54 protein-coding genes (2 of these 54 running past the window's edge) are annotated in these 55,505 nt (G+C 72.0%); 22 read left to right on the forward strand and 32 right to left on the reverse strand.

Features of this window, described 5'->3' with window-relative positions:
• The 3 genes in view from cobO to cobI are tightly spaced (each overlapping or abutting the next) and all read left to right on the forward strand, a layout consistent with a single transcriptional unit that may run on beyond the window.
• A protein-coding gene (gene cobO / locus M8J74_RS14740) for a cob(I)yrinic acid a,c-diamide adenosyltransferase (RefSeq protein ID WP_249836828.1) crosses the window boundary here: on the forward strand, positions 1-338 show its 3' portion. The gene continues 262 nt to the left of window position 1, outside the view; the window shows 338 of its 600 coding nt (coding positions 263-600); the start codon falls outside the window, past its left edge; it ends in the stop codon at positions 336-338.
• Positions 335-1,750, forward strand: a complete 1,416-nt coding sequence (locus M8J74_RS14745; RefSeq protein WP_372500184.1) for a cobyrinic acid a,c-diamide synthase CobB — start codon at positions 335-337, stop codon at positions 1,748-1,750. Before cobO ends, M8J74_RS14745 begins: the two co-directional genes overlap by 4 nt.
• Positions 1,747-2,478, forward strand: coding sequence for a precorrin-2 C(20)-methyltransferase (gene cobI, locus M8J74_RS14750; RefSeq protein ID WP_249836830.1), 732 nt, complete (start codon positions 1,747-1,749; stop codon positions 2,476-2,478). Before M8J74_RS14745 ends, cobI begins: the two co-directional genes overlap by 4 nt.
• Before the next feature lie 20 nt (positions 2,479-2,498).
• Here the strand turns inward: cobI and M8J74_RS14755 are convergent, their stop codons facing one another.
• Positions 2,499-3,230: a ZIP family metal transporter gene (locus M8J74_RS14755; protein ID WP_058926113.1), complete on the reverse strand. Its 732-nt coding sequence runs from the start codon at positions 3,228-3,230 to the stop codon at positions 2,499-2,501.
• Between the two features lie 105 nt (positions 3,231-3,335).
• Between M8J74_RS14755 and cobM the strand changes: the two genes are divergently transcribed.
• Genes cobM through cobC form a run of 6 tightly spaced genes read left to right on the forward strand, consistent with a single transcriptional unit; the run spans position 3,336 to position 9,638 of the window.
• On the forward strand, positions 3,336-4,154 hold the full coding sequence (cobM, locus tag M8J74_RS14760; RefSeq protein ID WP_249836831.1) for a precorrin-4 C(11)-methyltransferase: 819 nt from the start codon (positions 3,336-3,338) through the stop codon (positions 4,152-4,154).
• Complete coding sequence (gene cbiE / locus M8J74_RS14765) at positions 4,151-5,392, forward strand: precorrin-6y C5,15-methyltransferase (decarboxylating) subunit CbiE (protein WP_249836832.1); 1,242 nt, start codon at positions 4,151-4,153, stop codon at positions 5,390-5,392. The genes cobM and cbiE overlap by 4 nt, the downstream gene beginning before the upstream one ends.
• Positions 5,389-7,071, forward strand: coding sequence for a precorrin-3B C(17)-methyltransferase (gene cobJ / locus M8J74_RS14770; RefSeq protein ID WP_249836833.1), 1,683 nt, complete (start codon positions 5,389-5,391; stop codon positions 7,069-7,071). The genes cbiE and cobJ overlap by 4 nt, the downstream gene beginning before the upstream one ends.
• Positions 7,068-7,658 (forward strand): precorrin-8X methylmutase, encoded by a 591-nt coding sequence (locus M8J74_RS14775; RefSeq protein ID WP_249836834.1) that lies wholly within the window; start codon positions 7,068-7,070, stop codon positions 7,656-7,658. Before cobJ ends, M8J74_RS14775 begins: the two co-directional genes overlap by 4 nt.
• Positions 7,655-8,578, forward strand: a complete 924-nt coding sequence (locus tag M8J74_RS14780; RefSeq protein ID WP_249836835.1) for a sirohydrochlorin chelatase — start codon at positions 7,655-7,657, stop codon at positions 8,576-8,578. Before M8J74_RS14775 ends, M8J74_RS14780 begins: the two co-directional genes overlap by 4 nt.
• Positions 8,568-9,638, forward strand: coding sequence for an Rv2231c family histidinol phosphate aminotransferase CobC (cobC, locus tag M8J74_RS14785; RefSeq protein WP_249836836.1), 1,071 nt, complete (start codon positions 8,568-8,570; stop codon positions 9,636-9,638). Before M8J74_RS14780 ends, cobC begins: the two co-directional genes overlap by 11 nt.
• Before the next feature lie 209 nt (positions 9,639-9,847).
• On the opposite strand, the gene M8J74_RS14790 is transcribed toward cobC, so the two are convergent.
• The 6 genes from M8J74_RS14790 to M8J74_RS14815 form a co-directional block, all read right to left on the reverse strand.
• The gene (locus tag M8J74_RS14790; RefSeq protein WP_249836837.1) at positions 9,848-10,753 is read right to left on the reverse strand and encodes an SCO1860 family LAETG-anchored protein; all 906 of its coding nucleotides are present in this window, start codon (positions 10,751-10,753) and stop codon (positions 9,848-9,850) included.
• A gap of 144 nt (positions 10,754-10,897) precedes the next feature.
• Positions 10,898-11,989 carry an amidohydrolase family protein gene (locus tag M8J74_RS14795; RefSeq protein WP_249836838.1) on the reverse strand — a complete coding sequence of 364 codons (1,092 nt, stop codon included), beginning with the start codon at positions 11,987-11,989 and terminating at the stop codon, positions 10,898-10,900.
• A gap of 24 nt (positions 11,990-12,013) precedes the next feature.
• Entirely contained in the window at positions 12,014-12,805 is a 792-nt protein-coding gene (locus M8J74_RS14800; protein ID WP_249836839.1) for a PIG-L deacetylase family protein, read from the reverse strand.
• A 70-nt stretch (positions 12,806-12,875) separates the two neighbouring features.
• Positions 12,876-13,685 carry an amino acid ABC transporter ATP-binding protein gene (locus M8J74_RS14805; protein ID WP_249836840.1) on the reverse strand — a complete coding sequence of 270 codons (810 nt, stop codon included), beginning with the start codon at positions 13,683-13,685 and terminating at the stop codon, positions 12,876-12,878.
• Positions 13,682-14,515, reverse strand: coding sequence for an amino acid ABC transporter permease (locus tag M8J74_RS14810; protein WP_249836841.1), 834 nt, complete (start codon positions 14,513-14,515; stop codon positions 13,682-13,684). Before M8J74_RS14810 ends, M8J74_RS14805 begins: the two co-directional genes overlap by 4 nt.
• Positions 14,512-15,363: a transporter substrate-binding domain-containing protein gene (locus M8J74_RS14815; RefSeq protein ID WP_249836842.1), complete on the reverse strand. Its 852-nt coding sequence runs from the start codon at positions 15,361-15,363 to the stop codon at positions 14,512-14,514. The genes M8J74_RS14810 and M8J74_RS14815 overlap by 4 nt, the downstream gene beginning before the upstream one ends.
• A gap of 187 nt (positions 15,364-15,550) precedes the next feature.
• Here M8J74_RS14815 and M8J74_RS14820 point away from each other — a divergent pair, with 187 nt between their 5' ends.
• The 6 genes from M8J74_RS14820 to thpD all read left to right on the forward strand — a co-directional run bounded on the left by M8J74_RS14820 (position 15,551) and on the right by thpD (position 20,766).
• The gene (locus tag M8J74_RS14820) at positions 15,551-16,651 is read left to right on the forward strand and encodes a pyridoxal-phosphate-dependent aminotransferase family protein (RefSeq protein ID WP_249836843.1); all 1,101 of its coding nucleotides are present in this window, start codon (positions 15,551-15,553) and stop codon (positions 16,649-16,651) included.
• Between the two features lie 51 nt (positions 16,652-16,702).
• Entirely contained in the window at positions 16,703-17,236 is a 534-nt protein-coding gene (locus M8J74_RS14825) for a DinB family protein (RefSeq protein WP_249836844.1), read from the forward strand.
• 307 nt (positions 17,237-17,543) lie between these two features.
• Entirely contained in the window at positions 17,544-18,059 is a 516-nt protein-coding gene (ectA, locus tag M8J74_RS14830; RefSeq protein ID WP_249836845.1) for a diaminobutyrate acetyltransferase, read from the forward strand.
• A gap of 76 nt (positions 18,060-18,135) precedes the next feature.
• Positions 18,136-19,407: a diaminobutyrate--2-oxoglutarate transaminase gene (ectB, locus tag M8J74_RS14835; protein WP_372500186.1), complete on the forward strand. Its 1,272-nt coding sequence runs from the start codon at positions 18,136-18,138 to the stop codon at positions 19,405-19,407.
• Positions 19,408-19,466: 59 nt separating this feature from the next.
• Entirely contained in the window at positions 19,467-19,871 is a 405-nt protein-coding gene (locus M8J74_RS14840) for an ectoine synthase (RefSeq protein WP_058926099.1), read from the forward strand.
• A 7-nt stretch (positions 19,872-19,878) separates the two neighbouring features.
• On the forward strand, positions 19,879-20,766 hold the full coding sequence (thpD, locus tag M8J74_RS14845; protein ID WP_249836846.1) for an ectoine hydroxylase: 888 nt from the start codon (positions 19,879-19,881) through the stop codon (positions 20,764-20,766).
• A gap of 66 nt (positions 20,767-20,832) precedes the next feature.
• Here thpD and M8J74_RS14850 read toward each other — a convergent pair whose 3' ends face one another.
• The 4 genes from M8J74_RS14850 to M8J74_RS14865 all read right to left on the reverse strand — a co-directional run bounded on the left by M8J74_RS14850 (position 20,833) and on the right by M8J74_RS14865 (position 24,267).
• Positions 20,833-21,885: an aminotransferase class V-fold PLP-dependent enzyme gene (locus M8J74_RS14850; protein WP_249836847.1), complete on the reverse strand. Its 1,053-nt coding sequence runs from the start codon at positions 21,883-21,885 to the stop codon at positions 20,833-20,835.
• A 95-nt stretch (positions 21,886-21,980) separates the two neighbouring features.
• Entirely contained in the window at positions 21,981-22,697 is a 717-nt protein-coding gene (locus M8J74_RS14855) for a DsbA family oxidoreductase (RefSeq protein ID WP_249836848.1), read from the reverse strand.
• Positions 22,698-22,765: 68 nt separating this feature from the next.
• On the reverse strand, positions 22,766-23,269 hold the full coding sequence (locus M8J74_RS14860; protein ID WP_249836849.1) for a GNAT family N-acetyltransferase: 504 nt from the start codon (positions 23,267-23,269) through the stop codon (positions 22,766-22,768).
• Entirely contained in the window at positions 23,266-24,267 is a 1,002-nt protein-coding gene (locus M8J74_RS14865) for a GlxA family transcriptional regulator (protein WP_249836850.1), read from the reverse strand. The genes M8J74_RS14860 and M8J74_RS14865 overlap by 4 nt, the downstream gene beginning before the upstream one ends.
• Positions 24,268-24,337: 70 nt before the next feature.
• Between M8J74_RS14865 and M8J74_RS14870 the strand changes: the two genes are divergently transcribed.
• A complete protein-coding gene (locus M8J74_RS14870; RefSeq protein WP_249836851.1) occupies positions 24,338-25,711 on the forward strand; it encodes an MFS transporter in 1,374 nt (457 codons plus the stop codon).
• 79 nt (positions 25,712-25,790) lie between these two features.
• On the opposite strand, the gene M8J74_RS14875 is transcribed toward M8J74_RS14870, so the two are convergent.
• Positions 25,791-26,399 carry a DUF1349 domain-containing protein gene (locus M8J74_RS14875; protein WP_058926093.1) on the reverse strand — a complete coding sequence of 203 codons (609 nt, stop codon included), beginning with the start codon at positions 26,397-26,399 and terminating at the stop codon, positions 25,791-25,793.
• Positions 26,400-26,425: 26 nt separating this feature from the next.
• On the reverse strand, positions 26,426-27,955 hold the full coding sequence (locus M8J74_RS14880) for an aldehyde dehydrogenase (NADP(+)) (protein ID WP_308406049.1): 1,530 nt from the start codon (positions 27,953-27,955) through the stop codon (positions 26,426-26,428).
• 130 nt (positions 27,956-28,085) lie between these two features.
• Here M8J74_RS14880 and M8J74_RS14885 point away from each other — a divergent pair, with 130 nt between their 5' ends.
• The 3 genes from M8J74_RS14885 to M8J74_RS14895 all read left to right on the forward strand — a co-directional run bounded on the left by M8J74_RS14885 (position 28,086) and on the right by M8J74_RS14895 (position 30,874).
• A complete protein-coding gene (locus M8J74_RS14885; protein WP_249836852.1) occupies positions 28,086-28,859 on the forward strand; it encodes an IclR family transcriptional regulator in 774 nt (257 codons plus the stop codon).
• Positions 28,860-28,877: 18 nt separating this feature from the next.
• Entirely contained in the window at positions 28,878-29,348 is a 471-nt protein-coding gene (locus M8J74_RS14890) for a GNAT family N-acetyltransferase (RefSeq protein WP_058926090.1), read from the forward strand.
• Positions 29,349-29,422: 74 nt separating this feature from the next.
• Positions 29,423-30,874, forward strand: a complete 1,452-nt coding sequence (locus tag M8J74_RS14895) for a peptidoglycan D,D-transpeptidase FtsI family protein (protein ID WP_249836853.1) — start codon at positions 29,423-29,425, stop codon at positions 30,872-30,874.
• Positions 30,875-30,959: 85 nt separating this feature from the next.
• Here M8J74_RS14895 and M8J74_RS14900 read toward each other — a convergent pair whose 3' ends face one another.
• Entirely contained in the window at positions 30,960-32,420 is a 1,461-nt protein-coding gene (locus tag M8J74_RS14900; protein ID WP_249836854.1) for an NCS2 family permease, read from the reverse strand.
• 231 nt (positions 32,421-32,651) lie between these two features.
• On the opposite strand from M8J74_RS14900, the gene M8J74_RS14905 reads away from it, so the two are divergent.
• From M8J74_RS14905 to M8J74_RS14915, 3 genes are all read left to right on the forward strand, one after another.
• The gene (locus M8J74_RS14905) at positions 32,652-33,218 is read left to right on the forward strand and encodes a SigE family RNA polymerase sigma factor (protein WP_249836855.1); all 567 of its coding nucleotides are present in this window, start codon (positions 32,652-32,654) and stop codon (positions 33,216-33,218) included.
• The gene (locus tag M8J74_RS14910; protein WP_249836856.1) at positions 33,215-34,063 is read left to right on the forward strand and encodes a hypothetical protein; all 849 of its coding nucleotides are present in this window, start codon (positions 33,215-33,217) and stop codon (positions 34,061-34,063) included. The genes M8J74_RS14905 and M8J74_RS14910 overlap by 4 nt, the downstream gene beginning before the upstream one ends.
• A 334-nt stretch (positions 34,064-34,397) precedes the next feature.
• A complete protein-coding gene (locus M8J74_RS14915; RefSeq protein ID WP_249836857.1) occupies positions 34,398-36,596 on the forward strand; it encodes a glycoside hydrolase family 43 protein in 2,199 nt (732 codons plus the stop codon).
• Here M8J74_RS14915 and M8J74_RS14920 read toward each other — a convergent pair.
• The 18 genes from M8J74_RS14920 to M8J74_RS15005 all read right to left on the reverse strand — a co-directional run.
• The gene (locus tag M8J74_RS14920) at positions 36,593-37,390 is read right to left on the reverse strand and encodes an HAD family acid phosphatase (protein ID WP_058926084.1); all 798 of its coding nucleotides are present in this window, start codon (positions 37,388-37,390) and stop codon (positions 36,593-36,595) included. The genes M8J74_RS14915 and M8J74_RS14920 overlap by 4 nt on opposite strands.
• A gap of 109 nt (positions 37,391-37,499) precedes the next feature.
• Entirely contained in the window at positions 37,500-38,612 is a 1,113-nt protein-coding gene (locus M8J74_RS14925; RefSeq protein ID WP_249836858.1) for a right-handed parallel beta-helix repeat-containing protein, read from the reverse strand.
• Between the two features lie 38 nt (positions 38,613-38,650).
• Positions 38,651-39,811 (reverse strand): dienelactone hydrolase family protein, encoded by a 1,161-nt coding sequence (locus M8J74_RS14930; RefSeq protein ID WP_249836859.1) that lies wholly within the window; start codon positions 39,809-39,811, stop codon positions 38,651-38,653.
• Positions 39,798-40,826 carry a pectinesterase family protein gene (locus tag M8J74_RS14935; protein ID WP_249836860.1) on the reverse strand — a complete coding sequence of 343 codons (1,029 nt, stop codon included), beginning with the start codon at positions 40,824-40,826 and terminating at the stop codon, positions 39,798-39,800. The genes M8J74_RS14930 and M8J74_RS14935 overlap by 14 nt, the downstream gene beginning before the upstream one ends.
• A 1-nt stretch (position 40,827) precedes the next feature.
• A complete protein-coding gene (locus M8J74_RS14940; RefSeq protein WP_249836861.1) occupies positions 40,828-41,958 on the reverse strand; it encodes a pectinesterase family protein in 1,131 nt (376 codons plus the stop codon).
• Positions 41,959-42,027: 69 nt separating this feature from the next.
• On the reverse strand, positions 42,028-43,338 hold the full coding sequence (locus tag M8J74_RS14945; RefSeq protein WP_372500187.1) for a pectate lyase family protein: 1,311 nt from the start codon (positions 43,336-43,338) through the stop codon (positions 42,028-42,030).
• Positions 43,339-43,351: 13 nt separating this feature from the next.
• Positions 43,352-44,128, reverse strand: a complete 777-nt coding sequence (locus M8J74_RS14950; protein WP_249836863.1) for a rhamnogalacturonan acetylesterase — start codon at positions 44,126-44,128, stop codon at positions 43,352-43,354.
• Positions 44,129-44,219: 91 nt separating this feature from the next.
• Positions 44,220-45,557 carry an ABC transporter substrate-binding protein gene (locus M8J74_RS14955; protein WP_249836864.1) on the reverse strand — a complete coding sequence of 446 codons (1,338 nt, stop codon included), beginning with the start codon at positions 45,555-45,557 and terminating at the stop codon, positions 44,220-44,222.
• Positions 45,558-45,690: 133 nt separating this feature from the next.
• Positions 45,691-47,193: a glycoside hydrolase family 43 protein gene (locus M8J74_RS14960; RefSeq protein WP_249836865.1), complete on the reverse strand. Its 1,503-nt coding sequence runs from the start codon at positions 47,191-47,193 to the stop codon at positions 45,691-45,693.
• Complete coding sequence (locus M8J74_RS14965; protein WP_249836866.1) at positions 47,190-48,035, reverse strand: DUF6807 domain-containing protein; 846 nt, start codon at positions 48,033-48,035, stop codon at positions 47,190-47,192. The genes M8J74_RS14960 and M8J74_RS14965 overlap by 4 nt, the downstream gene beginning before the upstream one ends.
• On the reverse strand, positions 48,035-49,180 hold the full coding sequence (locus M8J74_RS14970; protein WP_249836867.1) for a Gfo/Idh/MocA family protein: 1,146 nt from the start codon (positions 49,178-49,180) through the stop codon (positions 48,035-48,037). Before M8J74_RS14970 ends, M8J74_RS14965 begins: the two co-directional genes overlap by 1 nt.
• Before the next feature lie 52 nt (positions 49,181-49,232).
• On the reverse strand, positions 49,233-50,120 hold the full coding sequence (locus M8J74_RS14975; RefSeq protein WP_249836868.1) for a carbohydrate ABC transporter permease: 888 nt from the start codon (positions 50,118-50,120) through the stop codon (positions 49,233-49,235).
• A complete protein-coding gene (locus tag M8J74_RS14980; protein WP_249836869.1) occupies positions 50,117-51,052 on the reverse strand; it encodes a carbohydrate ABC transporter permease in 936 nt (311 codons plus the stop codon). Before M8J74_RS14980 ends, M8J74_RS14975 begins: the two co-directional genes overlap by 4 nt.
• 166 nt (positions 51,053-51,218) lie before the next feature.
• Positions 51,219-52,955 carry an L-arabinonate dehydratase gene (araD, locus tag M8J74_RS14985; RefSeq protein ID WP_249836870.1) on the reverse strand — a complete coding sequence of 579 codons (1,737 nt, stop codon included), beginning with the start codon at positions 52,953-52,955 and terminating at the stop codon, positions 51,219-51,221.
• Positions 52,952-53,863 (reverse strand): dihydrodipicolinate synthase family protein, encoded by a 912-nt coding sequence (locus M8J74_RS14990; protein WP_249836871.1) that lies wholly within the window; start codon positions 53,861-53,863, stop codon positions 52,952-52,954. Before M8J74_RS14990 ends, araD begins: the two co-directional genes overlap by 4 nt.
• A complete protein-coding gene (locus M8J74_RS14995; protein ID WP_249836872.1) occupies positions 53,860-54,534 on the reverse strand; it encodes a GntR family transcriptional regulator in 675 nt (224 codons plus the stop codon). Before M8J74_RS14995 ends, M8J74_RS14990 begins: the two co-directional genes overlap by 4 nt.
• A 144-nt stretch (positions 54,535-54,678) precedes the next feature.
• Positions 54,679-55,428, reverse strand: coding sequence for an MBL fold metallo-hydrolase (locus M8J74_RS15000; RefSeq protein ID WP_249836873.1), 750 nt, complete (start codon positions 55,426-55,428; stop codon positions 54,679-54,681).
• 74 nt (positions 55,429-55,502) lie between these two features.
• Positions 55,503-55,505 carry the 3' end of a TIGR03086 family metal-binding protein gene (locus M8J74_RS15005; RefSeq protein WP_249836874.1) on the reverse strand. The gene runs 585 nt beyond the window's last position, so the window shows 3 of its 588 coding nt (coding positions 586-588); its start codon lies beyond the right edge, outside the window; the stop codon is at positions 55,503-55,505.

Genomic DNA, 55,505 nt, shown 5'->3' on the forward strand with positions numbered 1-55,505 from the left:
AGATGGGCGAGGGCTGGTCCTGGGTCCAGCGGGACGCCCAGATGGACAACGAGGAGAAGGCCCGCGAGGGCTGGGAGCAGGTCAAGCGGGACCTGGCCGCCGAGACGTACCGGCTGTACGTGCTCGACGAGTTCGCCTACCCCATGCACTGGGGGTGGGTCGACACCGCCGAGGTGATCGAGGTGCTGCGCGAGCGGCCGGGGACCCAGCACGTCGTGATCACCGGGCGGAACGCGCCGGAGAAGCTGGTCGAGTTCGCCGACCTGGTGACCGACATGTCGAAGGTCAAGCACCCGATGGACGCGGGCCAGAAGGGCCAGAGGGGCATCGAGTGGTGACAGGTTCCGTCCCACGGCTGGTCATTGCCGCGCCCTCCTCGGGCAGCGGCAAGACCACCGTCGCCACGGGGTTGATGGCCGCGTTCGCCGCGCGGGGGCTCGCCGTGTCCCCGCACAAGGTCGGGCCGGACTACATCGACCCCGGGTACCACGCGCTCGCGACCGGGCGGGTGGGGCGGAACCTGGACGCGTACCTGTGCGGGCCCGAGCTGGTCGGCCCGCTGTTCGCGCACGGCGCCCGCGGGTGCGACCTCGCGGTCGTCGAGGGTGTCATGGGGATGTTCGACGGCGCCGCGGGCGAAGGCGAGTTGGCGTCCACGGCCCATGTCGCCAAGCTGCTGCGGGCGCCCGTGGTGCTGGTGGTCGACGCGTCGTCGCAGTCGCGGTCGGTGGCGGCGCTGGTGCACGGGTTCGCGTCGTGGGACCCGGAGGTGCGGGTCGGCGGCGTGATCCTCAACAAGGTGGCCTCCGACCGGCACGAGGCGCTGCTGCGGGAGGCCCTGGACTCGGCCGGGGTGCCGGTGCTGGGGGTGCTGCGGCGGGCCGCGCAGGTGGAGACGCCGTCACGGCACCTGGGGCTGGTGCCGGTCGCCGAGCGGGGCGCTGCCGCGGTGGAGGCCGTGGCGGCGATGGGGGCGCAGGTGGCCGCCGGGTGCGACCTTGACGCGCTGTCGGCGCTGGCGCGCGGTGCGGGTGCGTTGTCGTGTGCGGCGTGGGATGCGGCTGAGGCTCTGGGGGCTGCGCCCCCAGGCCCCCATCGGCCCGAGGGGCCTCGTCCTCAGGCTCCCCCAGAGGGGGTACCCCCAGACGGGCTGGTGGTTGCCGTGGCCGGCGGTAGTGCTTTCACGTTCTCCTACGCCGAGCACGCTGAGCTGCTGACCGCCGCCGGTGCCGAGGTCGTCACGTTCGATCCGCTGCGGGACGAGCAACTCCCGGACGGAACGGGCGGGTTGGTCATCGGGGGCGGGTTCCCCGAGGTGTACGCCGCCGAGCTGTCCGCCAACGAACCCTTGCGGAAGGCCGTCGCCGATCTCGCCGTGAGCGGGGCGCCCGTCGCCGCCGAGTGTGCCGGGCTGCTGTATCTGTCCCGGGAGCTGGACGGGCTGCCGATGTGCGGGGTGCTGGACGCGACCGCGCGGATGAGCGAGCGGCTGACCCTCGGCTACCGCGACGCCGTGGCCGTGAGCGACAGCGCGCTGGCCGTCGCCGGGACGCGGATGCGGGGGCACGAGTTCCACCGGACCGTGGTGGAGCCGGGCGCGGGGGCGGCTCCCGCGTGGGGGGTGCGCGCCCCGGAGCGGCGCGTCGAGGGTTTCGTACAACAAGGTGTGCACGCCAGTTATCTGCACACGCACTGGGCGTCGCGGCCCGGTGTCGCCCGTCGGTTCGTGGAGAGGTGCCGGACGTCATGAGCAGGAAGCTGACCGGAGTGGGAGTGGGGCCCGGCGACCCCGAGCTGGTGACCGTCAAGGGCGTCAACGCGCTGCGGGCCGCCGGTGTGGTCGTCGTGCCCGTCATGGACACCGGGGAGCGCGGGCGCGCCGAGGCGACCGTGCTGCACTACGTGCCCGAGGAGAAGGTCGTACGGGTCGTGTTCGCGCTGAACGAGCGCAGCGACCGGGGACGGCGGGAGGCCGCCTGGGACGCGGCCGGGGAGCGGGTCGCCGAGCTGCTGCGGGAGCGCGGGAGCGTCGCCTTCGCCACCATCGGCGACCCCAACGTGTACTCCACCTTCACCTACCTCGCGCAGACCGTCGCCGCGCTGGTTCCGGGGACCGTGGTGGAGACCGTCCCCGGGATCACCGCCATGCAGGACCTCGCGGCCCGGTCGGGGGCCGTGCTGACCGAGGGCACCGAGCCGCTCACCCTGGTCCCCGTCACCGCCGGGGCGGCCGTCCTCAAGGACGCCCTGAACGGGCCCGGCACCGTCGTCGCCTACAAGTTCGGCCGGCACGCCGCCGAGGTCGCCGAGGTGCTGCGGGAGACCGGGCGGCTGGAGGGCGCGGTGTGGGGGGCGGCGCTCGGCCTGGAGAGCGAGTCGATCCGGGCGGCCGCCGACCTCGACGGGGCCCCGCTGCCGTACCTGTCGACGCTCATCGCGCCCGCCCGGCGCGAGGGCGGGCGGGGCGGCAAGCTGTGAGACCGCGCCCGGGGCCCGGCTCAGCCGGCGAGCCCGACCACCAGCCAGATGAACAGCGCGCCCGCCACCGTGAACAGCAGGGTGGAGCGGGCGGGGTGTTCGTGGTGCGCCTCGGGGAGGATCTCGGCGGCGGCGAGGTAGAGCAGCACGCCGCCGAACAGGCCCAGATAGCCGCCGAGCAGGCTCTCGGGGATGGACACGTAGGCGGTGGAGGCCGCGCCGACCACCGGGGCCGCCGCGTCCGCGAACAGCATGGTGAGCGCCTTGCGGCGGTCGTTCCCGTACAGGCTCGTGATCGTGTACGTGTTGAAGCCGTCCGCGAAGTCGTGGGCGATCACGGCGAGCGCGACCGCCGCGCCCATGCCGCCGCCGACCTGGAAGGCCGCGCCGATCGCGACACCGTCCATCGCGCTGTGGCCGACCATGGCGGCCGCCGCCGTCAGGCCCACCTCGGGCGCCCGGTGGTCGTGCGCCTCGTCGCCGCCGTGGGACGCCTGGCGGTGGGCGAGGGTGCGCTCCACCAGGTGGGCCAGCAGGAAGCCGGCCACGAACAGCAGCAGGGCCGCGGGTACGCCGAAGACCTCGTCGCCCGCCGCCCGCAGCGCCTCCGGCAGCAGGTCCAGGCCGACCACGCCCAGCATCAGTCCGCCCGCCAGTCCCAGGACGAGATGGCGACGGTCGGTGACCCGCTGTGCCGTCCATCCGCCGACCAGCGTCATCAGGAACGCGCACAGCGCGACGAAGACCGCCATGGGGCCTTGTTATCCGATCAACCGTCGTTTGCGCACATCGTGCGGCCTCGACGCCCCCTCGCGTAAGACGTTTTGTACGAGTTGTTCATGAGAGGACCGATTTTCATGGCCGATGCCTCCACCGGCAAGGTGACCTTCGTCGGTGCCGGCCCCGGCGCCGCCGACCTGCTGACGTTCCGTGCCGCGCGCGCCATCGCCGAGGCCGACGTCGTGATCTGGGCGGCGAGCCTGGTGCAGGCGGAGGTCCTCGAGCACGCGCGCGAGGGCGCGGAGATCCTCGACTCGGCGACCATGTCCCTGGAGGACGTCGTCGCCGTCTACGAGCGGGCGCGGGCCGAAGGGCTGCGCGTGGCCCGTATCCACTCCGGCGACCCGGCCCTGTGGGGCGGCACCCAGGAGCAGCTCGACCGGTGCGCCGCGATCGGCATCGCCACCGAGGTCGTTCCCGGTGTCTCGGCGTTCTCCGCCGTCGCCGCCCTCGCGCAGCGGGAGCTGACCATCCCCGAGGTGGCGCAGTCGGTGATCCTCACCCGGCTCGGCGGCGGCAAGACGCCGATGCCGCCCGGCGAGGAGGTCCGGGAGTTCGCCCGGCACGGCACCACCATGGCGCTGTTCCTGTCGGCCGCCCGCAGCGGGCAGCTGGTGCGGGAGCTGCTGGAGGGCGGCTACCCGACGTCCACACCGGTCGTGGTCGCCTACCAGGCGACCTGGCCGGAGGAGCTGCTGGTGCGCTGCACCATCGGCACCCTGGAGGAGACGGTCAAGGAGCACAAGCTCTGGAAGCACACCCTGTTCCTGGTCGGCCCGGCGCTGGACGCCGAGGGCACCCGCTCCCACCTGTACCACCCCGGTCACTTCCACGGCTTCCGCAAGGCCGACCCGGAGGCCCGCCGGGCCCTGCGCGAGCGCGGGGCGAGTACGTGAGCGGCCCGATCACGGTCGTCGGCACGGGGACGGGGGCGCCGGTTCCCGCCGAGGTGCTGGCCGGCGCCCGGCTGGTCGTCGGCGGGCGGCGCCATCTGGCCGCCGCCCCGGTGCCGCCGGACGCCGAGCAGGTCGTCCTCGGCGCCCTGGCGCCCGCCCTGGACACCGTCGAGCGGCATCTGGAGAAGGGGGCCCGGGTGGTCGTGCTGGCCTCCGGCGACCCCGGGTTCTTCGGGATCGTGCGGGTGCTGGCCGAGCGGTTCGGATCCGGGCGGCTGGACGTGCGGCCCGGGGTGTCGTCCGTCGCCGCCGCGTTCGCGCGGGCCGGGCTGACGTGGGACGACGCGGTGGTCGTCAGTGCGCACGGCCGGGCGCTGCGTACGGCGGTGAACGTGTGCCGGGCGCGGCCGAAGGTGGCGGTGCTGACCGGTCCGGGCGGCGGGCCCGCCGAGCTGGGGGCCGCGCTGCGCGGCACCGGCCGGGTCCTGGTCGTCGCCTCGGCGCTCGGTTCCGGGGCCGAGCGGGTGGAGCGGGTGACGCCCGCCGAGGCCGCGGACCGCGACTGGGGACCGGACGTCAGCGTGGTGCTGTGCCTCGACGAGGCGCGCCCGACGGGCGAGGTGCGGACGGTCGCCGGCGCGCCGGCCGGGCCCGCCTCCTGGGCCCTGGCCGAGGACGCGTTCGCGCACCGGGACTCGATGATCACCAAGTTCGAGGTACGGGCCCTGGCGCTCGCCCGGCTCGGGCCGCGCCTCGGCGACCTGGTGTGGGACGTCGGCGCGGGCTCCGGCTCGGTGGCGGTCGAGTGCGCCCGGTTCGGGGCCGCCGTCACCGCGGTGGAGAAGACGCCGGACGGCGTGGAGCGGATCCGGGCCAACGCCGCCGCCCACGGCGTGGACGTCCAGGTCGTGCACGGCACGGCGCCGGACGCCCTGTCCGCACTCGACGCCCCGGACGCCGTGTTCGTCGGGGGTGGCGGAGCCGACCTGCCCGCCGTCGTCGCCGCCTGTGCCCGGCGCGCCCGGCGGACGGTCGTGGTCGCCATGGCCGCGCTGGACCGCGTACCGGCCGCGCGCGCGGCGCTGACCGGCGCCGGGTTCGCCTGCGACGGCGTGCTGCTGCAGTCGTCGCGGCTCGCCCCGTTGCCGGGGGATGTCACCCGGCTCGCGGCGACCAACCCCGTGTTTCTGCTGTGGGGGTCCAGAACCCCCGTGTCTGACGAAGGAGTTGCCCAGTGATCGGCCTCATTTCCGCCACCGCGGCGGGGGCGGCGGCACGCGACCGGCTGGCCGCTGCCTGGCCGGACCGCACGCGCGTGTACGAGGGTCCCGTCGGGGACGCCGTACGGGCCGCGTTCGCGGAGTGCGAGCAGCTCGTGTGCTTCCTGGCCACCGGAGCGGTCGTCCGGCTGATCGCACCGCTGCTGGGCGACAAGAGCGCCGACCCCGGTGTGGTGTGCGTCGACGAGGGCGGCCGGTTCGCCGTCTCGCTGGTCGGCGGCCACGGCGGCGGCGCCAACGAACTCGCCCGCGAGGTCGGCGAGTTGCTGGGAGCCGAGCCCGTGATCACCACGGCGACGGACTCCGTCGGGCTGGCCGGCCTGGACACGCTCGGGCTGCCGGTCGAGGGAGCCGTCGCGGCCGTGTCGCGGGCCCTGCTCGACGGCGAACCCGTCGCCCTGGACGCCGAGTTGCGCTGGCCGCTGCCCGCCCTGCCGGTCGCGGCGCGGGGCGCGTACACGATCCGGCTGACCGACCGGGCCGTCGAGCCCGGCGAGCGCGAGGTCGTCCTGCGGCCGCCCTCTCTCGTCGTCGGCGTCGGCGCCTCCAAGGGCGCGCCGGTCGAGGAGGTCCTGGAGCTCGTGGAGGGCGCGCTGCGGGACGCGGGCCTCTCCCCCGCCTCGCTCGCCGAACTGGCCACCGTCGACGCCAAGGCCGACGAGCCGGGGATCGTGCGGGCGACCGAGCGGCTGGGCGTGCCCCTGGTGACGTACCCGGCCGAGGAGCTGGCGGCGGTCGACGTGCCCAACCCCTCCGAGGCGCCCCTCGCCGCGGTCGGCACGCCGTCGGTCGCCGAGGCGGCGGCCCTCGTGGGCGGAGGCGAACTCCTCGTCCCCAAGCGGAAGTCCGCGGCGAGCCCCGCCATGGCGACCTGCGCGGTCGTACGGCGGCCCGCGCGCGGCCGGCTCGCGGTGGTGGGGCTCGGCCCCGGCGCCCGCGACCTGCTCACCCCGCGCGCCGAGGCCGAGCTGCGGCGCGCCTCCGTGCTCGTCGGGCTCGACCAGTACGTCGACCAGATCCGCGACCTGCTGCGGCCCGGCACCCGGGTCCTGGAGTCGGGGCTGGGCGCGGAGGAGGAGCGGGCCCGCACCGCGGTCGCCGAGGCCCGCAAGGGGCAGGCCGTCGCACTGATCGGCAGCGGCGACGCGGGCGTGTACGCCATGGCCTCGCCCGCGCTGGCCGAGGCGTCGGACGACATCGACGTGGTCGGCGTGCCCGGCGTCACCGCCGCGCTCGCCGCCGGGGCGCTCCTCGGGGCACCCCTCGGCCACGACCACGTGTCCATCAGCCTCTCCGACCTGCACACCCCCTGGGAGGTCATCGAGCGGCGGGTGCGCGCGGCGGCCGAGGCGGACCTCGTGGTCACCTTCTACAACCCCCGTTCCCGCGGCCGGGACTGGCAGCTGCCGAAGGCGCTGGCGATCCTCGCCGGGCACCGCGAGCCGGCGACGCCGGTCGGTGTCGTACGCAACGCCTCCCGCCCCGACGAGTCCGCCCGGGTGACGACGCTCGCCGAGCTCGACCCGGCGACGGTCGACATGATGACGGTCGTGACCGTGGGCAACACGGCGACCCGCGAGATCGCGGGACGCATGGTGACGCCGCGCGGCTACCGCTGGCAGGAGGAGCCGAAGTGAACCGTGTGATCCACCCGATCGAGGTGGAGTCCTACCGGCGGATGCGGGCCCGCCTGGACACCTCGCACCTCCCGCCGCTGACCCGGGCCGTGGTCGAGCGCGTCGTCCACTCGGCCGCCGACCTCGACTACGCCGGCGATCTCGTCATGGACGAGGGCGAGTTGGCGAAGGCGCACGCGGCGCTGCACGCCGGCGCTCCGGTGGTCGTCGACGTCGAGATGGTGGCGGCCGGGATCACCCGGCGCGAGACCGTGTGCCGGCTGAAGGACGCGGTCGCCGGGCCGGGGCTGACCCGCTCGGCGCACGCGGTCCGGCTCGCCCACGAGCAGGTCGGCCCGGGCGCGATCTGGGTGATCGGCAACGCGCCGACCGCGCTGGAGGAACTGCTGACACTGGACGCCGACCCGGCGCTCGTCATCGGACTGCCCGTCGGCTTCGTCGGCGCGGTCGAGTCCAAGGCCGCGCTGCGCGCGAGCGGGCTGCCCGCCGTGAGCAACGTGTCCGAGAAGGGCGGTTCGGCGGTCGCCTCCGCCGCGCTCAACGCCCTGCTGTACCACCCCACTTCACCGTCCGAGGAGACATCGTGACCACCCCGCCGCCCGCCCTGCTCATCGCCGGCCACGGCACCCGGGACGAGGCCGGGGCCGAGGCGTTCCGCGACTTCGTGCGGGAGCTCGGCCGCCGCCACCCCGAACTGCCCGTCGCCGGCGGCTTCATCGAGCTGTCGCCGCCGCCGCTGGGCGACGCGGTCGCCGACCTGGTGGAGCGCGGTGTGCGCCGGTTCGCCGCCGTCCCGCTGATGCTGGTGTCCGCCGGGCACGCCAAGGGGGACATCCCGGCGGCGCTGTCCCGCGAGAAGGAACGGCACCCGGGGATCTCGTACACCTACGGCCGCCCCCTGGGCCCGCACCCGGCGCTGCTGGCGGTCCTGGAGCGGCGGCTGGACGAGGCGCTGGGCGGTCCGAGCAGCCCCGAGGAGCGGGCGGACGTCACCGTGCTGCTGGTCGGGCGCGGCTCCACCGACCCCGACGCCAACGCCGAGGTGCACAAGGCGGCCCGGCTGCTGTGGGAGGGCCGCGGCTACGCGGGTGTGGAGACGGCGTTCGTGTCGCTGGCGGCGCCGGACGTGCCCAGCGGCCTCGACCGGTGCCTGAAGCTCGGGGCGCGACGGATCGTCGTGCTGCCCTACTTCCTGTTCACCGGCATCCTGCCGGACCGGGTGAAGGAGCAGACCGGGGCCTGGGCGGCCGCGCACCCGGAGACGGAGGTGCTCTCGGCCGAGGTCATCGGCCCGGAGCCGGAGCTCCTCGACCTCGTCATGGAGCGGTACCGGGAGGCCGTGCGGGGCGATCTGCGCATGAACTGCGACTCGTGCGTGTACCGCATCGCACTGCCCGGCTTCGAGGACAAGGTCGGGCAGCCGCAGCAGCCGCACTTCCACCCGGACGACGACGGCCACCATCACCACCACGGGCACCCTCACGGCGGACACGCCCATGCCCACTGAGGACGGCACCGGGCACGATCTGCGGCACCACGGCGACGCCGAGGTGCGCGACGGCGGGGCCGCGCTGGTCGACCTCGCCGTCAACGTCCGCGCGGACACGCCCCCGGCCTGGCTGCGGGAGCGGATCGCCGGGTCGCTGGACTCGCTCGCGGCCTACCCCGACGGGCGGGCCGCCCGGGCGGCGGTGGCGGCCCGGCACGGGCTGCCGGTGGAGCGGGTGCTGCTCACCGCGGGCGCCGCGGAGGCGTTCGTGCTGCTGGCGCGCGCCCTGAAGGTGCGCCGGCCCGTCGTGGTGCACCCGCAGTTCACCGAGCCGGAGGCGGCGCTGCGGGACGCCGGGCACACGGTGGACCGGGTGCTGCTGCGCGAGGAGGACGGCTTCCGGCTCGATCCGGCCGCCGTCCCCGAGGACGCCGACCTGGTCGTGATCGGCAACCCGACCAACCCCACGTCGGTCCTCCACCCGGCCGCCTCCGTCGCCGCGCTCGCCCGCCCCGGGCGGACGCTGGTGGTGGACGAGGCGTTCATGGACGCGGTGCCGGGCGAGCGGGAGGCGCTGGCCGGCCGGACGGACGTGCCCGGCCTCGTCGTCCTGCGCAGCCTCACCAAGACCTGGGGTCTGGCCGGGCTGCGGATCGGGTACGTCCTCGCCGCCCCGGAGACGATCGCCGACCTGGAGCGGGCGCAGCCGCTGTGGCCGGTCTCCACCCCCGCGCTTGCCGCCGCCGAGGTCTGTGTGGGCTCGCAGGCCCTCGCGGAGGCCGCCCACGCGGCCCACCGGATCGCCGCCGACCGGGCTCATCTCGTCGCGGGACTGCGCGAGTTCGCCGCGGACGGGCTGCGGGTGGCGGAGCCCGCCGAGGGCCCCTTCGTCCTCGTCCGGCTGCCGAGGGCGCGGGCCGTCCGCGGCCACCTGCGCGACCTGGGCTTCGCCGTACGACGGGGCGACACCTTCCCGGGACTCGACGAGGAGTGGCTGCGCCTGGCGGTACGCGACCGGACCACGGTCAACTCCTTCCTCCAGGCCCTGGACCGCGCGATGACGCTGGCCGCTTCCTGAGCCCCGGGCACGGCGGGCGCGCCGCATCGGCCGACTGTGGCGAGGAACGTCCGCGGCCTGCGAGTTCGGGACCGGGCCCCGGTGCCGGTGAGGCCGACCGCCTGCATGGTCCCGGAGGGCGGTCGGCCGACCAGTGAGCCCCACGGGGAACCGCCGAGATCAGCGACGGCGGCCCTTTCCCCGTGGGCCCGTTGAGGGACGGAGGCGGGTCAGCTCCTGCCGCGGCGGGCCAGTGCCAGCGCGCCGCCGCCCGCCAGGACCAGGGCGAGCGCCCCTCCGGCGACGTACGGCGTCATGGAACTGCCGCCGGTCTCCGCGAGGTTGGCCTCCTTGCCGGGCGCGCCCTGCGGCTCGACGTCGCCGGAGGGTGCCGTGCTCGGTTGCGCGGCCGCCGCGGCGGGGGCCTCGCAGGTCGCCTTCGCCAGGGTGAGAGTGCCCTCGACCTCGGCCACGTTGAGCTTCAACGGGTTGACGGAGACCTTCAGTTCCAGGGCGGTGGCCGCGGCCGTGCGCGAGGTGGTCTCCCTCCTGGACAGGTCCAGGCGCACCTCGCCGATGCCGGGTACCTTGACGTCGGTAGTACCGCCGGTGGTGACGGTGACCTTCTTACCGAGGACGGTGACCCCGCCGAGCAGGTTGGACTCGGCGACCGGGGCCTTGCCGGCCGCGCAGGTCGCCTTCGAGGTGACCTGACCGATCTCGACGAGGGACAGCAGGGGCAGCCCGGGGACGTGCAGCCTGGCGTGGGCGAGGTGGGTGTAGCCCTCGGCCTTCGCCGGGGTGACGGTCGCCTTCGCGGTCGCCACCTCGGCGGCCAGGACGCTGAACGGCTTGCCGCCGTTCACGCCGTCCAGGGTCGCGGTGAGCGCGGTCTTCTCGGCGCTCTGCGGCGCCTGGACCTCGTTGAGCGAGACCGCGAGGGGGACGTTCACGGTCTTGTTGAGCAGGGACACGTCGAGCCCGGTGCGCAGGACGACGGCGCTCGCGCGCCCCTGGTCGCCGGTGGCGTGCGCGGTGCCCGCGGCGGCGAGGGCCGTGGGACCGGCGGCCAGGGCCGTCGCCGTCGCGACGGTGGCGAGACGGCGTGCGGGCATGCGGAATTTCTTGCCGTTCAAGGTGGGGACCCCTCAGAGAGACTTGCTCGGGACCCGCCAAGAATTACGCACTACGGGTGAACTGGCGGCCGTCCGCCGCCAGTTCACCCCATCGTGCATTCGACGTGAATGTTTTCGAATCACCGGGCACAGGCGTTGCACGCGTCAGCCGACGACCCGCCCGTTCAGCACGATCCGCCGCGGGGCCGCCAGGACCCGTACGTCGGCCCGCGGATCGTCCTCGTACACGACGAGGTCCGCCGCCGCGCCCTCCTCCAGCCCCGGCCGGCCGAGCCACTTCCGCGCCCCCCAGGTGGTGGCCGACAGGGCCTCGACGGCGGGGATGCCCGCGGTGACCAGCTCGGCGACCTCGCCCGCCACCAGACCGTGGGCGAGGTGGCCGCCCGCGTCGGTGCCGACGAACACCGGGATACCGGCGTCGTGGGCGGCGCGCACGGTGTCGTAGCGGCGCTCGTGCAGCCGGCGCATGTGCGCGGCCCACTCGGGGTACTTGCGCTCACCGCCGGCCGCGAGCTCGGGGAACGTGGCGATGTTGACGAGGGTGGGCACGATGGCGACGCCGCGCTCGGCGAAGAGCGGGATCAGGTCGTCGGTCAGTCCGGTGGCGTGCTCGATGCAGTCGATGCCGGCCTCGACCAGGTCCTTCAGGGAGTTCTCGGCGAAGCAGTGCGCGGTGACGCGGGCGCCGAGCCGGTGGGCCTCGGCGATCGCGGCCTCGACGGCGTCCCGCGGCCAGCTGGGCGCCAGGTCGCCGAGGCCGCGGTCGATCCAGTCGCCGACCAGCTTGACCCAGCCGTCGCCGCGCCGGGCCTCCCGGGCGACGTACTCGACCAGGTCCTCCGGCTCGATCTCGTGGGCGTAGCCGCGCATGTAGCGGCCGGTGCGGGCGATGTGCCGGCCGGCCCGGACGATCTTCGGCAGGTCCTCGCGGTCGTCGACCCAGCGGGTGTCCGAGGGGGAGCCGGCGTCGCGGATGAGCAGGGTGCCCGCGTCCCGGTCGGTCAGGGCCTGCTTCTCGGCCACGCCCTCGGGCACCGGGCCGTGCGGGCCGAGCCCGACATGGCAGTGGGCGTCGACGAGCCCGGGCAGGGCCCAGCCCTCGACGGTCCTCACGTCGCGGGCGCCCGCGGGACGGTCGTAGGAGATCCGGCCGTCGATCACCCACAGTTCGTCCCGGACGTCCTCGGCCCCGGCCAGGATCCGGCCCTTCACGTGCAGCACCGCGTGTTCGCTCATGCCCCGCACCTTAGGCGGTGGCCGTCACCGCTCCCAGGGCGGCGGCCCCACGAAGGCCAGGGTGTACACGTCGAACAGGACGGCGGCCTCGACGCCGAGCGCGGGGCCGCCCTGGCGGGCCAGCCAGGTCAGGAAGGGCCGCGGCTCGAAGGCCGCCGCGCCGAGGCCCTTGGTGTACTCGGCGTGGGCGGCCAGGGAGGCGATGCCCCGCTCCAGCGGCTCACCGGAGACGTCCACGCCGTGGGTGGGGCGCTCGGCGCCGGCGAAGCACACGCAGCGGACACCGCCCCAGGGTTCGAGGCCCTCGTCGGCGAGTTCGGGGAAGATCCACCGGTTGCCCGCGTCCCGGGCCGCGTCGAGCGCGGCGAGGCCCACCGCGCGGTGGTCGGCCTGGTTGACCATGCCGCCGATCATGCGCACGGTACGGGCGCCGGTGACCAGCACCTCGGGCCGGTGCCGGCGGATCGAGCGGACGATGTCGCGGCGCAGGGCGGGGCCGTACTCGACGGTCCCGTCCCGGTGGTCGAGGAACTCGACCGTCTCCACGCCCACCTCGCGGGCCCCGGCCCGCTCCTCCGCCTCACGCAGCGGCCCCGCCTCGTCGGGGTGGAGTCCGTCGATGCCCGCCTCGCCTCGGGTGGCCAGCAGGTACGTCACCCGCTTGCCGTGCGCGGTCCAGCGGGCCACGGCCGACGCGGTGCCGTACTCGATGTCGTCCGGGTGGGCGGCCACGGCCAGGCAGCGCTCCCAGTCCTCCGGCAGGGCGGGCAGGGGCGTGCCGGGGCCGAGGCCGGCCGGCTCGTCGTGAGTCGTCATGGCCCGAATGATGGCGGTTCCGGCCGTGTGGGCGACAGAGGAATGTATGTCCCCGTTTCGTACGCCCGTGTCAGCCGCTGCCGCCCACCTGGTCCGAGGTCTCCTCCTCGACCTGCGCCATCGCGGGATCGAGCAGCCGGGCGAGGAAGTGCCGGGTGCGCTCGTGGCGCGGGGCGCCGATGACCTGTTCGGGGCTGCCGTCCTCGACGATCACCCCGCCGTCCATGAAGACGACCCGGTCGGCGACCTCGCGGGCGAACGTCATCTCGTGGGTGACGACCATCATGGTCATGCCCTCGTCGGCGAGCACGCGCATCACCGCGAGGACGTCGCCGACGAGTTCGGGGTCGAGAGCCGAGGTCGGCTCGTCGAAGAGCATCACCTCGGGGCCCATGGACAGCGACCGCGCGATCGCCACCCGCTGCTGCTGGCCGCCGGAGAGGGAGGCGGGATAGGCGTCCGCCTTCTCCGACAGTCCCACCCGCTCCAGGTTCTCGGCGGCGACCTTGGCTGCGGCCGCCTTGTCCCGGCGCAGCACCCGGCGCTGGGGCAGCGTGAGGTTCTCGGTGACCGTCAGGTGCGGGAAGAGGTTGAACTGCTGGAAGACCATGCCGATACGGCGGCGTACGGCGTCGATGTCGACGTCCGGGTCGGTGAGTTCGGTGCCGCCGACGAAGACCTGCCCCTTCGTCGGCTCCTCCAGGAGGTTCACGCACCGCAGCAGCGTCGACTTGCCGGAGCCGGAGGGGCCGATGACGCACACGACCTCGCCCTGGCGGATCTCCAGGTCGATGCCGCGCAGCACCTCGTTGTCGCCGAAGGACTTGCGCAGGCCGCGGACCTCGATCTCCGGGCCGGCCGGGGCGGGCTGCTCGCTCATTTGACGGCCTCCTGGGCCTTCGCCTCCATGCGGCGCACGACGAAGCCGAGCGGGATGGTCACCAGCAGGTAGCACAGGCCGGCGACGAGGATGGGCGTGGAGTTGGCGGTCGTACTGGCCAGGTCGCGGCCGTACTTGGACAGTTCGCGCTCCTCCAGGGTGACGCCGAGGAAGAGGACCAGCGAGGAGTCCTTGAAGAGCAGGACGAGTTCGTTGGTCAGCGGCGGGAGGATGATGCGGAACGCCTGCGGGACGATGATCGAGGTCATCGCGCGGGCGGGCGAGAAGCCCAGCGAACGGGCCGCCTCCATCTGCCCCTTGGGCACCGCCTGGATGCCGGCGCGGATGGTCTCGGCCATGTAGGCGGCGGCGACCAGGCCGAGCGCCAGGGCCACCTTGCCGTAGGTGCCGCCGACGATCTCCGTGCCCGGGAAGGCGAGGGGGACGGCGACCCCGATGAAGATGAAGATCAGCAGGGCCGGCAGGCCGCGGAAGATCTCGATGTAGACGCCGGCGAGCCAGCGGTACGGCCCGACCGACGACAGCCGCATCAGGGCGATGACCATGCCCAGCGCCAGCCCCACGACGAAGCCGGACAGCGTGTACAGCACGGTGTTCTTCAGCGCCAGGGTGATGACGTCCGGGAACATCTGCTTGGCGATGCTGCCCTGCGCGAACTGGTTCTTCAGCCGCCCCCAGTCCGCCGAGACCGCGAAGGCGATCACGGCGGCGACGAAGACGACGTACTGCACTCCCCTCGACAGGCTGCGCTTCCGACGCCGGGTCAGCCCCTTCTTCTTCGGCTGGAGTCGTACGTCGGTGGCGGTCATGAGGCGGACGGGGAGGCCGCGGCGGCGTCGTAGGGACCGATCCACTTCTCGTACAGCTTCTTGTACGTGCCGTCGGCCTTGGCGTTCTTGATCGCCTTGTTGACGGCGGCGAGCAGCTTGGTGTTGCCCTTCTTCACCGTGAAGCCGTACTGCTCACCGGTGTTGATCTGGCCGGCGAGCTTGAAGGCGTCCGCGTTGGCCTTGTCCTTCAGCCAGCCCTGGACGACGGGGTAGTCGATGACGACGGCCTTGACCTGGCCGGCGCGCAGACCGTTGAGGACGGCGTCGGAGGACTCGAAGGAGACCGGGTCGAAGCCCTGCTTCTTGGCGTAGTCCTCGCCCGTGGTCTGCGCCTGGGCGCCGAGCTTGACCTTCTTCGCCTTCGCGTCGGCGAGCGAGGTGATGCCGCTGTTCTTGCCGACGAGCAGGGCCTGGGTGGCGTCGAAGTACGGGTCGGAGAAGTCGACGTTCTTCTTGCGCTCGGCGGTGATGGTCATGCCGGCCGCGGCCAGGTCGCACTGGCCGGAGTTGAGGAAGGCGCCGGTCTTGAAGTTCTCGAAGGGCGTGTCGAGGATCTGCTGCTTGACGCCGAGGTCCTTGGCGACGAGGTCGATCATCGACACGTCGAAGCCCTGCACCTTGCCGTCGATCTCCGACTGGAACGGCGGGTAGGGCAGATGGGTGCAGGTGGTGAGCTGACCGGCCTTGACGAGCTGGACCCCGCCGGCGGCGGTCTTGGTGCCGCTGCCGCCGCTGCCGCTGGAGGTGCAGGCGGCCACGAGCACCAGCCCGGCCGTGGCGGTGGTGGCGGCCAGGACGCGGGTCCGGCGGCCGGAGAACGTTGTCACGGGGTGGCCTCCTGTGTGGGAACTGTGGGTTCCGATTATAAGGAGAAGTTTGGGTCTCTCAAATCAAACCGATGGTGACGAGGCCGCCCGGCCTAAGAAGTCGCAAGCGCGGGGAGGCGACAGGAGGGTCATCAGGGGCGGATACCCTCGACTGAGCCGACCACTCGTGAACGAGGAGAGCACCGCCGTGACCCACCCCTTCCTCGATCTGCCCCCGCTGAGCGCCGCGCGGTTCGCCTCCGTCGAGGACCGGGTGGCCCGGCTGCTCGGCACCGAGCAGGACGTCGTGATCATGCAGGGCGAGGCGCTGCTGCCGCTGGAGGGGGCGATCCGCGGGACGGCGGGCCCCGGATCCACCGCCCTGAACGTGATCACGGGGCCGTACGGGCAGACGTTCGGGAACTGGCTGCGGGACTGCGGGGCGACGGTGATCGACCTGGCGGTGCCCTTCCACACGGCGGTGAGCGCGGAACAGGTCCGGAAGGCCTTCGCCGAGCACCCGGAGATCGACTTCGTCTCCCTGGTCCACGCCGAGGCGGCGACCGGCAACACCAACCCGGTCGCCGAGATCGGCGAGGTGGTACGGGAGCGGGGCGCGCTGTTCTACGTCGACGCGGTCGCCTCCGTCGGGGCCGAGCCGGTGCTGGTGGACGCGTGGGGCGTGGACCTGTGCGTGATCGGCGCGCAGAAGGCGATGGGCGGCCCGGCCGGGGTGTCGGCGGTGTCGGTGAGCGCGCGGGCGTGGGCCCGGATGACGGCGAACCCCGCGGCGCCGCGCCGCTCCTACCTCTCACTCCTCGACTGGAAGGAGCGGTGGCTCGACGGCGGCCGGAAGGTGCTGCCGCACGCTCCGGCGCAGCTGGAGATGCTCGCACTGGAGGCGTGCCTGGACCGGATCGAGGCGCAGGGGCTGGAGGCGGTGATGGGCCGCCATCGCACGGCGGCCGCGGCCACCCGGGCGGGGGCCCAGGCGCTGGGCGGAGGCCTGGAGCCGTACGTCCACGACGCCCGGGAGGCGGCGCCCGTCGCCACGACGCTTCGGACGCCGGCCGGGGTGGTGGCCTCGGGGCTGGTGGCACGGGCCCTGGCAGCGGACCCGGCCCTGCCGCTGGCGGCGGGCGGGGGCGCGCTGGCCAAGGAGATGATCCGGGTCAACCACTACGGCCCGGACGCGACGCCGGAGACCGTGCAGGGATGCCTGGCGGCGCTGGGTGCCGCACTGGCGGAGCAGGGGCTGACCGTGGACCCGGAGGGTGCGCGCCGGGCGGCGGAGAACGCCTGGCACTGACCGCGGCCGATTCGAGACGGCGTTGCCGGACCCGCGTGCCATGCTGCCCGCATGACCATCGAGACGCGCCCCGTCCTTCCCGACGGCCGCCCCGTCCCCCGGCTCACCGGCGACGAACGCCCCATGCTCGACAGCTGGCTCGACTTCCATCGCGCCACGCTGGAGCTGAAGTGCAAGGAGCTGGACGACGCCCAGGTGCGGGCCGCCGCGGCCGAGCCGTCGGCGCTCACGCTGCTCGGGCTCGTGCAGCACATGGCCGAGGTGGAGCGGAACTGGTTCCAGCGGACGGTGGCGGGGCTGGACGTACCGCCGGTGTACGGCGAGGGCAACGAGAGCGGGTACGGACTCGATCCCGCGCGGGGGCTGCGGGAGGCGCTGGACGTCTGGCGCCGGGAGATCGCCCGGGGCCGGGAGCTGTGCGCCGGGCGGCCGCTGGAGCAGACCGGGCGGCTGACCGACGGTCCGATGGCGGGCGCCGAGGTGAGCCTGCGCTGGGTGCTCATCCACATGATCGAGGAGTACGCCCGGCACAACGGGCACGCCGATATCCTGCGCGAGCGTATCGACGGAGTTACCGGCGCCTGAATTCTGCGGCATTTACTCAATACAATTCCGAGGCAGCTTCCCGTCTTCTCCTGCCCGCTCTCCCCGGCCCTAAACGCAAAGATTTCGCGAACGTCGGCGGGGGTGATTCGGGCAGATCTCGTGAGGGTTACACGGGTGTGACACGTTACACAAGCGGCCCGTTTTGTGCGGTATTTACCGGCCAAAACAGGCCCTTTCGGTCGCGACTCCGGAGTCCACTCGCGCCCGCGCGATAACATACGCACCGCCCACACGTAACCCAGATCGGCCATGCATTTTTGAATTCCTCTCGGTAAGTTCAATTTGCATGACCGCCGCACAAGCAGATTCAGCACAGTTGCAAATCGACCGTCCCTCGGTGACGGACGGCGCAGCGCTGTGGCGGATAGCGCGCGACTCGAAGGTGCTCGACCTGAACTCGTCGTACAGCTATCTGCTGTGGTGCCGCGACTTCGCCGCCACCTCGGCCGTGGCGCGCGACGAGCACGGCGAGGCCGTCGGCTTCGTCACCGGCTACGTGCGGCCCGACCGTCCGCGCACCCTGCTGATCTGGCAGGTGGCGGTGGACGAGGCCCAGCGCGGGCGGGGACTGGCGGCCGCACTGCTGGACGGGCTCGTCGCCCGGTGCACCGGCGAACACCGGATCACCGCGATCGAGACCACCATCACGCCCGGCAACACCGCCTCCGAGCGCCTGTTCACATCGTTCGCCGAGCGGCACGGCGCCGGGGTGGAGCGCGAGGTGCTGTTCGACACCGGCCTGTTCCCCGACGGTCCGCACGACCCGGAAGTCCTGTACCGCATCGGCCCGCTCTCCCACTGACGCCGGCCACCCCTCACTCCCTCACTCGCAGCTGACGACCCCACGCACTCCCCCACGCAACGAGGAGCGATTCGTCGTGACCATCACCCAGCCCGACCTCAGCGTCTTCGAGACCCTCGAGTCCGAGGTGCGCAGCTACTGCCGCGGCTGGCCCACCGTCTTCGACCGTGCGCACGGCAGCCGTATGTACGACGAGGACGGCCACGAGTACCTGGACTTCTTCGCCGGCGCCGGCTCGCTCAACTACGGCCACAACAACCCGGTCCTGAAACGGGCGTTGATCGACTACCTGGAGCGGGACGGCGTCACGCACGGGCTCGACATGTCGACCACCGCCAAGCGGTCCTTCCTGCAGACCTTCCAGGACCTGGTGCTGCGCCCGCGGGACCTGCCGTACAAGGTCATGTTCCCCGGGCCGACGGGCACCAACGCCGTCGAGTCGGCGCTGAAGCTCGCCCGCAAGGTCAAGGGCCGCGAGGCCATCGTGTCCTTCACGAACGCCTTCCACGGCATGTCGCTCGGCTCCCTCGCCGTCACCGGCAACGCCTTCAAGCGGGCCGGCGCCGGCATCCCGCTGGTCCACGGCACGCCGATGCCCTTCGACAACTACTTCGAGGGTCAGGTCCCGGACTTCCTGTGGTTCGAGCGGCTGCTGGAGGACCAGGGCTCCGGTCTGAACAAGCCCGCCGCGGTGATCGTGGAGACCGTGCAGGGCGAGGGCGGCATCAACGTGGCACGCCCCGAGTGGCTGCGCGCGCTCGCCGACCTGTGCGAGCGGCAGGACATGCTGCTCATCGTCGACGACATCCAGATGGGCTGCGGCCGCACCGGCGCCTTCTTCTCCTTCGAGGAGGCCGGCATCACGCCCGACATCGTCACCGTCTCCAAGTCCATCAGCGGCTACGGACTGCCCATGTCGCTGTGCCTGTTCAAGCCGGAGCTGGACATCTGGGAGCCGGGCGAGCACAACGGCACCTTCCGCGGCAACAACCCGGCCTTCGTCACGGCCACCGCCGCGCTGGAGGCGTACTGGGCGGACGGCTCGGCGATGGAGAAGCAGACCCGCACGCGCGGCGAGCAGGTCGAGCGGGCGCTGGCCGCCATCGCCGAGGAGAACAGCGGCGAGGTCAAGGAGTACCGCGGCCGCGGGCTCGTGTGGGGCATGGAGTTCCACGACAAGGAGCGCGCCGGCCGGGTCGCGCGGCGCGCCTTCGAACTCGGCCTGCTCATCGAGACGTCGGGCCCGGAGAGCGAGGTCGTCAAGCTGCTGCCGGCCCTGACCGTCACGGCCGACGAGCTCGACGAGGGGCTGAGCGTCGTCGCCCGGGCGGTACGAGAGACCCGCTGAACCCCGGCCGTACGCGCGACCCACCGAGAAACCCGCCGACAAAGGAGAAGTGCAGCACAGTGATCGTCCGCTCGTTCAAGGAGATCGAAGGCACCGACCGGCATGTGAAATCCGCGTCCGGCACCTGGGAGAGCAAGCGCATCGTCCTGGCCAAGGAGAGGGTCGGATTCTCGGTGCACGAGACGATCCTCTACGCGGGCACGGAGACCCACATGTGGTACGCCAACCACATCGAGGCCGTCGTCTGCACCCAGGGCGACGCCGAGCTGACCGACCGCGAGACCGGGCAGACCTACCACATCACGCCCGGCACCATGTACCTCCTCAACGGCCACGAGCGGCACACGCTCAAGGTCAAGGAGGACTTCCACTGCATCTGTGTCTTCAACCCGCCCGTCACCGGCCGGGAGGACCATGACGAGAACGGCGTCTACCCGCTGCTCACCGAGCCCGAGGAGGTGTGAGAACCCCATGACCACCGTCACCGATCTCTACCCCACCCGCGGCACCACCGAGGTGTCGGTCCCGCGCCAGGACCCCGTCGTGTGGGGCGCCCCCGACACCCCGGGCCCGATCTCGACCGGCGATCTGCAGTCGTTCGAGCGGGACGGCTTCCTCGCCGTCGACCAGCTCATCGCCCCGGACGAAGTGGGCGTCTACCAGCGTGAGCTGGAGCGGCTCGTCACCGACCCGGAGATCCGGGCCGACGAGAGGTCGATCGTCGAGCCGAAGTCCAAGGAGATCCGCTCGGTCTTCGAGGTGCACCGGATCAGCGAGGTGTTCGCGAAGCTGGTGCGCGACGAGCGGGTCGTCGGCCGGGCCCGGCAGATCCTCGGCTCGGACGTGTACGTCCACCAGTCGCGGATCAACGTCAAGCCCGGTTTCGGGGCCAGCGGCTTCTACTGGCACTCGGACTTCGAGACCTGGCACGCCGAGGACGGCCTGCCCCACATGCGCACGGTGTCCGTCTCGATCGCGCTGACCGAGAACTACGACACCAACGGCGGGCTGATGATCATGCCCGGCTCGCACCGGACGTTCCTGGGCTGCGCCGGCGCCACCCCGAAGGACAACTACAAGAAGTCGCTGCAGATGCAGGACGCGGGCACGCCCTCGGACGAGGCGCTGACCGAGATGGCGAGCCAGTACGGCATCAGGCTGTTCACGGGCAAGGCCGGTTCGGCGACCTGGTTCGACTGCAACGCCATGCACGGCTCCGGCGACAACATCACGCCGTTCCCGCGCAGCAACGTCTTCATCGTCTTCAACAGCGTGGAGAACAAGGCGGTGGAGCCGTTCGCGGCGCCGATCCGGCGCCCCGAGTTCATCGGCGCCCGGGACTTCACCCCGGTGAAGTGACCCCCTGAAAGCACCGGGCCGGGGCCTCCTCGTGTGGGACGGGAGGCCCCGGCCCGGTCGCGTCCGTCACCCGGACAGCGCGTCCAGCAGACGGTCCACGTCCGCGGGCGTGTTGTAGAGGTGGAAGGAGGCGCGCAGATTGCCGGCCCGGTCGGACACCTCGATGCCGGCCCTGCTCAGGGCCGGCTGGCGGTCGCCGAGCCCGGGGACCGAGACGATCGCCGAGCCCGGCGCGGGCACCGCCTCGTGCCCGAGGCGCGCGAGCCCCTCGCGGAACCGGTCGGCGAGGGCCACGTCGTGCGCCTGGACGGCGGCCACGCCGAGTTCCTCGATCAGGTCGAGCGAGCGGCGCAGTCCGGCGAAGGTGAAGAGGGCCGGGGTGAGGTCGAACCGCCTGGCGGAGTGGGCGAGTTCGGCGACCGGGCCGTAGCAGCTGTCCCACGGCCGCTCGCCCGCGACCCAGCCGGCGAGCACCGGGGTGAGCCCGCCGAAGTCCTCCGGCACCACGAGGAAGGCCGCGCCGTGCGGGCCGAGCAGCCACTTGAAGGAGACCGTGGCGCTGAAGTCGTAGGCGTCGGCGTCCACCGGCAGCCAGCCGGCGGCCTGCGAGAAGTCGACGTAGGTGCGCGCCCCGTGGGCGCGGGCGGCCTCGCGCAGGGCGGGCAGGTCGGCGACGCGCCCGTCCGCGGACTGCGCGGCGCTGACGGCGACCAGTGCGGTGCCGGGGCGGACCGCCTCGGCGATCCCCTCCAGCGGCACCGCACGGACCTTGAGGTCGCCGCGGACGTGGAAGGGGTTGAGGACCGAGGTGAAGTCGTCCTCGGCGGTGAGGACTTCGGCGCCGGACGGCAGCGAGGCGGCGATCACCGCGGTGTGCGCTGCGACGGAGGCGCCCGCCGCCACCCGGGTGGCGGGAACACCCGCGAGCCGGGCGTACCCGGCCCGGCAGGCCTCCACGTCCTCGTGCAGCGGGGTCAGCGGACGGCCCTGGGCCCGCAGCAGCGCCGCCTGGTGCAGGGCGGTCACCGTGCGGGCGGGCAGCAGGCCGTTGCTCGCGGTGTTGAGGTAGGTGCTCTCCGGGGCGAACTCGGCGCGGACGAGGCTCTCGAAGGTCTCCATGAGTCCACTCTGGGCCCCGGGGAACCCATAGTCCATTGCCGTTTTCTGCGTGGTTTCCCTAAGCAGGACTTATGAATGCGCCCCGACCTGCGTGTTCAGCTCTGCGGCACCGCGCATCCGTCGGGACCGCAGGCGTCCGCGTCGCCCTGGTCGAGGAGCTGCAGCGGGGAGCGCTCGCCCCAGGCCTGGGTCAGCGCCTGGGTGAAGACCTCGGCGGGCTGGGCGCCGGAGACGCCGTACGTGCGGTCGAGAACGAAGAAGGGGACGCCGTTGGCGCCCAGCTCGGCGGCCTCGCGCTCGTCGGCGCGGACGTCGTCGGCGTAGGCGGTGGGGTCGGCGAGGACCTTGCGGGCGTCCTCCGCGTCCAGCCCGGCGGCGACGGCGAGCTCGACCAGCCGCTCGTCGCCCTCGGAGAACACGGAGCGCTCCTCGGCGAAGTTCGCCCGGTACAGGACCTGGATCAGCTCGTCCTGCCGGCCCCGCTCCTTGGCGAGGTGCAGCAGGCGGTGCATGTCGAAGGTGTTGCCGTGGTCGCGGTCGCGGGTGCGGTACTCCAGGCCCTCGGCGGCGGCCTGCGCGCCCAGGTTCTCCTCGCCGGCCTGCGCCTGGGCCTCGCTCATGCCGTACTTCCTGGTGAGCATGGTGATCACGGGCTGGACGTCACCCTTGGCGCGGCCCGGGTCCAGCTCGAAGGAGCGGTGCACCACCTCGACCCGGTCGCGGTGCGGGAAGGCGGCGAGCGCCTTCTCGAAGCGCGCCTTGCCCACGTAGCACCAGGGGCACGCTATGTCCGACCAGATCTCGACCTTCATGTTCTCTCCAGCTCGTACGGGTACGGAGGCCGCCTCCGCCGAGTGGGTGAACGTTCAAGCAGCGGGGATCATTCCCCCGCCACCGCATACCGCAGGAACAGGTGGTGGTCGTCCTCGGCGGGCGGGTTCTCCGGGTCGGGGACCCAGCCCTGGCGGGCGTAGAAGGCCTGGGCACGTTGGTTGTCGACGTGGACGTCGAGGACCGCGACGCGGCGGCCGTCGGCCTGCCACTGTTCGGCGCAGGCGGTGTGCAGGGCCGTGCCGACGCCGCGGCGCCAGGCGTCCGGGTCGACGTGGAACTGGTACAGCTTGACCGTGTCCGCGTCGGCGTCCGGCGGGGTGCGGAAGGAGGCGACGGCGACGATGCGGCCCTGCTCGACGAGGCAGAGCACCTCGCCGTCCGGCCGTGTGATGGCGCCGTGCCAGGCGGCGAGCCAGTCGGTGCCGTCCTCGGGGACCCCGTCCGGGTAGTAGGTCGCCCGGGCGCGCGCGTGCAGGGCGGTGACGGCCTCGGCCTCGGCGGGCAGCACCGTGCGGATCACCCGGGCGCCCGTGACTCGGTCACTGATCATGCTGCGGAGGACGTGTCCGCGGAGGCCGCGGTTCCCAGCCGGCTGAACTGCGTGCGGTACGCGCTCGGCGTCAGGCCGGTGCGGCGGACCACATGGGCGCGCAGCGAGTCGGCGGTGCCCAGGCCGCTGGCGCGGGCCACCTGGTCCATGGGCAGGGTGGTGGTCTCCAGCAGCTCCTTGGCGCGCTCGATGCGCTGGTGGAGCAGCCACTGCAGGGGGCTGACCCCGCTCTCGGCGCGGAAGCGGCGGGTGAGGGTCCGTACCGAGACGCCCGCGTGGCGGGCCAGGTCGGTGAGGGTGAGGGGCTGGTCGAGGTGGCGCATGGCCCAGCCCCGGGTGTCGGAGCAGGCGTTGCCGCGCTCCGGGGGCAGCGGGGTGTGCGTGAACTGCGTCTGGCCGCCGGGCCGTACGGGCGCGACGAGCGCGCGCCGGGCGACCTCGTTGGCGACGGCGGCGCCGTAGTCGGTGCGGATGACGTGCAGGCACAGGTCGATGCCGGCGGCGTAGCCGGAGGAGGTGACGTACGGGCCGTCCTGGACGTAGAGGACGTCGCCCTGGAGGTCGACCTCGGGGTAGCGCCTGCGCAGTTCCTCGGCGTGCGCCCAGTACGTCGTCGCCCTGCGGCCGGCCAGCAGGCCCGCCTCGGCGAGCTGGAAGGCGCCGGTGCACAGGGAGGCGACGCGCTTGCCGTCGGCGGCGGCCTCCTTGACGGCGGCCACGATCCTCGCGTCCGGCTCGTAGGGCGCGCCGGTGCCGGCGACGACGACCGTGTCCGCCTCCCGCACGGCGTCGAGGCCGCGGCGGACGTACAGGTCGAGCCCGCCGCTGGTGGGCACCGGTCCCGGCTCGGCGGCGCAGATGATCACCTCGTAGCCGGGCCGCCCGTCCACCTCGACCTTGCCGAACAGCATCTCGGGGATGGCGAGGTTGAACATCGACACGGGCGAGGGCGCGATCACGGCGATGCGGTGCGGGGCGAGCGCCTGGGGCTGGGGCATGGCCAGAACCTCCGGTTCCCTGTCGTTCAGGCCACTACTGTACGACGCGGCAGATCCGCAGCATGGACCCATGACGACGAACCGCACCCTCAGAGGCGACGAACTCGCGCCCTCCGTGGAGGAGTTGACGGTCGAGGCCCGGAAGTCCTCGCCCGCGCTCACCCTCACCGCCGCCCTGCTCGGCTTCGCGCTGATCTGCCTCGACGCGTCCGTGGTGAACGTGGCCCTGCCCGCGATCGGCTCCTCCCTCGACGCCGGGATGTCCGGGCTGCAGTGGGTCGTCGACGCCTACACGCTGCCCTTCGCCGCGCTGATGCTGTCCACCGGGGCCTTCGCGGACCGGTCCGGGGCGAGCCGCGCGTTCGCCCTCGGCACCGGCGTCTTCACGCTCGCCTCGGTGGCCTGCGGGCTGGCGCCGGGCCTGCCGGCCCTGATCGGCGCCCGGGTGGTGCAGGGCATGGCCGCCGCGGTGGTGCTTCCGGCCTCGCTGGCGCTGGTGCGGCAGGCGTTCCCGGAACCGGCGCGGCGGGCGCGGGCGGTGGCGACCTGGGCGGCGGGCGGTTCGGCGGCGGTGGCGCTGGGGCCGGTGGCGGGCGGCCTGCTGACCACGGCGTGGGACTGGCGCGGGATCTTCTTCGTCAACCTGCCGGTGGGGGCGCTGATCCTGGCGCTGCTGGTCCGGGCCCCGCGCTCCGGGCGCCGGCCGGCCCCGCTGGACCTGCCCGGGCAGGCGACGGCGGTGGTGGCGCTCACGGCTGTCACGTTCGCGGTGATCGAGGGGGGCACGGCGGGCTGGGCGGCCCTGGCGGTGGGCCTGGTCGCGGGCGCGGTCTTCCTGCGGGTCGAGGCCCGCAGCCCGCACCCCGTCGTCCCGCTCGGCCTGTTCCGCGACCGGACGGTGGCCGTGACGGTCGCGGTGGGCGCGGCGGTGAGCGTCGCCTTCTACAGCGTGGTGTTCGTCTTCTCGCTCTTCTTCCAGCAGGTCCAGGGGCTGTCCGCGCTGCGCGCCGGGCTGGCGTTCCTGCCCATGACGGGCCTGATCGCGGTGACGAACGTCGTCGCGGGCAAGCTCGCGGGGCGGTACGGGGCGAAGCCGCCGATGCTGGTGGGCCAGGCGCTCGCCGTCGTGGGCCTGCTCCTCCTGCTGTACGTCGACGCCGGCACGTCCCCCGTCCTGACGGCCGTGCTGCTCGTGCCGCTGGCGCTGGGGTGCGCGCTGACGGTGCCGCCGCTGACGGCGGCGATGATGGACGCGGTGCCGGTGGAGCGGGCGGGGCTCGCGGCGGGCGTGCTGAACGCTGCGCGGCAGGTGGCCGGGGGGCTGGGGATCGCGGTGTTCGGGTCGCTGGTGGGGGGTGGGTTCGTGGACGGGATGCGGGTGGCGTTGCTGATCAGTGCGGGGGCGCTGGCGCTGGCCTGGGCGGGTACGGTGCGGTTGCGGTGAGTGCTGGGGGCTGTGCCCCCAGACCCCCCTTCGGCCCTGAACGGGCCTTGTCCTCAAACGCCGGACGGGCTGGGTGTGCTCAGCTGCCGTCTCTCAGGTCTTCGGGCCAGTGGGGGCGGAACTCTATGTGGTCGTAGGTGACGACGCAGCCCTCGCCCATCGGGGACTGGGTCATGAAGCCGACCAGGGCCGCGTCCGTCTCCTTCTCGGCGCCCAGGGTGAACAGGCGGACGAAGGTCCAGCGTTCGCCGTCGCGGGAGGCGTGGAAGGCGAAGGCGCGGCCGGTGCGGCTGACCCGGAGCCATACCGAACTGCCGTCCACAGTGAAGGAGTTGGCGTCGTCGGAGTGCCCCCGGGTGACCACCGTGCAGACGGTGGGCACATCCGGGGAGTACTCCAGGCACAGCTTGGCCCAGGCCCGCTCGCCGACATGGACGTAGAGGACCCCCGCGTCGAACGCCCCCGCGAAGCCGACCGTGACGCGGGCGATCAGCTGGAAGTCCCCCTCGGGCCAGCCCAGCAGCCGCGGGGCGTCCGAGGCCGGTTCGAGGGCCTCACCGGTGGGCGGCACGAACCGGTCCTGCCGGGGGCCGGCCCAGCCGGTGAGCACACCGTCCTCGTAGGACCAGTTGCCCTCGGGGCCGTATGTGCGCAGGGCGAAGGGGAGTTCGGGGAGTTCGACGTCCATCGGGCGATTGTGTCAGGTGGGTCCGGTCAGCGTTCCAGCCGGCCGTTGAACCGACGCGGCAGCCCGAGCGGGTTGTCGTCCCGCAGCTCGGGCGGAAGCAGCGCCTCGGGCGCGCCCTGGTACGCCACCGGCCGCATCCACCGCTCGATGGCCGTACCGCCGACGGACGTCGAGGTCGACGTCGTCGCCGGGTACGGGCCGCCGTGGTGCTGGGCCGGGGCCACGGCGACGCCCGTCGGCCAGCCGTTGACCAGCACGCGGCCGGCCAGCGGCGTCAGCTCCGCCAGGATCTCCGCGCCGCGTCCCTCGCCCGCGGCCTCCTCGGCCGACAGGTGGACCGTCGCGGTGAGGTTGCCGGGCAGGCGTGAGAGCACGCTCTGGACCTGGGCGTCGTCGTCGTAGCGGACGACGACCGTGACCGGGCCGAAGCACTCCTCCAGCAGGAGGTCGTACGCGCCCTCCTCGGTGAGCTTGTCGGCCGCGACGGTCAGGAAGCCGGCGCTCACCGTGTGCTCGCCGCCCGAGCCGGGCGTCACCGGCGACTCGACGTCCGGCAGCTTGGTGCGCTCGGCGACCCCGGCGATGAAGTTGTCGCGCATGCGGTGGTCGAGGAGCACCCCGGCGTCCGTGTCGCTCACGGCGTCGGTCAGCGACTTCAGGAAGCGGTCGCCCGCCGAGCTCGCCGGGGCCAGGACCAGGCCGGGCTTCACGCAGAACTGCCCGACGCCGAGGGTCATGGAGCCGGCCAGGCCCGCGCCGATGGCCTCGGCGCGCTCGGCGGCCGCGGCCTCCGTGACGACGACGGGGTTCAGGGAGCCCAGCTCGCCGTGGAAGGGGATCGGCACCGGCCGCGCGGCAGCCGCGTCGAACAGGGCGCGGCCGCCCTTGACGGAACCGGTGAAGCCGGCCGCCGAGACCAGCGGGTGCCGGACCAGCTCGATGCCCGCCTCGAAGCCGTGCACCAGGCCGAGGACGCCCTCGGGGATGCCGTGCGCGGCGGCGGCCCGGCGCAGCACCTTGGCGACCAGCTCGGACAGGGCCGGGTGGTCGGGGTGGGCCTTGACGACGACCGGGCAGCCCGCGCCGAGCGCGCTCGCGGTGTCGCCGCCGGCGACGGAGAAGGCGAAGGGGAAGTTGGAGGCCGAGTAGACGGCCACCACGCCGAGGGGCACCTTGTAGCGGCGCAGGTCCGGGATCGGGGGCGTCGCGGTGTCGTCGGGGTGGTTGATGATCACGTCGAGGAAGGCGCCCTCGTCGACGATGTCGGCGAAGGCCCGCAGCTGGAAGCAGGTGCGGGCGAGTTCGCCGGTGAGCCGGACCGGGCCGAGCGCGGTCTCCGCGTCGGCGGTCTCGACGAGCCCGTCCTTGGCCGCCTCCAGCTGTTCGGCGGCGGTGCGCAGGAAGGCCGCGCGGACGGCGCGGTCGGCGAGGGAGGCGCGGGCCGCGTGGGCGGCGCGGACGGCGGCGTCGACCTCCTGGGCTGTGGCCTCCACCGCAACCTGTTCCCGCTGCTTCCCGGTTCGGGGGTCGACACTCCAGACTGGTGCTGCTGCCACCGCGGATCCCTCCAGGTGTATCAGGGTCATTCACCAGGGTCGTTCGATATACTGAACGCTGTCTCTGATGATGAATATGCTGTTGGAGACTATAACTTCGGTTTCTCGTCCAACGAAGGGGTCCAGGGCGATGTCGGCAGCCGAGACAGGCGGCGGGGCGCAGGTCAAATCCGCGGTGCGAACCGTCGAATTGCTCGAGTACTTCGCCGGCAGCCCCGGCATGCACTCCCTCGCATCGGTCCAGGAGGCCGTCGGATATCCCAAGTCCAGCCTCTACATGCTCCTGCGCACACTGGTGGAGCTGGGCTGGGTGGAGACCGACGCGACGGGCACGCGGTACGGCATCGGGGTACGGGCGCTGCTGGTGGGCACCTCCTACATCGACGGCGACGAGGTGGTCGCCGCGGCCCGCCCGACGCTGGACCGCCTCTCGGACGACACCACCGAGACGATCCACCTGGCGCGGCTGGACGGCACGAACGTCGTCTACCTCGCCACCCGCCAGTCCCAGCACTACCTGCGCCCCTTCACCCGCGTCGGCCGCCGCCTGCCGGCGCACTCGACCTCGCTCGGCAAGGCGATCCTCGCCACGTACTCCGACGAGCAGGTCCGCAAGATGCTCCCGGAGACGCTCCCCGCGCTGACCGAGAACACGATCACCGACCGGGAGAAGCTCATCGAGGAACTGCACCAGGTGCGCGAGCAGGGCTTCGCCGTCGACCGCGAGGAGAACACGCTGGGCCTGCGCTGCTTCGGCGTCGCCATCCCCTACCGCACGCCTGCGCGCGACGCGATCAGCTGCTCGGTGCCGGTGGCCCGGCTCACGCCGGCGCACGAACAGCTGGTCAAGGACGCCCTGTTCGACGCGCGCGACCGACTCACCCTGGCGACCCGCCGACTGTGACCCCTAGCCTCTTCCTCCATGGACGTCGTACTGCGTGAGGTGCACGACAGCGATCTGCCCGTCTTCTTCCGGCAGATGAACGATCCCGAGGCCCTGCACATGGCCGCCTTCACCGCGAAGGATCCCGCCGACCGGGACGCCTTCGACGCCCACTGGAAACGGATCCGGGCCGGCGGGGACGTGCTGCGCACGGTCCTGCTGGAAGGTGACGTGGTGGGCAGCGCGGCCGTGTACGGGGACCCGGGCGAGCGTGAGGTCACCTACTGGGTGGACCGGGCGTACTGGGGGCGGGGTGTGGCCACGGCCGCGCTGCGGGCGCTGCTGGCCGAGGTGCCGGAGCGGCCGCTGTACGCGCGGGCCGCGGCGGACAACGCCGCCTCGCGGCGCGTGCTGGAGAAGTGCGGGTTCCGGCTGACGGCGCATGCGACGGGGTTCGCGAACGCACGGGGCGCGGAGATCGACGAGGTCGTGCTCACGCTGGAGGCGTGAGGTTCATGAGCGCCCGATGAGAATCCGGCGGGAAGGGAACGTTCCGCCCCTTCCCGCTCGTCTTCACGATCGCGATGAACAAGACGATCAGGCGGACCTCCGTCTTCGTGCTGCTGCTCGTGTTCGCCCTGCTGATCCGGGCGACCTGGGTGCAGTACTACGACGGCAAGGCCCTAGCGGACGACAAGTACAACCGGCGCAACGTGATCCAGACGTACGCGGAGCCGCTCGGCAACATCATCGTGGCCGGACGCTCGGTCACCGGTTCGGCGCGGACGAAGAGCGGCGACCTGGCGTACAAGCGCACCTACAAGGACGGCGCGCTGTACGCGGCGGTGACGGGCTACGCCTCGCAGGCGTACGCCCCCACCCAGCTGGAGGGCATCTACCAGGACCTGCTCAACGGCACGGACAACCGCCTGAAGACCGTGATGGACACGGTCACCGGCAAGCGCGCCGAGCCGGGAGACGTGGTCACGACGATCGACCCGGCCGTGCAGAAGGCGGCGTACGACGCGCTCGGCGCCAAGAAGGGCGCGGCCGTCGCGATCGACCCGAAGACGGGGAAGATCCTCGCGGTCGTCTCCACGCCGTCGTACGACCCGACGTCCCTGACGGACGCCAACACGGCGGGCCCGGCCTGGAAGAAGCTCAACGCCGACCCGGACAAGCCGCTGACCAACCGGGCGCTGCGCCAGCCGCTGCCGCCGGGGTCGACGTTCAAGCTGGTCGTGGCGGCGGCCGCGCTGGAGGACGGCCTGTACTCCTCCGTGGAGCAGCACACCGACAGCCCCGATCCGTACACCCTGCCGGGCACCACCCGCGAGCTGTCCAACGAGAACCCGAACGCGCCCTGCGAGAACGCCTCGATCCGCACCGCGCTGGAGTACTCCTGCAACAACGTCTTCGCCCGGATGGCCGTGCAGCTGGGCCAGGACAAGGTGCGGGCGATGGCCGAGAAGTTCGGCTTCAACGACGACGCCCAGGACGTGCCGGTGCGGGCGTACACCAGCGTCTACCCCACCGGCATGAACGAGTCCTCCACCGCCCTGACCGGCATCGGCCAGTTCGACGTCACCGCCACCCCGCTGCAGATGGCGATGGTGTCCGCCGCGATCGCCAACGGCGGCAAGCTGGTCTCGCCGCACATGGTCGCGCAGATCACCGACGGCGGCGGTGACGTGCTGAAGAACTACGACGACAGCGCGGGCACCAAGGAGATCGTCAGCTCCTCGACCGCCGAGCAGCTGCAGTCGGCCATGCAGACGGTCGTGGAGAAGGGCACCGGCACCAACGCGCGGATCTCCGGCGTCACGGTCGGCGGCAAGACGGGCACGGCCCAGCACGGCGAGAACAACAGCCAGACGCCGTACGCCTGGTTCACGTCCTACGGCAAGGCCGGCGGCAAGGAGGTCGCCGTGGCGGTCGTGGTCGAGCAGTCGAACGCGGCGCGCTCCGAGGTGAGCGGCAACGGGCTGGCCGCGCCGGTGGCCAAGGCCATGATGAAGGCGGCGCTGGAGGGCTGACGGGACTGCGCGATCGGCTGCGGGCCGTCCGTGGCTGGTCGCGCAGTTCCCCGCGCCCCTTACGGGGCGCTGCAGTCACGTCACTTCATTTCACCCCGAGGATCTGCTCCACCGGATCGATCGCGAAGTACACCAGGAACAGCGCCGACACCCCCCACAGCAGCCAGTGCACGTCCCGCGCCTTGCCCAGCACCGCCTTGATGAGGACGTAGGCGAGGAAGCCCGCGCCGATGCCGTCGGTGATGGAGTAGGTGAACGGCATGACGGCGATGGTGAGGAACGCCGGGATGGCGATCTCGTACCGGTCCCAGTCGATGTGCTTGACGTGGGTCATCATCAGGAAGCCGACCGCGATCAGGGCCGGCGCCGCGGCCTGCAGCGGGACGATGGTAAGCAGCGGCGTGAGGAACAGCGCCAGTCCGAACAGGCCGCCGGTGATCAGGTTCGCGAACCCGGTGCGCGCCCCCTCGCCGACGCCCGCCGCCGACTCGATGTAGGCGGTGTTGGAGGAGGCCGACCCCACACCGCCGGCCACGGCCGCCGCGCCGTCGATGAACAGCACGCGCCCGATTCCCGGCACCTGGCCCCGGTCGTCGAGCAGTCCGGCCTCCGCGCTGATGCCGACGATGGTGCCCATGGCGTCGAAGAAGTCCGACAGGATCAGGGTGAAGACCAGCAGGACGGCGGTGAGGATGCCGGCCTTGGCGAAGCCGCCGAACAGGCTGAAGTGGCCGATCAGCCCGAAGTCGGGGGCGGCGACGATCTTGTCCGGCAGCTTGGGGGTGGTCAGGCCCCAGCTCTTGACGTCGGCGACGGCGTTGATGACGATCGCGACGACCGTCATGGTGATGATGCTGATCAGGATCGCGCCCTTCACCTTGCGCGCGAGCAGCGCGATGGTGAGCAGCACGCCGACGCAGAAGACCAGCACGGGCCAGCCGGTGAGCCGGCCGACGGCGCCGAGCTGCACCGGCACGGTGGTGTTCGCGGCGTCCGGGATGCGGCTGACGAACCCGGCGTCGACGAAGCCGATGAAGGCGATGAACAGGCCGATGCCGACGCCGATGGCCTGCTTCAGCTGCTGCGGGATCGCGTTCATGATCGCTTCCCGGAGCCCGGTGAGGACCAGGACGCAGATCAGGACGCCTTCGAGGACGACCAGGCCCATCGCGTCGGGCCAGCTCATCAGCGGCGCCAGCTGGAAGGCCACGACGGCGTTGAGGCCGAGGCCCGCCGCGATGGCGAGCGGGAGGTTGCCGCCGACGCCCATGATGATCGTCATCACGCAGGCCACCAGGGCGGTGGCGGTGACGAGTTGGCCGGTGTCGAGCTGGTGGCCGAACTTGTCCTTCGCGCTGCCGAGGATGATGGGATTCAGGACGAGGATGTAGGCCATGGTGAAGAACGTGGCGAAGCCGCCGCGTATCTCCCGGCCGAAGCCGGATCCCCGTTCGGAGATCCGGAAGAACCGGTCGACGCCGTTCGCCGCTGGTGGCGCGGATGTCGGCCGGCCGGCGGCCTGCTGGGGGTCCTTCGTGTCGGACATGGGCGGGTGCTCCTCGGTGCCTGATCGGACGAGTGCGGATGCTGGCTGGATTGTTCCCACGATGAACGCGTTTCAGGTTTTCTCCGTGTTACGGAATCGACCGGCCCGTCACACCCTGTTCGAAGGCCCGTACGAGAGCGGTCGGTCGGCCGCTGCTACGCTTCCGGATCTCGGCCGGGGCACTCCGGATGATCACATGTCATTCGCATGACACCCACAGAGAGGTCGCCCGTGGGCACTGTCGTCGACGACGCAGCCTCCATGGAGTTCCATGCCTTCTTCGAGCGGCACTACGCCGAACTCTCCCGGCTCGCGCATCTGTTGACCGGCGAGCCGGACGCCGCCGACGACCTGGCGGCGGACGCGCTGCTCGCGCTGTGGCACCGCTGGGACCGGGTGCGCGCCGCGGACCATCCGGTCGCCTACGCCCGCGGAGTCGTCGCCAACCTCGCCCGCACCCGCATCCGCAGCGCCGTCCGTGAACGCCGGCGCGTCTCGCTGTTCTGGTCGCAGCGCGAGGAGAGGACGGAGAACCCCGACATAGCGGGTGTCGTCGACGTCCAGGAGGCCCTGCGCAGGCTGCCGTTCAGGAAGCGGGCGTGCGTGGTGCTGCGGCACGCGTTCGACCTGTCGGAGAAGGACACCGCGCTCGCCCTGGGTGTGTCCGTGGGTACGGTGAAGTCCCAGACGTCCAAGGGGATGGCCGAGCTGCAGAAGGTCCTCGGCTCCCGGGGCGGCCCACAGAAGGTGCACGCGGCGATGGCGCGCGGCGGCGAGACCGGAGGAACGGCGCGATGAGGCAGCGGGACGTGCACGACGAGCTGCGCGCCCGGCTGCACGAGGCGGCCGAGGCGCACGAGCCGGACCGGGCCCGCATGCTGGCCAGGATCGAGCGGGGCATGGGCTCCGAGGCCGACCGTTCCGGGCACCGGGCCACGCGGCCGCAGGTGTGGAGCTGGGTGCGGGTCGTGGGCGCCACGACCGCGGTCGCGGGCATGCTCGCGGTCGGCGGGTACGCGGTGGCGTCCGCGGTGAAGGACGACGCTCCCCCGCAGCAGACGGTCGCGGTGTCCCCGACGCCCAGGCCCTCACCGGACGCGACGAGCCGGGCGCCCGTACCGCCGGTGGAACCCGCGCCGAGCCGAACTCCGGGCACCCACCGGCCCAGTGGCATCCCGTCCCCGACGAAGCCGTCCGCCTCCGTCACCGTGCTGCCGTCCGCCGGCGGCGAGAGCGACGGGCCCCTGTGGGCGGACGGCGCGGTGGACCCGCACAGCAACGACTTCTGGGCGCAGAGCGACATCACCCTCAGGACCAGCGCCCACCTCACCTCTCTGGTCGTGCAGTTGAAGGTCGCGCAGACCGGTGGGGTGAGCAACACGGGGGCCTGGCGCTCGCTGCCGGAACAGGACTTCGACCTCACTGTCGGCGAGCGGGACGGCTTCCTGGTGTACACCTGGACGCTCAAGGCGGGCCGTACGGTCCCCACGGGCGAGTGGGTGTTCGCCGGTCAGTACAACCACCAGCGCGGCGGCCGGGACGCCAAGGACGACGGCTACACGGTCCGGGCGACGGCGGAAGGCCGGCAGCGCGCGGTGGGCGGCGGCTTCGCGGCGCACACCAGCGGCGCGGACGGCTCGTGACGGCGCCACGGTGTCCCACCGTGACACAACCTCATCTCCCCTTTCGACGTCCCTAGTAGTGCGTAAAGACGGACGGAGGACGGTATGACGTCCTCAGTGGACCTGCTGACCTGAGCCCCCCTCGGTCAGCAGCCGCCGACAGAGCCCCCCTCGTCGGCGACAGGGACGCCCCGCCGGTGACGACCGGCGGGGCGTTCGTCGTTCCGGGCCGACTCATCGAAAGTTTCGCCCGCGTCCTGCCCGCCCCTGGCTGTTGACGCGCAGTTTCCCGCTGGGAACACTCCGAAGGCGCGCAACACCCAACAGAAACCCCCACACTCCGACAGGATCGCCGATGCGCCCCAGAGCCGTGCTCGTCGTCTGCCTCGCCCTCCTCCTCGGCCTGTTCGCCGCACCGCCCGGTACCGCCCACTCAGGAGCCCCGCCCGTGAAGCACCCCCAGTACGCCGGCTATCTCTTCGCCTACTTCACGGGCGAGGGCACCGCCGACGGCGAACAGATCCGCTACGCCCTCAGCCGGGGCAACGACCCGCTGCACTGGCGCGAGCTGAACCAGGGCAAGCCGGTGCTGACGTCGACGATCGGCGAGAAGGGGCTGCGCGACCCGTTCGTCATCCGCTCCCCCGAGGGCGACAGGTTCTACCTGATCGCCACCGACCTCAGGATGTACCGGAACAGCAGCGGCAGCTGGGACCAGGTCCAGCGGCACGGCAGCAAGTCGATCATGATCTGGGAGTCCACGGACCTGGTCCACTGGAGCGACCAGCGGCTGGTGAAGGTGGCCCCCGACAACGCGGGCAACACCTGGGCGCCGGAGGCCTACTGGGACGACTCGCTCGGCGAGTACGTCGTCTTCTGGGCGTCGAAACTGTACGCCGACGACGACCCCGAGCACACCGGCGACCAGTACAACCGCATGATGTACGCGACCACCAGGGACTTCCGCACCTTCAGCGCGCCGAAGGTCTGGGACGACCCGGGCTACTCGGTGATCGACTCGACGGTGGTCAAGTACAAGGACACGTACTACCGCTACACCAAGGACGAGCGGAACCCGTCGTCCGACTCCCCCTGCTCGAAGTTCATCACGGCGGAGAAGTCGACGAGCCTGACCTCCGCCGCATACGACTTCGTCTCCGACTGCATCGGCAGCGGGTCGATCGCCCGCGGCGAGGGGCCGACGGTCTTCCGGTCCAACACCGAGAAGAAGTGGTACCTGTTCATCGACGAGTACGGCGAGCGCGGCTACGTCCCGTTCGAGACCACCGACCTCGACTCGGGCACGTGGACGATGTCGAAGGACTACCAGCTGCCGGCCAGCCCCCGGCACGGCACGGTCATGCCGGTGACGCAGGCGGAGTACGACCGGCTGCTGGCCGCCTACCCGAGCACCCCCACCTCGGTCATGGACGCCACGGCGAAGGACCAGAAGGGCTACGCCGTCGTCACCGACAGCGCGTCGAAGGTCGTGCTGCCGATGGAGCCGGACGCCGACCTCGCGCACCTCGCGCCGCGGATCGCGGTCGCCCGGGGCGCGACCCTCACCCCGAAGTCCGGTACGCACCGCGACTTCCGCACCCCGCGGACGTACACGGTGACCGCCGCCGACGGCACGAGCCGCACCTGGACGGTCGAGGCCGTCCGCACCCGCAGCCCCATCCTGCCCGGCCTCAACGCCGACCCGGACGTGGCCTATCTCGACGGCCAGTACTGGATCTATCCGACGACGGACGGCAACCAGGGCTGGAGCAGCACGAGTTTCAAGGCGTACTCCTCACGCGACCTGGTCCACTGGAAGGACCACGGCGTCGTCCTGGACCTCGGCCCCGACGTCTCCTGGGCGGACAAGTACGCCTGGGCGCCCGCGATCGCCGAGCGCGACGGCAAGTACTACCTCTACTTCTGCGCCGAGCAGCAGATAGGCGTCGCGGTCGCCGACTCCCCGGCCGGCCCGTTCAAGGACGCCCTCGGCAAACCCCTGGTGGCGAAGGGCGGTTCGCTGGGGGGCCAGATGATCGACCCGGCCGTCTTCACCGACGACGACGGGACGTCGTATCTCTACTGGGGCAACGGACACGGGTACGTGGTCCCGCTGAACGACGACATGACGTCGTACGACCCGGCGAAGGTGAAGGACATCACCCCGGCCGGCTTCCGCGAGGGGTCCTTCGTGGTCAAGCGCAAGGGCACGTACTACTTCATGTGGTCCGAGGACGACACCCGCAGCGAGAACTACCACGTCGCCTACGCGACGGGACCGTCCCCGCTCGGCCCGTGGACCGAGCGGGGGACGATCCTGTCGAAGCGTCCCGAGTACGGGATCCTGGGCACCGGCCACCACTCCGTGGTGAACGTGCCCGGCACCGACGACTGGTACATCGTCTACCACCGGTTCGCCCTCGCCGGGCCGGGAAGGCCCGGCGGTGACGGCATGCACCGGGAGACGACCGCCGACCGGCTGTGGTTCGCCGCGGACGGTACCCTTCAGCCGGTCGTGCCGACCCTGGAGTCGATCAGGCCCGTGAGGGACTAGCTGACGAAGTACGTCGGGTTCGGCAGCTTGTACGTGCGGTCGGCGTAGCCGCCGTCCAGGTCCGAGTACTGGTCGCCGAAGTTGGCGACGATCTCGTAGCCGAGGTCGTCCTCGATGTGCTCGCGGGTGCCGGACTTGTACTGCACGGTGGTGCAGGTCCAGGTGCCCGGCGTGGCACAGGAGGACAGGTAGGCCGGCGGGTTGGCCTTGTCCTTGAGGAACATGTGGTCGGCGTCGAGGTTCACATCGGCGCCGATCTTCTTCAGGTTCTCCACGGCGGCGGAGCGCTGGGCCTCGCTCAGACCGGAGTTGTAGAAGACCTCGACGCCCTTGGACTCGGCGTAGCGGACCAGCTCGGCGGAGCCGAAGACGCCCGGGCGGTCCGCCTTGTTCACGTAGTCGGCCCAGGTGGTCGAGTTGTACGTGTAGTTGTAGCGCTTCTCGTAGTCCAGGCTGAGCAGCAGCGTGTCGTCGATGTCGAAGACGACGGCCGGCTTCTCGCCGCGGTGGTGGGCCTTGCGGGCCGCCTGGTCGATGTACTTGCGGGCGGCGGCGTCGATGTGCGCCAGGTCCTGGGCGTACGGGCTGTCCGGGGACGCCTGGTACACGCCGTTGGCGTCCGCCGTGGTGCCGTAGTAGGTGTCGATGTCCTTCACCAGGAGCCCGATGTTGTAGGGCTCGTGGGTGGAGTTGGCCGTGGACTGTCCGGCCGTCGCCGCACCGGCGCCGTAGAGGGCGCCGCCGGAGAGGGCACACGCTGCGGCGATCGCCGCGATACGCAGTGGCTTATGCATGACAGGTTTCTACGCGCGTCACCCCCGTGGGCGCGAGACCCGTTGCCCGATCGATACCTCGATCGGAGGCAAAAAACGGGTCAAGCGCCCCGGACGGGAAGGTTCCGGTTCAGTTCATCGTCGCGCCGATGGTGGAGCTGCCCGTCGTCAGGAAGGTCGTCGCGGGCAGGGAGCCGTCGGACTGGCGGGCGTTGTAGACGGTCGACGCGTCCGTGGACCTGAAGGCGGGGGTCGAGATGCCGGAGTCCCAGTTGTTGCCGGCCGAGGTGACCGAGGTGCCCTTGCTCACCGCGCCGCCCGCGTTGCCCACGGCGAGGTTCTTGCCGAGCTTTGCCGCGCCGGTGGCGAAGTAGTAGCCCCACTTGGCGTTGGCGTAGGCCGTGGTGCGGTTGATGACGATCGCGCCGGTGTTGGAGTTCTCGGTGAAGCCGTTGCCGGCGTTGTCCCAGGCGGCGGAGTTGTTGACGACGTGGGCGACCGTGGGGCCGTTGCCGCCCAGCTTGTAGCCGTTGCCGTTGCCCTCGAAGGCGCTGTCACCCCAGCGGTTCCTGCCGTTGCCGAAGGACCAGGTGTGCTCGATGGTGACCGGCGAGGAGAACGACCACAGGTCGATGCCGTCGTCCGAATTGTTGTACAGGCGGGCCCCGGTGACGAGGTTGCCGGTGCCGGAGCCGAACTTGACGGCGACACCGTCGGCGTTCTGGCCGTGGGTGGCAGCGTCGTAGTTGCCGTAACTGTCCAGGTTCTTCACGGTGTTGTTCACCGTGCCGTCGCCGGTGAGGGTGAAGCCGGAGTCGCCGCCGTTGATGGTCTTGACGTTGTTCCAGTTGGTGCCGGTGCAGGACTGGCAGACGACCGCGCTGTCCGGAGAGTTCTGGAAGGTGATGTTGGAGACGTTCCAGTAGTCCGCGGTCAGCTTGAAGATCCAGGAACCGGAGGGCAGGGACGAACCGTCGATCTTCACGGTCTCCGAGCCGTACGCGGTGAGCGTGACGGGCGCGGAGGAGGTGCCGTTGGCCGTGGACTGGAGGGTGGCCGTCGGGTAATAAGTGCCGCCGCGGACCTGGATGACCGTGCCGGCGGTGGCGTTCTTGATGGCGTTGGACAGGTCGGTGGAGTTGCTGACGACGACGGTCGCGGCCTGCGCCTCGCCGGGCAGGACGGCGAGGCCCGTGCCCAGGGCGAGGGCGGTGAGGGTGGCCGGTGCGGTACGACGAGACATGGAGAGCGGTCCTTTGCTCGTGCGGGTGGGGGGACGGTTCACAGGACGGCGTCGAGCCAGTCGAAGACCTCGTCCTGCATGGGCTGCGTGAAGACGTGGCCGAGGCCCGGCCAGGTCTCGGTGCGCAGCCGCTGTCCGGCGTGGGCCGAGTCCCAGACGGCGCGCAGCCTGGCGTAGGCGGCCCGGACGCCGTCGGCGGGGAAGAGCGGGTCCTGCGCGCCGTCGAGGAAGTACATCGGCCTGGGGGCGGCGATGCTCGCCACGTCGGGGATGTCGAGGTGCCGGGCGAGCCCGGGGTGGAGCATGTAGTACGACGACTGCCCGCGCAGCGTGTTGTTGCCGGGCACCATCATTTCCTTCAGGCCGGTCATCCAGCAGACGGCGGCGCCGGCCGCGACATGGTCGCTGAGCGCGGCGGTCTGCCAGGCGCGGTAGCCGCCCATGGAGAAGCCGACGGCCGCCACGCGCCGGGCGTCGACCCGGTGGAGGCCGGCGAGGAACCCCGCGGCGCGGGCGTCCTCGCGGGCCATGAGCCCGGCGAGCGAGGAGCCGAGGTTGTAGAAGTTGGAGGCGAGGGCCTGCTGCTGGTCGTAGGCGACGGGCCCGCGGTCGCCCCAGCCGAGCGCGTCCGCGCAGAGCACGACGTAACCGCGCCGGGCCAGTTCGTCGCCGACGAACCGCCCGCTGAAGTACTTCTCCGACCAGGCCTCGGCGGAGGCGAGCCGGGTGTCGTCGTACCAGGGCCGGACGAGTTTCTCCTTGCCGATGTCGAACCTGGCGCCGTGGTCGTGCAGAAGGAGCACGGCCGGGAACGGACCGGGCCCGTCCGGGGTGAGGAGGGCGGCGCGGACCCGCTCGTAGCGGGTGAGGGAGAGCGTGACCAGTTCCCGCGTGTAGCCGTCGCCGCGGGAGGGCTCCTGGTGGTCGGGCGCGTACGGCGTCCCGTCCTGCCGTGGGACGAGGAGGTGCTCCTCGACGGTGGCGCGGGCGGCCCGCCGCCAGGCCCGGATGTCACGGACGGGCGAAGTGCCGAACGCGAGCGGGAAGTTCAGCTCGTCCTTGAGGGCCTGGTGGAAGTCGGGGAGGTTGCCGGCGACGAGGTCGGCGGCCTCGGCGGAGCCCGGCGCCGCGCCGAGGAAGGCGGCCGCGGCGGCCCCCGTGACGAAGGTCCGGCGGTTCAGCCGCTCAGCCCCGGACATCGGGACACCAGTCGCCGAGACAGCTCCGTACAGTGTGCGCCCGCGCCTCTTCCGGGGTGAGCTGCGGCCGGTTCTCCGGGACCGGGATCACCGCGCCGGGACCGGAGTTGCCGTACTCGCGGAAACGCATGGACTGCCAGGGATAGGCGTCGCGCATGGTGGTGTAGGGGGCGACCGGATCGATGCCGGGCCCGATCCAGGTGTCCCGGACGACCAGGGACGGCAAGGCGGTCGTCTCGTACGACGGCACCCAGGGCCGGGCCAGCTTGTACGCCCCGTCCTGCGCGCCGGAGGTGATCCGGGAGCGGACGGCGAGGATGCCGTGCGGGTTGGCGCGGGCGGTGGAGGGCGCGAAGACCATGCCCTTCGGGGTGAAGTCGACGTCCCGTGCCAGCGTGTGGAAGCGGCAGCGGTCGAACACCGCCGTGGCCCGCCCGAAGACGAAGTCGACGTCGCCCTCGATGTGGCAGCGCGAGAAGTACTGCCGGTCGAAGGCGTCCAGCGCGGTCGTGTCGACGAAGAGGGTGTCCTGGTGGGCGAGGAGCCGGACGTTGTCGAAGCGGGTGCGGTCGCCGTAGGTGTAGGCGGCCACCGCCTGGGTGCCGGTGATGTCGGGGTGGTCGGCGCGCAGCCAGTCGTTGGCGAGGGTGAGGTCGCGGACGGTCAGTCCGGCGGCCGCCGAGGTGAAGGTGGCGGAGCCCGCGGTGCCGTAGGTCGTGCCGTCGGGTTTCTTCGTGCCGTTCGCGCGGTCGAAGACGATGACGGTGTCGCGCGGGTCGCCGGTGGCCCCGCGGATCGTCAGGTCCGTCGTCTCGGCGGGAACGGCGACGACCTCGCGGTACGTCCCCGGGTGCACGACGATCGTCCCGCCGGGTCCGTCCACCGCGTCCACGGCCGCCTGGACGCTGTCGCCGGGGCGGACGTGCAGGGGCCGGCGGCCGGCGGCGAGGGCGGGCGTGGTGCCCGGGGCCGCGAGTCCGGCGGCGATGCCGGTGAGAAGGGTGCGCCGGCGCATCTCAGCGGCCCTCCTTCCAGGGCGTCCAGTCGCCGAGGTAGACCTCGCGGGTCGCCGACGCGGCCTGTTCGCGGGTGAGTTGGGGGCGGTTGACGGGCACGCTGACGGCCGCGCCGGGACCCGTGTTGCGGTACTCGGCGAACCGCTGGTCCTGCCACGGGTAGGTGTCCGACATGTTGGTGTAGGGCGCGACCGCGTCGATGCCGGGGCCGAGGTGGGTGTCGCGGACGGTGAGCATGGGGCGGGCGGTGGTGTCGGAGCCGGGCACCCAGGGGCGGGCCAGCTTGTAGAAGCCGTCCGGTGCCTCGCTGCTCACCCGGCTGCCGGTCACCAGGTAGCCGCGCGGGTTGGCGGCCGCCGTGGAGGGCGCGAAGACGAAGCCGTAGGGGGCCGCCGCCAGGTCGGCGCGGTTCAGCGTGCGGAAGTGGCAGCGGTCGTAGACGGCCGTGGCCCGCCCGAAGACGAAGTCGACGTCGCCCTCGACGTAGCAGTGCGCGTAGTACTGGCGGGCGAAGACGGTGAGGGCCGTCGAGTCGGCGTACAGGGTGTCCTGGTGGCCGAGGAAGCGGCAGTGGGTGAAGGAGCTCCGGTCGCCCTGCACCTTGACGGCGACCGCCTGGGTGCCGGTGATGTCGGGGTGGTCGGCGCGCAGCCAGTCGTTGGCGAAGGTGATCCAGCGGGCGGTGAAGCCGTCGGCCTGGAGGGTGGTGGTGGCGGATCCGGTGGTGCCGTAGGTGCCGCCGCCGGGCTTGGGGGTGCCGTTGGCGTGGTCGTAGACGATCACGACGTCCCGGGGGTCCTCCGAGGCGCCGATCCAGGTGGCCTCCGTGCGGGTGGCGTCCAGGAGGACGGTCTCCCGGTAGGTGCCGGGCGCGATGACCAGCGTCCGGCCGCTGCCGGTGGCGGCGGTCACGGCGGCCTGGACGGAGGTGAAGTCGCCCCGCCCGTACGGGTCGACGTACAGGGTCCGCGGGGTCAGGCGGCGCTCGGGCGAGCCGTGGCGGCCGAAGGGGCAGGCCCGCTCGGCGGCTCGTGCGGGGGCGGCGGCGGTGGCGAGGCCGACCGAGGCGGCCAGCCCGGCACCGGCGCGGAGGAAACCCCTCCGGGACGGGGGAAGGTGCGGCGAGGGCATACGAGTGGTCCTTCGAGTCGCGGCTCTGGGGAGAGGGGGCCGGGGCGCCGTGCGCCCCGGCCAGGGGCGTCAGCGCAGCTTGCCCGCGCCCGCGCAGTGGTCGACGATCCCGGGGACGGCCCGGGCCGGGTCGACCCTCGTGCGCAGGGTCGGCGTCCAGCCGGCGCCCGACTGGAGCACCTCCGTGGGCACTTGGGCGTTGTGGACGGCGATCAGGTCGGTGAGCTCGCCGTTGACGTAGTTGTCGTCGGCGGTCAGCGGCGCCTCCTTCCACTTCTTCAGGATCGAACCGGCCTTGGCCGCGTCGGGCAGCGTGAACGCGTTGTGCTCGGCGACGAGTCGGGACTCCATGCCGATGCCGTAGCTGTAGGAGTAGCCGTCGCCCGCGACGAAGTGGTTGTTGTAGGAGTCCACTTGGCCGAACCGCACCCGGGGCGCGCGCTCGACGAGGTTCGCGAACAGGTTGTGGTGGAAGGTGACCTTGAGATGTCCCCGGTCCACGGCGGCCGTCGAGGCGCTGTCGCTGTTGCCGATGAGGATCGTCTTGTCGTGGTCCTCGAAGACGTTCCAGGAGGCGGTGACGTAGTCGGCGCCCTTGACGATGTCGAGCTCGCCGTCGTGCTGCTCGAAGATCCGGCCGTAGTAGTACGGCAGGGTGCTGTCCGGGTGGTCGCCGTCGGTGAAGGTGTCGTGGTCCATCCACACGTGGGTGGAGCCGTAGACCACCGCGCTGTCGTACTCGGAGTTCCAGTTGCCGTCGGCGGTGTCGGTGGGGTCCCACTGCGGGAAGCAGTCGAGCGGGCTCTCCAGGCCGAGGTTGCGGACGATGACGTTGTCGACGCCCTTGATCTGCAGGCTGGCGCCCCGGAAGCCGGCGTTCTCGCCGATGCCGATGATCGTGGTGTTGGCCGGGACGTACGCCTTGATGTAGGCGTCCTGGTTGGCCTGTGAGGCGCGGCGCAGGCCCTCGGGGCTGGCGTCCGGCTCGCCGTCCAGGTTCTTGTCACGGCCCCAGACGGCGGGGTCGTAGGTCTTCAGATAGGTGTCGAAGTCGTATCCCGGCGCCTCGAACGAGGCGCAGCTCGGTCCGTCGGCGTCGATGGTGCCCTTGACCTTGATGATCTTCGGTGCGCTGCCGCCGTCGGCCAGGGCGGCCTTGAAGCCGGCCCAGTCGGTGACGGTGTGGACGTGCGCGGCGTCGGCGGCGGCGCCACCGGTGGTGCCGGTGCCGTAGGAGGCCCAGCCGTCGCTCGCGGGCAGCACTTGCCGGTCCGGGGAGGGCCGGTGGGCGGCCTGCGCGGTCCCGGTGACCGCCAGCACGAGGGCGGTGCAGCCCACGACGGTTCCTATGACACGTCCATGACATTTCTGTGTACGCACGGTGCGGTTCTCCTCAGCTTGCGGGTGGCCAGGTGATCCACGAGGTCGGGATCTCCTCGTGCAGCCGGATGACGTCGGGCCGGGCGAGCACCCGGGTGCGCAGCAGCTCCTGCGCCACGAGCCGGGCCACGGCGATGGCCCCCGGCGGGTTGAAGTGCGTGTTGTCCTGCTCGGTGTCCGTCCAGTTGAAGTACGTCTTCGTCGCCTCGACGCCGAGCCGTTGCCACAGGGCGAGCGACAGCGCCTCGACGTCGAGCAGCGCCACCCGCTCCTCCGCGGCGAGCGCGCGCATCGCCGCCGGGTAGTCGCCGTGGGTGGGCACGGCGTTGCCGTCGGCGTCGAAACGGCGCCGCTCGACGGGGGTGGCGAGCACCGGGCGGGCGCCGTGGGCCCGGGCGCCCTCGATGTACAGCCGCAGATGCTCCTGGTACGTCGTCCAGGGCTCGGTGTACCGGGTGGGGTCCCCGCTCTTCTCGTCGTTGTGCGCGAACTGGACGACCAGCAGATCGTGCGGCCGTATCGTGCCGAGAAGGGCGTCGAGCCGTCCCTCGTCCACGAAGCTCTTCGAACTGCGGCCGTTCACGGCCTGGTTGGAGACGACGACGTCCTTCCGCAGAAAGAAGGGGAGCGCCATCCCCCACCCCGTCTCGGGGGCCGCGTCGGCGTATTTCTGGGCGGCGGTGGAATCACCGGCGATGTAGAGGGTGCGCTGCTTCCTCGCCGGGGACCGCCCGACGATCGGAACGACACCCACCGCGGCCGCGGCGACCTGTCTACGGGTAAGCGACAAGACCGTTCACCTTTCCCACGTCCAGGGGCGCGGGGAACTGCGCGACCAGTCACGACGGCCCCGCGGTCCCCCACGCCCGAACCCGGCACCGTCAGTGGTTCTGCTTCCAGTCCGCCTGCGCCTTGTTCAGCTGGTCGGCCAGCGTGTTCAGGAAGTCCTTCGCGCTCATCTTGCCGAGCAGCACCTTCTGGAAGTTCGGCTCGTTGTCGGCCTTGGAGATCGTGTTCCAGTCCGGCAGGTAGTACGGCAGCTGCACGATCTTCGTGCCGGCGCCGTTGAGGGCCTCGGCCGCCAGCTTGGTGGGCTCGGCCTTCTGGATCCAGGCGTCCTCGGCGGCGTCGGTGTTCGCCGGGATCTGCCCGGCGGACTGGTTGAACTTCGAGTTCTCCTCCTGCGAGAGGGCGAACTCGACGAACTTCCAGGCGGCCGCCTTGTTCTTGCTGGACTTGAACAGGCTCAGCCCGTCGACGGGGTTCGATATCTGCACGCGGGTGCCGTCGGCCTGCGTGGGGTTCGGCAGGCCCCGGAACTTGTCCGCGCCCAGCGCCTTCAAGTGGTCCTGGTACGAACCGAGGTTGTGGCTGAGCATGCCGATGGTGCCGCTGTCCCACTGGGCGACCATCTTCGTGAAGTCGTTGTTGACGTCGGCGGACGGGGTGTCCTTCTTGTACAGGGCGACGTACTTCTCCAGCGCGGCGACGTTCTTGGGGTCGTTGACCGTCGTCCTGTCGCCGTTCCAGAACGAGGTGATGCCGCTCTGGCTGTACGCCGCGTCCAGCGCCGGGGCGATGGACCCCTCACCGCCGCGGATGGTGAACCCGAACCGGTTCTTGCCCTTGTCGGTGAGCTTGTCGGCCGCCGTGTAGAACTTGTCCCACGTCGTCGGCGCGTCCAGGCCGGCCTTCTTGAACAGGTCCGTCCGGTACCACAGCGTGCCGTTGTTCGACGAGGTCGGGATCTGGTACAGCTGGTCGCCGCCGCCGGCCGCCTTGCTGCTCTGCACCAGGTTCTGGCTGAGCTTGCCGTTCAGCGGGCTCTTCGCCAGCCGGCCGTCCAGCGGCTCCAGCGCGCCCTGGACGGCGACCTCGGCGAGCATCGCGGTGCCGACACCGCCGACGTCGGGCAGCCCGCCGCCCTGGATGGCGGTGTCGTACTTCGACTGGGCGCTCGCGGCCGGGATGCCGACGTAGTTGACCTTGATGTTCGGGTACTTCTTCTCGAAGTCGGAGATGATCTGCTTCCAGATGTCGGTGCGGACACCGCCGTTGTTGTCCCAGAAGGTGATCTCCCCCTTGCCGGACCCCTCGTTGCCCTTGTCCCCCGCGCTGCCGCTGCCGTCGTCACCGCAGGCGGTGGCGGTCAGGGCGAGCACGGAGCCCAGGGCGACGGCGACGGCGGCGCGCCTGTTTCTGCGGATGCTGGTCTTCATTGGCCGGCTCTCTCTTCTGGTTCCTACGGAGATGTGAGGTTGTGGGGGGACGGTGCGCGGTGCGGCACCACCCGCTCGGGGCAAGCGCTTGCTACAGGGGTGTTGCTGTGCGGTGCGGCGTTGCGGCGGGGGGTTACAGGGAGTCGATCCTGAAGCGCGTGAAGGTTGCCGCGCCCGCGTGTCCCGTTCCGGCGGGCGCGACGGCGAACAGGCCCAGCAGGGCGCCGACCCAGCGCCAGGGGGTGGCGGAGAAGACGGGCCCGGAGGGGCGCGGGCCCCGACCGGTGTCGTAGAGGAAGCGGCAGCGCGCGCCCGCCCCGATCTCGATCCGCAGTCGCACCCGTCCCTCGGGGGCGAGCCGCGGGTGGTCCGCGTCCCGTTCGTGGTCGGCGACGGCCTCGGCGAACCGGTGCACCACGTGCACCGCCCCGTCGCCGCCCCGCTGCAGCCCGATCCAGCCGAACGCGTCCCCGAGTACGGCGAGTCCCGCCCGCGCCCCCGGCTCCTCGCTGTGCAGGGTCAGCTCCACCTCGACGGCCGACGGGGTCCCCGGCAGCCGCTGGGTGAGGACGTTCGGGAGTCTGCGCGGGTCGTGGGCGTCGGCCGAGCGGACGCAGGACAGCCGCAGGCCGTCGCCGGAGTGCTGGGTGGCCCAGCCGTCCCGGGGGTTGGCGGTCCAGCTCCACTGGCGGCCGAAGCGTCCGCCGGGGAAGTCGTCGTCGGTGGCGGGCGCGGCGGGCGGCTGGGCCGGCAGCGCGGGCGCCTCGTGCACGGCGACGGGGGCGCCCTCGTCGCCGATCACCGGCCAGCCGTCACTCCCCCAGCGCATCGGCTGCAGGTGGACGACCCGGCCGTACGCGCCCCGCTGCTGGAAGTGCAGGAACCAGTCCTCGCCGGTCCGGGTGCGGACCCAGCCGCCCTGGTGCGGCCCGTTGACGTCGGTGTGCCCCTGCTCCAGGACGATCCGCTCCTCGTACGGCCCGAAGAAGCCCCGTGAGCGGAAGGCGCCCTGCCAGCCGGTCTCCACCCCGCCCGCGGGAGCGAGGATCCAGAACCAGCCGTCGTGCCGGTAGAGCTTGGGGCCCTCCAGGGTGAACCAGCCCGGTATCCGGTCCCCGTCGACGATCACCTTGCCCTCGTCGAGGACCTCGGTGCCGTCGGGACGCATCCGGTGGCCGGTGAGACGGTTCTTCACCCCCGAACGGGACTTGGCCCAGGCGTGCACCAGGTAGGCGTCACCCGTCTCCTCGTCCCACAGCGGGCAGGGGTCGATCAGGCCCTTCCCGGCCTTGACCAGGTGCGGCCGGGTCCACGGGCCGCGCACCGCGGGGGCGTTGACCTGGAAGACGCCCTGGTCGGGGTCGCCCCAGAAGATCCAGAAGCGTTCGTCGTGGTACCTGAACGCCGGTGCCCACACGCCGCAGTCGTGCCGTGGCGTCCTGAACTCGGCCTCGGGTTCGAGGCGTTCGAGGGCGTGGCCGACCAGCGTCCAGTTGACCAGGTCGCGCGAGTGCAGCAGGGGCAGGCCCGGGGCGCGGCCGAAGCTGGAGGCGGTGAGGTAGAAGTCGTCGCCGACGCGCAGGACGTCCGGGTCGGACCAGTCGGCGTTCAGGACGGGGTTGGTGTACGTCGTCACCGGCTCACCGCCTTGCGGACCAGCGCCGCCGCCTCGTCCCGGCCCAGCCGCCCGTCGGCGACGACGGTGACGACACGGCGTACGACGGTGCCGCCCGGCTCGACCGGGAGCCGCTCCTCGGACGCCAACGACGAGCCCACGCCCGGGTATTCGGCGGTGCGCACGAACCACGGGTCGCGCCGGGTGGCGTCGGTGGCACCGGCGAGGACGAGGGTCCAGGTGGATCCCGCCAGGGCGAGCCAGTCGGCGCGGCTGCCGTGCACCGCCGGCTCGCCCTCGCGGTCGGGGGTGAAGACGTGCGGGGCGTCCTCCTCCTTGCGGGCCCGCCAGAAGAAGCCGCCGTACGCGGCGCCCGGGCGGCCGTTGGTGGCGGGGCTGCCGAGGGAGAGCGGGCCCGAGGTGACGTTGGTGAGGGAGAAGGTGAAGTCCAGCGCCCAGGCGGTGTCGGTGAGTTCGGTGGCGGCCACCGTACGGCGCTCGCGCAGCAGCTCCGCCCCGGACGCCACCCAGCGCAGCTCCTCCACGAAGCCGTCGGGGTCGCGCAGCTGGAAGGAGACGTGGCGCTGGGCGCCGTGGTTGTCCAGCTCGGTGGGGCCCCGGTCGCGGACGTAGGTCCGGCCGCCCCAGAAGTTGTGCCCCTCGACGTCGGGAACGGCGACACCGACGCCGAGGTGGTGGGTGTGGTCGGCGGGGCTGAGCTCGGTGACCGCCGTGCCGGCCAGGGTGGTGACGGGGTGCAGATAGGGGCGCGGGGAGAGTCTGGCGGGGAGTTCGGGCCGGGTGACGTAGCGGCCGACCGGGCGGCCCGAGACCCGCAGGACCGTGGAGTCGTGGGTCGTCATCAGGTGCTCACCTCTCTCGGTGGGGCCCAGCCGGCGCCGAGTTCGGAGTAGAGGGCGAGGGTGTCGGCGGCGGCCGCGACCAGGGCGTCGATGCCGGGGACGACCCGGCGCTCCTCCTCGGGGAGCAGCCGCCAGGCCGTGTCCGGCAGCGGGGTGGGATCGGGGGCCAGCCGGATGGCCTCGACGACCTTCATGAAGGCGCCCGTGACGTCCGGGACGACCAGCAGGTCGTCGCCGTCGGTGAGGTGGTCGACCAGGTTCTGCAGCAGGTCGGTGCGGCCGTACTCGTACTCCTCGGGGCCGTGGTCCGCGCGCTGGAGCAGGACCCGGTCCTGCTTGTACCAGAAGGTGATGCGGCCGCGGGTGCCGTGGATCAGGACGTACGGCTCGCCGGGCTCCTCGGCGCACAGGGTCGCGGCGACGGTGACCTGGCGGCCCTGCGCGGTGGTGACGCGGACGCAGGAGGTGTCGTCGGACTCGATGGCGTTGGCGCGCAGCAGCTCCAGCTCGACGTCGGTGACGTCCTCGGCGCGCGCGGAGCCGTTGAGCGCGAGGCCGGTGGCGACGGCGTGGGCGAGCGGGTTGGTCAGCACGCCGTCGACGACGTCGACGCCGTTCAGCCGCCGCTTCCCGGCCCAGGGCGCCCGCCGGTAGTACGACTCCGGCCGCGCCCAGGCGCCGGCTCCGCCGATCCCGACGATGTCCCCGACGGCGCCCTCGGCGATCATCTCGCGGATCGCCGGCACGGCGTGCGAGCCAAGCGACTGGAAGCCGATCTGGCAGGCGACCCCGGCCGCGGCGACCCCGTCGGCCATCCGCCGGAACTCCGCGTACGACGGCGCGGGCGGCTTCTCCAGCAGCATGTGCACGCCCCGGGCGGCGGCGGTCAGCGCGAGGTCCGTGTGCGTGGGGATCGGCGTGCAGATCACCGCGACCCGGGCACCGGTGGAGTCGAGGAGGGCGCCGAAGTCGGCGGACTGCTCGGGGGTGCCGAGGCCGTCGGGGATCTCGTCGGCGCCGAGCGGCGTCAGCTCGCAGATGCCCGCCAGCCGGACGATGCCCTTGTCCTGAAGGCGCCGGATGTTGTCGAGGTGCCAGCGGCCGTGGCCGCGCGCGCCCGCCAGGACGATGTCTACGGTGCTCATGGGATCCTCCCTGCGCTGGTTCGTGCGTGCAGGGTAGGCATCGGACGGGCTCTCATCCCTTCACCGCCCCCGCGCTGAAGCCGGTGATCAGCCACTTCTGGATGAAGGCGAAGACGATCACGACGGGTACGGCCGCGATGATGCCGCCCGCGGCGAGCGCGCCGAGGTCGACGCTGTCCGCGCTCATCAGCGTGTTGAGGCCGACCGGGATGGTCTGCTTGCCCTGGTCGGACAGGAACATCAGGGCGAACAGGAAGTGGTTCCAGGCGTGCACGAAGGCGAAGGAACCGACGGCGATCAACCCGGGCCGCAGCAGCGGCAGGACGACGATCCGGAAGGCGGTGAAGCGGTTGCAGCCGTCGACCCAGGCGGCCTCCTCCAGGGAGAAGGGCACGTTCCGGATGAAGCCGCTGATCAGGATCATCGACAGGGGCAGCTGGAAGACGGTCTCGGCGATGACGACACTGGCGAGCGAGTTGATCATCCGCAGGTTGGCGAAGATCTCGAAGAGCGGGACCAGCAGCAGGGCGCCCGGCACGAACTGCGTGCACAGCAGGGCCAGCATGAAGGCCTTCTTGATCCTGAAGTCGAACCGGGCGAGGGCGTATCCGCCGGCCAGGGCGACCAGGGTCGTCATCACGAGGGTCGCGACGCCGACGAGGACGCTGTTCTGGAAGTAGGTGCCGAACGCCCGCTCGTTCCAGACCTTCCCGAAGTGGTCGAAGGTCATCGGCCAGGGCACCAGCGAGGTCGAGCCGGCCGGGCGCAGGGCGAACAGGAGGATCCAGTAGAACGGGATCAGGGTGAAGAGCAGGTAGACCGAGAGCGGGAGGTAGATGTGCCATCGGGGCACCTCGTCCCAGGCGGGGCGCTTTCCGCGCGGCCGGCGGGCGGGCTCGGAGGCTACGCGCTCCGGCGCGGGGGCGATCTCGGTGATCATTTCTGGTCGCCTCCGAACTTGCTCAGCCGCAGATAGACGATCGAGCAGAAGAGCAGGATCACGAACGCCACCGTGGTCAGGGCGGACGCGTAGCCGAAGTTGTGGGCGTCCACGCTGGTGTTGGCGATGTAGAGGGGCAGGGTCGTGGTCTCGCCGGCCGGTCCGCCGCCGGTGAGGGTGTAGAGCAGGTCGACGTTGTTGAACTCCCACACCGCGCGCAGCAGCGTCGACAGGACGATGGCGTCCTTCAGGTGCGGCAGGGTGATGTGCCAGAACTGCTTCAGGCGGCTCGCGCCGTCGACCTCGGCGGCCTCGTAGAGGTCCTTGGAGACGGACTGGAGGTCGGCGAGGATGAGGATGGCGAAGAAGGGGACGCCGCGCCACAGGTCGGCGACGATCGCCGCGGGGAAGACGGTCGAGGTGTCCGACAGCCAGCTGGTGCCGTAGGAGCCGATGCCCAGGTCGGCGAGGTAACGGGTGATTCCCGTCTGGGAGTTGTAGAGCAGCACCCAGATCGCGGAGGTCAGCACGCCGGAGACGGCCCACGGGGAGAAGACCAGGGCCCGGCCCACCGCGCGGCCCACGAAGGTCTGGTTGACGATCAGCGCGAGCGCGAGACCGAAGAGCAGCTGCAGACCGACCTCGACGACGACCCACTTGGCGCTGAAGGTCAGCGTGTCCCAGAACTGGGTGTCCTTGGTGAAGATCTGCACGAAGTTGTCGAAGCCCGCGTAGCCGTTGCGCCACGGCTTGGTGGGGTTGTAGTTCTGCAGGCTGTAGTAGAAGACGCTGATGACGGGGTAGGCGATGAAGCCCAGCATCAGCAGCCCCGCCGGTGCGATCAGCAGGTACGGGAGCCTGCGCGGGGTGGCGGAGGCACGGCGCCGCCGGGGTGGCGCGGGCGGTTTCGCCACGGCTGCGGCTTGGGCCATGACAGGGTCTCCGTTCTCGGTACGGTACGTCGTACGGGAAGCGCTTTCTCGATCTGCGGAGGTCGGCCCCTGTGCGCGGTACGGGGTGCCTCTTGCTGGTGCGTGGCGGGTGCGGGTGCGTTGTGGTTCGTCACGCAGTTCCCCGCGCCCCTCCAGGTGGGTTCAGTCACCCCGCGTAAGGGTCTGGGGCCTTGCCTTGCCTGGCCAGGAACTCGAAGTCGCAGCCGGTGTCCGCCTGGGTGATCTGTTCGTTGTAGAGGGCGCCGTAGCCGCGCTCGTAGCGGGTGGGCGGAGGCGTCCACTGTGTGCGGCGACACTCCAACTCCTCCTCGTCCACGTTGAGCTGGAGGGAGCGCGCCTCGACGTCGAGGGTGATGCTGTCCCCGGTCCGCACGAGGGCGAGCGGACCGCCGACGTACGACTCCGGGGCCACGTGGAGCACGCAGGTGCCGTAACTCGTGCCGCTCATCCGGGCGTCGGAGATCCGCACCATGTCGCGCACGCCCTGCTTGAGCAGGTGGTCCGGGATCGGGAGCATGCCGTACTCGGGCATGCCGGGGCCGCCCTTGGGTCCGGCGTTGCGCAGCACCAGCACGCTGTCGGCGGTGATGTGCAGCTCCGGGTCGTCGATGGTGCGTTGCATGGTCTTGTAGTCGTCGAAGACGACGGCGGGACCGGTGTGCTTCAGCAGGTGCTTCTCGGCGGCGATGTGCTTGATGACGGCGCCGTCGGGACAGAGGTTGCCGCGCAGGACCGCGACTCCGCCCTCGGGGGCGACCGGGTTCTCGCGGGTGCGGATGACGTCGTCGTCGTGGACGGCGGCGCCCTCCAGCTGCTCGCCCAGGGTGCCGTTGACGGTCGGCCGGTCCAGGTGCAGCAGGTCGGTGATCCGGGAGAGGAAGGCGGGCAGGCCGCCGGCGAAGTGGAAGTCCTCCATCAGGTACGTCTGTCCGCCGGGCCGGACGTTCGCCAGCACCGGCACGGTGCGCGCGATGCGGTCGAAGTCGTCCAGGGTGAGCTCGACGCCCGCCCGGCCGGCCATGGCGATCAGGTGGATGACGGCGTTGGTGGAGCCGCCGAGCCCGAGCACCGTGGTGACGGCGTCCTCGAAGGCCTCGCGGGTCAGGATCCGCGACGGTCTGAGACCGGTCCAGGCCAGCTCCACCACGCGGCGCCCGGAGGCGGCGGCCATCCGCTCGTGCCCGGAGTCGACCGCCGGGATCGAGGAGGCGCCCGGCAGGGTCATGCCGAGGGCCTCCGCGGCCGCGGTCATGGTGGACGCGGTGCCCATGGTCATGCAGTGGCCGGGAGACCGCGCCAACCCGCCCTGCAGTTCGCGCAGTTCGCAGTCGGTCAGGTTGCCGGCGCGGTGCTCGTCCCAGTACTTCCACATGTCGGTGCCGGAGCCGAGGGTCTCCCCGCGCCAGTGCCCGGGCAGCATCGGCCCGGCCGGCACGAAGAGCGACGGCACGTCGGCCGAGGCCGCGCCCATCAGCAGCGCCGGAGTCGACTTGTCGCAGCCGCCGAGCAGCACCGCCGCGTCGATCGGATACGACCGCAGCAGCTCCTCCGTCTCCATCGCGAGCAGGTTGCGGTAGAGCATGGGGGTCGGCTTCTGGTAGGTCTCGGAGAGCGTGGCGACCGGGAACTCCAGCGGGAAGCCGCCGGCCTGCCACACCCCCCGCTTGACCGCCTCGGCGCGCTCGCGCAGATGGACGTGGCAGGGGTTGATGTCGGACCAGGTGTTCAGGACGGCGATCACCGGGCGGCCCCGGTACTCCTCCGCCTCGTAACCGAGCTGGCGCATCCGGGCGTTGTGCGACCAGGTGCGCAACTGGCCCTCGGTGCCGTACCACTGGTGGCTGCGCAGCTCCTCGGGGCTCTTGCGCCCGCCGCCGGTCATATCGACCACCCGGCGGCTATCGAGGCGACCTCGGCGCGCTGCTCCTCGGGCAGCGTCCGGCTCGGCGGCCGGACATCGCGGCGGCACAGTCCGAGGGAGGCGAGGGCCTCCTTGACGACGCTGACGTTGTCGGCGGAGCCGTGCGCGGCGCGCAGTTCCTCGAAGCGGCGGATCTGCTCCCAGACCTTCATGGCGGCCGGGTAGTCGCCGGAGCGCAGCGCTTCGATCATGTTCAGCGAGACAGAAGGGGCGACGTTGACCAGGCCCGAGGTGAAGCCGGTGGCGCCCGCGGAGAAGTAGGAGGGCGCGTACGGCTCGGCGAGTCCGGCCACCCACACGAAGCGGTCGAGGCCCGCGTCCCGCGCGAAGGCGGCGAACCTGGCGGCGTCGGGGACGGCGTACTTGACCCCGATGACGTTGGGGCAGGCCTCGCCGAGCTGGGCGAGCCGGGCGCCGGACAGCTGGGCGTTGCGGATGTACGGCACGACGCCCAGCTCGGGAACGGCCTCGGCGATGGCGCGGTGGTAGTCGACCCAGCCGGCCTGGGAGACGTAGGGGTGGACGGGCTGGTGGACCATCACCATCTGGGCGCCGCGTTCGCGGGCGTGCCGCGCGGAGGCGATGGCGGTGGGCACGTCGTGGCCGACACCGACGAGGATCGCGGCGCCGTCGCCCGCCTCGTCGACCGTCAGCTCGGTGACCAGGCGGCGCTCCTCGGGGGTGAGGGCGTAGAACTCGCCGGTGTTGCCGTTGGGGGTGAGGATGCGGACGCCGCCGTCGACCAGCCGACGCAGCAGGGCCCGGTGGGCGGCGGTGTCGACGGAGCCGTCCTCGGCGAACGGGGTCACCGGGATCGCCACCACGTCGGCCAGGGCCGCCCGCTGGGTCTCGAACGTCACGCCGCTCATTCCTGACCTTCCTCTTCGGTTGCCGTGGGCAGTTCCGCCGCCTGCGGGAACGCCCGCCGCACGAACGACGCGATGTGGTCGTGCAGGGCGCGCGCGGCGCCGTCGGCGTCGCCGTCCAGGGCGAGTCGCAGGATCTCCCGGTGCTCGCCGGCCTCCCGCTCCCAGGAGGGCGAGGCCGCCCAGGCGACCGCGGAGACCAGGGCGGCCTGGTCGCGGACCTCGTCGAGCATCCGGCCGAGCAGCGGATTGCCGCAGGGAAGGTAGAGGGCGCGGTGGAACTCCCGGTTGGCGAGGGACCGTTCGGCGGTGTCGGTCGCCGCGTCGGCCCTGGTGAGGGCATCGCGGGCGGCGTTCAGGGAGGCTTTGCGGCGTACGGCGCGCTTGAGCGCCTCGGGCTCCAGGAGCAGCCGGACGTCGTAGACCTCGCGCGCCATGTCCGCGTCCACCATGCGCACCGTGACGCCCTTGTACTGGCTCATCACGACGAGCCCGGTACCGGCGAGGGTCTTGAGCGCCTCCCGCACGGGGGTCTTGGACACCCCGAACTGTGCGGCGAGCTCGGTCTCGACCAGAGCCTGTCCCGGCGTCAACTGCCCGGTGAGGATGCGGTGTTTGATCGCGTCCAGCACGTACTGCGTGCGGGACGGGATCGGCGTGGGCACAGAGGTCATACGGCCCTCTCGGTGTCGCGTATCTGATCTCGCGTATCGCGTCTCATATATGACGTACGAAGTACGACGCGTTGAAGGTAGGAGGGGGCGAAGGTTTCGTCAATGCTTCCGGCAGAGGAAGTCGGGGTTGCCGAGGTGGCTGGCTCAGAAGTCCCTGGTGTCGCCCTCGACGGCGGCGGAGGTCCGCCCGCGGAACACGGCGGCGGCGCGCTTGACGGCCGACTCGCGGCTGAGCGTGGGCCCCACGTGCGTGACGAGGAGCTCCCGGGCGCCGGAGGCACAGGCGCCGGCGTCCTCCGGTGTGAGATGGACGGGCTGTTCGCCTTCGCGATGCCGGTCGACGTCGGCCTCGCACAGGAAGACGTCGGCGCCGGTGGCGAGTTCGGCGAGGGCGTCGCACGGCCCGCTGTCGCCGGAGTAGGCGAGGACGCTGCCCTGGCACTCGGCCCGCAGCCCGTACGCCTCGACGTCGTGGACGACGGCGCGCGCGGTCAGCCGCAGGTTCCAGTGCCGGACGGTGTGCCCGTCGTACAGGGGGTAAAAGGCGAAGACCCCGTTCAGGAACCCGGTGTCCGGCCGGCCGAGGAAGCCCGCGAGCCGGTGGGCGCAGCCCGCGGGCGCGTACACCGGGACGGGGGCCGGCGGAGTGAGTCCGCCGAAGGCGAAGGCGTAGCAGGCGGCGAGCAGGTCGGCGGTGTGATCGGCGTGCAGGTGCGAGATCCAGATCGCCGTCAGCCGCGCCGGATCGGTGTGCCGCTGCAACTCCGCGAATGTTCCGGGGCCCGCGTCCACCCAGACCTCGGCACCGCCGCCGCGCACCAGATAGCCGGAGCAGGGACGTCCGGGGCCGGGGTGCGGGGAGGCGGTGCCGAGGACGGTGAGGCTGAGGGGCATGGTGGGCAGGGTAGGGTCCGGCCCCCGCGCCCGCGGCCGTTTCCCGGGCGTCTACGTCCTCTTCGTACCGCCTGCTA

Origin of the sequence: Streptomyces panaciradicis, from assembly GCF_023516615.1 — a bacterium.
Lineage (GTDB): Bacteria > Actinomycetota > Actinomycetes > Streptomycetales > Streptomycetaceae > Streptomyces > Streptomyces panaciradicis.

Excerpts from the sequence above, each read along its gene's own strand:
- cobI (WP_249836830.1), top strand. The coding sequence starts at position 1,747 with ATGAGCAGGAAGCTGACCGGAGTGGGAGTGGGGCCCGGCGACCCCGAG.
- M8J74_RS14755 (WP_058926113.1), bottom strand. The coding sequence starts at position 3,230 with ATGGCGGTCTTCGTCGCGCTGTGCGCGTTCCTGATGACGCTGGTCGGC.
- cobM (WP_249836831.1), top strand. The coding sequence starts at position 3,336 with ATGGCCGATGCCTCCACCGGCAAGGTGACCTTCGTCGGTGCCGGCCCC.
- cobC (WP_249836836.1), top strand. The coding sequence starts at position 8,568 with ATGCCCACTGAGGACGGCACCGGGCACGATCTGCGGCACCACGGCGAC.
- M8J74_RS14795 (WP_249836838.1), bottom strand. The coding sequence starts at position 11,989 with ATGAGCGAACACGCGGTGCTGCACGTGAAGGGCCGGATCCTGGCCGGG.
- M8J74_RS14800 (WP_249836839.1), bottom strand. The coding sequence starts at position 12,805 with ATGACGACTCACGACGAGCCGGCCGGCCTCGGCCCCGGCACGCCCCTG.
- M8J74_RS14805 (WP_249836840.1), bottom strand. The coding sequence starts at position 13,685 with ATGAGCGAGCAGCCCGCCCCGGCCGGCCCGGAGATCGAGGTCCGCGGC.
- M8J74_RS14810 (WP_249836841.1), bottom strand. The coding sequence starts at position 14,515 with ATGACCGCCACCGACGTACGACTCCAGCCGAAGAAGAAGGGGCTGACC.
- M8J74_RS14825 (WP_249836844.1), top strand. The coding sequence starts at position 16,703 with ATGACCATCGAGACGCGCCCCGTCCTTCCCGACGGCCGCCCCGTCCCC.
- ectA (WP_249836845.1), top strand. The coding sequence starts at position 17,544 with ATGACCGCCGCACAAGCAGATTCAGCACAGTTGCAAATCGACCGTCCC.
- thpD (WP_249836846.1), top strand. The coding sequence starts at position 19,879 with ATGACCACCGTCACCGATCTCTACCCCACCCGCGGCACCACCGAGGTG.
- M8J74_RS14850 (WP_249836847.1), bottom strand. The coding sequence starts at position 21,885 with ATGGAGACCTTCGAGAGCCTCGTCCGCGCCGAGTTCGCCCCGGAGAGC.
- M8J74_RS14855 (WP_249836848.1), bottom strand. The coding sequence starts at position 22,697 with ATGAAGGTCGAGATCTGGTCGGACATAGCGTGCCCCTGGTGCTACGTG.
- M8J74_RS14860 (WP_249836849.1), bottom strand. The coding sequence starts at position 23,269 with ATGATCAGTGACCGAGTCACGGGCGCCCGGGTGATCCGCACGGTGCTG.
- M8J74_RS14865 (WP_249836850.1), bottom strand. The coding sequence starts at position 24,267 with ATGCCCCAGCCCCAGGCGCTCGCCCCGCACCGCATCGCCGTGATCGCG.
- M8J74_RS14870 (WP_249836851.1), top strand. The coding sequence starts at position 24,338 with ATGACGACGAACCGCACCCTCAGAGGCGACGAACTCGCGCCCTCCGTG.
- M8J74_RS14875 (WP_058926093.1), bottom strand. The coding sequence starts at position 26,399 with ATGGACGTCGAACTCCCCGAACTCCCCTTCGCCCTGCGCACATACGGC.
- M8J74_RS14885 (WP_249836852.1), top strand. The coding sequence starts at position 28,086 with ATGTCGGCAGCCGAGACAGGCGGCGGGGCGCAGGTCAAATCCGCGGTG.
- M8J74_RS14890 (WP_058926090.1), top strand. The coding sequence starts at position 28,878 with ATGGACGTCGTACTGCGTGAGGTGCACGACAGCGATCTGCCCGTCTTC.
- M8J74_RS14895 (WP_249836853.1), top strand. The coding sequence starts at position 29,423 with ATGAACAAGACGATCAGGCGGACCTCCGTCTTCGTGCTGCTGCTCGTG.
- M8J74_RS14900 (WP_249836854.1), bottom strand. The coding sequence starts at position 32,420 with ATGTCCGACACGAAGGACCCCCAGCAGGCCGCCGGCCGGCCGACATCC.
- M8J74_RS14910 (WP_249836856.1), top strand. The coding sequence starts at position 33,215 with ATGAGGCAGCGGGACGTGCACGACGAGCTGCGCGCCCGGCTGCACGAG.
- M8J74_RS14915 (WP_249836857.1), top strand. The coding sequence starts at position 34,398 with ATGCGCCCCAGAGCCGTGCTCGTCGTCTGCCTCGCCCTCCTCCTCGGC.
- M8J74_RS14920 (WP_058926084.1), bottom strand. The coding sequence starts at position 37,390 with ATGCATAAGCCACTGCGTATCGCGGCGATCGCCGCAGCGTGTGCCCTC.
- M8J74_RS14925 (WP_249836858.1), bottom strand. The coding sequence starts at position 38,612 with ATGTCTCGTCGTACCGCACCGGCCACCCTCACCGCCCTCGCCCTGGGC.
- M8J74_RS14930 (WP_249836859.1), bottom strand. The coding sequence starts at position 39,811 with ATGTCCGGGGCTGAGCGGCTGAACCGCCGGACCTTCGTCACGGGGGCC.
- M8J74_RS14935 (WP_249836860.1), bottom strand. The coding sequence starts at position 40,826 with ATGCGCCGGCGCACCCTTCTCACCGGCATCGCCGCCGGACTCGCGGCC.
- M8J74_RS14940 (WP_249836861.1), bottom strand. The coding sequence starts at position 41,958 with ATGCCCTCGCCGCACCTTCCCCCGTCCCGGAGGGGTTTCCTCCGCGCC.
- M8J74_RS14955 (WP_249836864.1), bottom strand. The coding sequence starts at position 45,557 with ATGAAGACCAGCATCCGCAGAAACAGGCGCGCCGCCGTCGCCGTCGCC.
- M8J74_RS14965 (WP_249836866.1), bottom strand. The coding sequence starts at position 48,035 with ATGACGACCCACGACTCCACGGTCCTGCGGGTCTCGGGCCGCCCGGTC.
- M8J74_RS14970 (WP_249836867.1), bottom strand. The coding sequence starts at position 49,180 with ATGAGCACCGTAGACATCGTCCTGGCGGGCGCGCGCGGCCACGGCCGC.
- M8J74_RS14975 (WP_249836868.1), bottom strand. The coding sequence starts at position 50,120 with ATGATCACCGAGATCGCCCCCGCGCCGGAGCGCGTAGCCTCCGAGCCC.
- M8J74_RS14980 (WP_249836869.1), bottom strand. The coding sequence starts at position 51,052 with ATGGCCCAAGCCGCAGCCGTGGCGAAACCGCCCGCGCCACCCCGGCGG.
- araD (WP_249836870.1), bottom strand. The coding sequence starts at position 52,955 with ATGACCGGCGGCGGGCGCAAGAGCCCCGAGGAGCTGCGCAGCCACCAG.
- M8J74_RS14990 (WP_249836871.1), bottom strand. The coding sequence starts at position 53,863 with ATGAGCGGCGTGACGTTCGAGACCCAGCGGGCGGCCCTGGCCGACGTG.
- M8J74_RS14995 (WP_249836872.1), bottom strand. The coding sequence starts at position 54,534 with ATGACCTCTGTGCCCACGCCGATCCCGTCCCGCACGCAGTACGTGCTG.
- M8J74_RS15000 (WP_249836873.1), bottom strand. The coding sequence starts at position 55,428 with ATGCCCCTCAGCCTCACCGTCCTCGGCACCGCCTCCCCGCACCCCGGC.